Genomic DNA, 56,531 nt, shown 5'->3' on the forward strand with positions numbered 1-56,531 from the left:
GGCCGGCTGACCCCCGTCGAATTCGAGACCGTCATGATCACATCGGCCCTCCAGGCCGCGTGACCGAACCTGTCACCTGAACCTGCACCAGACCCAGAGACGGTCCAGTGAGGGCGGCTCTGCTGAACTGGCTTGGATCACTCGCCTACGACGCCGACGACGAGTGCCTTGCCAGCGCCGAACGTCACTTCGATGGTGACGACCTCGACGACTATCCAGAAATGCGTGTCTTTCTGGAACACCGCCCCACGTTCTACCGTGCCGTTTCAGCTTTCCTGGGCCACGAAGACACTGCTGTTCGTGAGGCCGCGGTCGTCGCCGCCATCCCCTTGATTGAGCATCCCGCCCTCATTGGCCACAGAGACGAACTTGGACGCCGCATCCATCGCCTCCTCGCCACCAGTACCAGCCGCTACAACCGCAATCGATGTCTTGACGCACTCAAGAACTGGGGCTACGACATCACTGCCCTGGAGAGTCCCGCTGACGTTGCCGCACGCGTTCGGTACGTCCGTGACGTCTGGACCGGTGGCTGTACGGAGGAACCCCCGTTCTGACATCGGACGCCACTTCGCCAGTACGGACGGCTGCCTGTCGCCTGCGGCTGGCATGCTCCATCGGATCGAGCAACGGGGGAAAATCGTTGGTCACCCAAGCGGGCCGGGGCTCACGCTGTACTCCATGGAAGAACCGCTCCGCAGGATCCGCGCGCTCCACACGGCGTCCACGATCACCGTCTACCAGGCCTACCGCCCGGAGATCGGTGGACCCGCCGCCCGCAAGGGCCGTTTCCCCGCCGCGTGGAAGCCCGACCGGATGACGTGGATTAAACCCAGTTTTATGTGGATGATGTACCGCTCCGGCTGGGGGACGAAGGAGGGGCAGGAGACCGTCCTCGCCGTCGAGATCACCCGTGACGGCTTCGACTGGGCGTTGCGTCATGCCTGCCTGTCGCACTACGTCCGCGGACTGCACCCCGACCGCAGCGCCTGGCAGCGTGACCTCAAGCGCGCACCGGCCCGTGTCCAGTGGGATCCCGAACGCGATCTACACCTGCGTCCCCTGCCGTACCGCTCGCTCCAACTGGGGCTCTCGGGCGAGGCGTCGACGCGTTACGCTGACGAGTGGATCGTGTCCATCAGCGACGTGACCCCGCTCGCCCACGAGATCCACGCACTCGTCAAGGACGGCGAACTGGACTCGGCGACCCGACTGCTCCCCCAGGAGCACGGATACCCGGCCGGCGAAGAGCTCCTGGCCCACCTGAGTTCCTGACCGGCAACAGGGGCACAACCGCCGGCACCACCCACGGGTCACACGGCGGCAAAGGTCTGCGAACGCTGCTTGATGATCCACGTCATCCTGTCCCGCTTCCACGCGGCGGGGAAACGGCCGTCGCGGGCGGCGGGCAGGCCGAGCTCCGGGGAGTACGCCTGGTAGACGGTGATCGTGGATTCCGAGTAGGCCGCACGGATCCTGTGTCGCGGTTCTTCCATGCCGTACAGCGTGGAGTCGGCCGGTTCAGGCAGCCACTGATTTTCGCCTGCCGTCCGCCGCGTCGGAGAGCGCCGACGGCGGCACCGAGCGACCAGGGCCCGGCGCGGGATCGGGGGGACCGGGGTCGAGCCCTGCTTGATCGGCGCCAAGGACTGGTAGCCGTGTGTTCCGCGGATCAGCGCGCGGCGAAGAGGGGCTCCGGCCGGTTGGTGACTGGAACGGAGCCGCTCAGCAGTGCCTTCAGCGTCCTCGTCGCGTTCCGTGCGAGAGGCTCAGCCATCCGCCTTGGCCACACCGATCGGGCACGACACGCCTGTTCCGCCGATCCCGCAGTACCCCGCCGGGTTCTTGTCGAGGTACTGCTGGTGGTACGCCTCCGCCGGGTAGAAGGGGCGGGTGTCGGCGGGGAGGAGTTCCGTGGTGATCGTGCCGTGGCCCGAGTACGTCAGGACCTTCTGGTAGGCGGCGCGGGAGGCCTCGGCCGTCTCGGCCTGGGCGGGGGAGTGGGTGTAGATCGCGGAGCGGTACTGGGTGCCGACGTCGTTGCCCTGGCGGAAGCCCTGTGTGGGGTCGTGGGACTCCCAGAAGGTCTTCAGCAGCCGCTCGTACGAGATCACCTTCGGGTCGTACACCACGCGGACCGCCTCCGTGTGGCCGGTCAGGCCCGAGCAGGCCTCCTCGTACGTGGGGTGCTCGGTGTAGCCGCCCTGGTAGCCGACCAGGGTCGTCCAGACGCCCGCCGGGAGCTGCCAGAACTTACGCTCGGCGCCCCAGAAGCAGCCCATGCCGAAGTCGGCGACCTCCAGCCCCAGCGGGTAGGGGCCCAGCAGCGGGTTGCCGAGGACGGTGTGGTGGTCGGGGACCGTGAAGGCCGGCTCCGGGCGACCGCGCAGAGCCTGCTCGGGGGTCGGGAGCTTGGGCGTACGGCTGTACAGGAACATGCGGTCTCCAATCGAGGGTCCGGACATGTCAACATCCCCGGACCCCGTCGAATTCCGGCCGCCGGCGGCTCAGTGCGGCAGGGTCGCCGGGTTGCCGCCGTTCGCCTCGTAGCCCGCCACCGCCAGGGCCCGGTACACCGCGAACTCGGCGGCCGGATCACCGGACAGGGTCCACGGCAGGGCGCCGACATGGCCGTCGACGTGTATCAGCTGGTTCATGGCCTCGGACCAGCGTTCGGCGCGGACCAGGAAGAAGACCAGCAGATGACGGACGTGCGCCAGCATCGGGTCGTCGGGACGGGCCGCGTGCACCGCGAACAGCGCGCCGTGCATCGCCTTCGTCACGACCTCGCTCTGGTAGAAGCTGCTGACCAGGTTCACCTCGGGGAGGTGCTCGAAGACCGCGAACAGGGGCATGGCGGCCAGGAGCGAGCCCTGCGGGGCGCGGGCCGCCGCGGCCTCCGCGAAGGAGTACGCCAGCTCGCGCGAGCCGTGCCACTTCTCGCACCAGTAGTGCAGCGCCGCCAGGTGCGCGCCCATGTGCGCCGGGGCGCGGTCCAGGATCTTCAGCCACAGCTGCTCGAACTCGGTCTGTTTGTACGCCAGCCCGCGGGCCACCGACAGCTCGACGATGTAGGGGACCGGGTCGCCGGGGGCGAGCAGTGCCGCCTGCCCGCACGCTTCCAGCGCCTCTTCCATGATGATCCGGAACTCGTCCGTCCCGGGCGTCGACGTCCGCCACGCCTGCTGGACCAGGAACTCCGCGTGCACCGCCGCGCCGCCCGCGTCCTTCGGGGCCTCGGCCCGCCACACCCGCAGCCACTGCCCGCCCGGTGTCTCGCTGACCCCGCCGGGGCGCTGCTGGAGCTCCAGCGACGCCGCTCCCGCGAAGGCCTGCACGCGCTGCCAGCGCAGCTCGCCCGTCGCCTCGGTGCCGGCCAGCAGCTGCTGGGCCGCCCGGTAGTCCTGGGTGCGCTGCACCAGGTCCAGGACGTCCAGCAGGTCGTGGTCGGGGCCGGGCATGCGGATGTCCAGCTCCTCCTCGCGCACGAATCCGTAGGTCGCCGGATCCGCGGCGTCCGGGTGTCCCGGCGCGACCTGCTCGATCCGGCCACGCCTGCGCAGCAGGAACGGGCTCAGCACGAAGCCCAGCAAGACCAGCGCCATCAGGACCCAGAGAATCTCCATGGCTCAAGCGAACCAGACAGCGCCGACAATTGGCCAACCCGTTCGGCGGCCTGTGGAAAACCTTCGGCCGGACGCCCGTCCCGCGCCCGGCCCCCCCCGCCCCGTCCCGCGCCCGACCCCGCCCCGTCCCGCACCAGGCCCCCGTCCGTCCCGCGCGCCCGCCCTGACCACCGAAAAATCCCGCGGTACGACCACCCGTGCCCCGCCGTCCGTCACCCGCCCCGTGAGCGCACTACTCTCGGGCTCATGAGCGACAGGCACATCAGTCAGCACTTCGAGACCCTCGCGATCCATGCGGGCAACACCGCCGATCCCCTCACCGGCGCCGTCGTCCCGCCGATCTACCAGGTCTCGACCTACAAGCAGGACGGCGTGGGCGGTCTGCGCGGCGGCTACGAGTACAGCCGCAGCGCCAACCCGACCCGTACCGCCCTCGAAGAGAACCTCGCCGCCCTGGAGGGCGGTCGCCGGGGTCTCGCGTTCGCGTCCGGACTGGCGGCCGAGGACTGCCTGTTGCGTACGCTGCTGAGCCCCGGTGACCACGTGGTCATCCCGAACGACGCGTACGGCGGTACGTTCCGTCTCTTCGCGAAGGTCGTCTCCCGGTGGGGGGTGGAATGGTCGGTCGCCGACACCAGCGATCCCGCCGCCGTACGGGCCGCCCTCACCCCGAAGACCAAGGTCGTGTGGGTGGAGACCCCCTCCAACCCGCTGCTCGGCATCACCGACATCGCCGCCGTCGCGCAGATCGCCCGTGACGCGGGCGCCCGGCTCGTCGTCGACAACACCTTCGCCACGCCGTACCTCCAGCAGCCGCTGGCGCTCGGCGCGGACGTCGTCGTGCACTCTCTGACCAAGTACATGGGCGGTCACTCGGACGTCGTCGGCGGCGCGCTGATCGTCAACGACCGGGAGCTGGGCGAGGAGCTCGCCTACCACCAGAACGCGATGGGCGCGGTCGCCGGGCCGTTCGACTCCTGGCTGGTGCTGCGCGGCACCAAGACGTTGTCGGTGCGCATGGACCGGCACAGCGAGAACGCCACGAAGGTCGCCGACATGCTCACCCGGCACGCGCGCGTGACGCGCGTCCTGTACCCGGGTCTCCCGGAGCACCCCGGCCACGAGATCGCCGCCAAGCAGATGCGGGCGTTCGGCGGCATGATCTCCTTCCAGGTCGAGGGGGGCGAGGAGGCGGCGGTCGAGGTCTGCAACCGCGCCAAGGTGTTCACGCTCGGCGAGTCCCTGGGCGGTGTCGAGTCGCTGATCGAGCACCCCGGACGCATGACGCACGCCTCCGCGGCCGGTTCGGCGCTCGAGGTGCCCGGCGATCTCGTACGCCTCTCCGTGGGCATCGAGAACGTCGAGGACCTGCTGGAGGATCTCCAGCAGGCCCTGGGCTAGTTCCCGCGGTTCGACGGCGCCAGGTCCCTGACAGGTTCCTGGTGGCGGCGGATCCCCAGGGCTCCGGCTCCGCCAGGAGCCGCGCCCGGGGCGGGGGTGTTCACCAGCCTGTCAGGGGTGGAGTCGTGACCGACGGCGGCTCCACCCACGGCCGGACCGAGAGCGCCCAGATCGTGAACGCCAGGAGCGCGGCCCACAGCAGCAGCCACGACAGGCGGCGTGTCAGGGTCCTGCGGCGCAGCATGCGGGCGCCGAGGCGTACGGCGTCCGCGCAGAGGTCCGGCGGCACCTGGAGCGTCGTCCGCTCCATGATCCGCCGTGCCGCCGCCTCCCGGTCGACCCGGCTCATCCGTGCCTCCCCCGGCTCGGCCGGCTCCTCATGACGCTGCCACCTTTGCTCCCGCCAGCGCCGGGGCCGGGCCCCGGGGCGGGTGCAGGAGCGTGGCGGTCGCCCGGTCGCAGATCGCGTGGACGCGTTCCACGGGCAGGCCGAGCAGGGCCGCCGCCTGTTCCTCCGCCACCCCTTCGTACAACCGCAGGACGACGATCAGCCGCTCCTGCGGAGTGAGGACGGCCAGGGCGCTCACGGGACGGCGGCGGGCGCGACGGCCGATACCGAGAGGGGCGTACCGGTGCCACGCTCCCTGGGCGAAGCGGGTGGCCAGACAGCGGCGGGTGTGGGCGTAGGGATCCTCCCCGCGCAGCGTGTCCCAGCACGCGTACGTCCGGGCCAGGGCCAGGGTCAGCAGGCGTCGCGCGCGCGGGTTGTCGTCCGGCGGCTCCGCCGTGAACAGCGTGGCGGTGTGCAGCAACCGCCCGCCCGCGCCGGCGACGAACGCCTCGAACTCCTTGGCGCGGCGGACGCCTTGGGACGCATGCCGTTCTCGCACCGCGCCTCCCGCCTGCCGGCTGCCCCGGGGGAACGGGCCCCTGCTGTGTGTGACGGGGACCCGGTCTCATATGAGGCCAGCACCGCCCTTTCGGTCAAGAGCCGCGCACGGCCGGAAACCGAGGCCGCGGCCCCCGAGGCGCGGTGCGGCGGCCCCCGGGGTGCGGCCCGGCGGCCTCCGGCTCAGGAGGCCGGCTGCGGCTCCGCGCCCGGACCGCCGGGGGGCGACATCCGGGCGGACAGCGCGCTGTTGAAGCGCGTGAGGAGCGTGAGGAACGCCTCGCGCTCCTCCGGCGCCCAGTCGTGCGTCAGTTCGGCCATCAACTGACGCCTCGACGAACGCACTTCCTCCAGCCGTGCCAGGCCGCGCGGGGACAGCTGGAGCACCACCGCGCGTCCGTCCTCCGGGTGCGAGGTGCGCTTGACCAGGCCGGTGTCGACCAGCGGCGCCACCTGACGGGTGACGGTCGAGGAGTCGATGCCCATGCTCGCGGCGAGCGCCTTGACGCCCATCGGGCCCTCCTTGTCGAGCCGGTTGAGCAGGAGGTACGCGGCGCGGTCCATGGAGTTGCGCACCTGCCCGACGCCGCCGAGCCGGGTCTGTTCGGCGCGGCGCGCGAACACCGCCACCTCGTGCTGGAGGGTGTCCAGGAGGCCGGTGTCACCGACTGTCGTCATGTCCATCGACATTTCAGGTGTTGTGGGCATGGCCGGGGGCTCACTTCATGAAGGGTGCTGGATGTGGGGGACAGGGTACGCGGCTGGGGGGCGGGCCGTACCGGCGCTGAGGAAACCGGTCTCGGTGGTTGGTCACAGCGGCGCCGCCCGCGTGTGAACTGGGAGACTCGAGTCATGAACTACCGCAAGGTCGACCCCTTGCCGCCGGTCACGCTGGACGACGTACGCGGGGCCCAGAAGATGCTCACGGGCGTGGCCCGGGTGACCGCCATGGAGGGCAACAGGTACCTGTCGCGCCTGGTGGGCGCGCCGGTGCACTTCAAGTGCGAGAACCTCCAGCGGACCGGATCGTTCAAGCTGCGGGGCGCGTACGTGCGGATCGCCGGGCTGCTGCCCGAGGAGCGGGCCGCCGGGGTCGTCGCCGCCAGCGCGGGCAACCACGCGCAGGGCGTCGCTCTCGCGTCGTCGCTGCTCGGCGTGCGTTCCACGGTGTTCATGCCCAAGGGCGCCCCGCTGCCGAAGATCAGCGCGACCCAGCACTACGGCGCCGAGGTGCGCCTGTACGGGCAGGTGGTCGACGAGACGCTGGCCGCCGCGCAGGAGTACGCGGCCGAGACGGGCGCGGTGTTCATCCACCCCTTCGACCACCCGGACATCATCGCGGGCCAGGGCACGGTGGGCCTGGAGATCCTGGACCAGTGCCCGGAGGTGGGCACGATCGTGGTCGGGATCGGCGGCGGCGGTCTGGCGGCCGGGGTGGCGGCCGCGGTGAAGGCGGTGCGGCCGGACGTACGGATCGTCGGTGTGCAGGCGGAGGGCGCGGCGGCGTACCCGCCCTCGCTCGCGGCCGGTCACCCGGTGTCGATCGAGAACCCCGCGACGATGGCGGACGGCATCAAGGTGGGGCGGCCCGGTGACGTGCCGTTCGAGATCATCGAGGACCTGGTGGACGAGGTCCGCACGGTGAGCGAGGACGCGCTGTCCACCGCGCTGCTGCTGTGTCTGGAGCGGGCCAAGCTGGTCGTCGAGCCGGCCGGGGCGAGCCCGGTCGCGGCGCTGCTGAGCGAGCCGGGGGCCTTCGAGGGGCCGGTGGTGGCGCTGCTGTCGGGCGGCAACGTCGATCCGCTGCTGCTGCAGCGCGTGCTGCGGCACGGAATGACCGCCCAGGGCCGCTACCTGGCGGTTCGGGTGCGCCTGACGGACCGGCCGGGGGCCCTCGCGGCGCTCCTGGGGGTGTTGTCAGTGGTCGACGCTAATGTCCTCGACGTGAGCCACGTCCGGACCGATCCACGGCTCGGGTTCACGGAGGCGGAGGTCGAACTGCACCTGGAGACGAAGGGCGCGGAGCACTGCGCCGAGGTCGGCCAGGCCCTGCGTACGGCGGGGTACACCGTCATCGGCTGAGGGCACGGCTCTCCCGCTCACCCGGTGCGCAGCTGACGCTCACTCGATCGAGTCACGGTCGGTGAAAACACATTGAGAGACGCGATACATCGCGTTATGGTGTGTCGTATGCCGGTGGCGGTCGCTGCCGCCCATGGACCGCCGCACGCGTGAACCGCTGTCACGCGTGGGCTCGTCCGTCGACCGTCCGGACACCCCTGTCCCCCATCAAACGAACCCCAAGGGCGCGACTCAACCCGCGAACCCTGACCTTTCGAAGAATTCCCGACGACGTGGAGACTCATATGCCAGGCGCCATCTATGCCGAAGGTCTGGTCAAGACCTTCGGTGACGTAAAGGCTCTGGACGGTGTCGACCTCGATGTTCCCGAGGGCACGGTCCTGGGTCTGCTCGGGCCCAACGGCGCCGGCAAGACGACGACCGTGCGCTGTCTGACGACCCTCCTGCGCCCCGACCGCGGCCGCGCGGTCGTCGCCGGACTCGACGTGCTCAAGCAACCCAACGAGGTGCGGCGCTCCATCGGCCTGTCCGGCCAGTTCGCCGCGGTCGACGAATACCTCACCGGCCGCGAGAACCTGCAGATGGTGGGGCAGCTCTACCAGATGAAGGCGAAGGCCGCCAAGGCCCGGGCCGTGGAGCTGCTCGAACAGTTCGACCTCACCGAGGCCGCCGACCGCACCGCGAAGACCTACTCCGGAGGCATGCGCCGCCGGCTCGACCTGGCGGCGGCGCTCGTCGTCTCCCCGCCCGTGATGTTCATGGACGAGCCGACGACCGGCCTCGACCCCCGAAACCGCCTCCTGCTCTGGGAGGTCATCAAGCGCCTCGTCTCCGGCGGCACGACACTGCTGCTGACCACGCAGTACCTGGAAGAGGCCGATCACCTCGCGCACGACATCGCGGTCGTCGACCACGGCCGCGTCATCGCCCGCGGCACCTCCGACCAGCTCAAGGCCCGCACCGGCGGCGAGCGGGTCGAGGTCGTCGTGCACGAACGCGAGCACATAGCGGTGGCCGCGGAGGTGCTGCGCGGCTTCGGCAAGGGCGACACCGCCGTCGAGGACCACATCCGCAAGCTCACCGTGCCCGTCACCGGAGGCGCCAAGCTCCTCGCCGAGGTCATCCGCGAGCTCGACAGCCGCGGCATCGAGATCGACGACATCGGCCTGCGCCGCCCCACCCTCGACGACGTGTTCCTCTCCCTCACGGGACACGTGGCCGAGGTGAAGGCCGAGGAGAGCGACGAGACGCAGAGCGACGACGCGCAGACCAAGGACCGCAAGCCCAAGAAGGAGACCACCCAGTGAGCGCCGTCACCGACGCCGTGCCGATCGCGGCGCCCTCGAACCCCGTCGTCCAGTCCGTCCGGGACTCGTTGGTCGTCGCCAAGCGCAACCTGATCCGCATGTCCCGCATCCCCGAGATGATCATCTTCGGGCTCTTCCAGCCGATCATGTTCGTCGTGATGTTCTCGTACGTCTTCGGCGGCTCGATGACCATCGGCGGCAGCACGGACCCCTCCGTCTACCGCGAGTTCCTGATGGCCGGCATCTTCGCGCAGACCGTCACCTTCGCCACCGCCGGCGCCGGCGCGGGCATCGCGGACGACATGCACAAGGGACTGATCGACCGCTTCCGCTCCCTGCCCATGGCGCGTGGCGCCGTGCTCACCGGACGCACGCTCGCCGACCTGGTGCAGACGGCCCTCACCGTCTCCGTGCTGGCCGTTGTCGCGCTGCTGGTCGGCTGGCGCACGCACACCAGCATCGGCGAGGTGCTCGGCGCCTTCGCCCTGCTGCTCCTGCTCGGCTACGCGTTCACCTGGGTCGGCGCCCTGATCGGCCTCTCCGTGCGGACCCCCGAGGCGGCGACCTCGGGCGGGCTGATCTGGCTCTTCCCGGTCACGTTCGTCTCGAACGCGTTCGCGGACTCCAGCCGGATGACGCCGTGGCTGCGGCACATCGCCGACTGGAACCCCTTCAGCGCCACCGTGCAGGCGTGCCGGGTGCTCTTCGGCAATCCCGGGGTCTCCGCCTCGGACGCCTGGCCCATGGTCCACCCGGTGTGGGCGTCGCTGATCTACTCGATCCTGATCATCGTCGTCTTCAGGACCCTCGCGGTGCGCAAGTACCGCTCGGCGGCCGCATGACAGAGCCCCCGGCGTCCAGGTGACGCCGGGGGCCCGTCGAGGCGGTGGGAAAGGGGCTCAGCCGCTGTACGGCTCGGCCTTCAGGATGCGCACCGAGGTCTTCTTGCCGTTGGGCAGCTCGTAGTCCGCGTCCTCGCCGACCTTGTGGCCGATCACGCCGGAACCCAGCGGGGACTGCGGCGAGTAGGTCTCGACATCGGTGCTCGCGTACTCGCGTGAGGCGAGCAGGAAGGTCATCGTGTCGTCCTCGTCACCATCGAAGGCGATCGTCACGACCATGCCGGGCGCGACCGTACCGTCCGTCGAGGCCGGGGCCTCGCCGACCTGCGCGTTCTCCAGCAGCTGGGTCAGCTGGCGCACACGGAGCTCCTGCTTGCCCTGCTCCTCCTTGGCGGCGTGGTACCCGCCGTTCTCACGCAGGTCGCCCTCCTCGCGCGCGGCCGCGATCTTGGCGGCGATCTCCGTGCGCGCAGGACCAGTAAGGTACTCAAGCTCGTCCTTGAGCTTGTTGTACGCCTCCTGGGTCAGCCAGGTGACGTTCTCGCTGGTCTGGGTCACAGGGTGCTCCTCGTCGGTACTGGGAATAAAAAGCATCGCCCTCCCACAAGAATGGTCCCTCACGGATGGGCGAAACCACGAGCCTAACAATTCAGCGGCCGTAGGGGGAGGACATAAGCCATCAGAATCACGTCAACCCAGGTCAGCCGCTACGCATTGCGGGGGATGCCCACATCGTCAGCAGGTATCGGCCGATATCAGCCCGGGTGAATCCGTGACAGCCCGTGTCAGCCGGTGTGGCACCCGAGCAGTTCGGCCGTCGTGCCGCGGGACGTCGTACGGAGCGTGACGACCTTGTCGATACGGGTGTCGGACCCGGAGAAGCGGAAGTCCGCCCGGCCCACCTCGGAACCGTTCGCGGCCTGTGAGCGCACCGTGCAGTAGCCGTCGGCGCCGGAGTCCTTGTGGACCTCCAGATGGATCTTCACGGCGTTGTCCGAGGCGTCGAAGGCGATCACCTGGGCGCTGATCTCGTTCTGGGCGACGTAGTGGTAGGCGAAGAAGCCCAGCAGGGCGAGCAGAGCGGCGCCGAACACGGCACCGACGACCTTGAGTGTGCGGTCGGCGCGTTCGTCGGAGGAACGGCCGTAACGACCCTCGGGCAGTCGCGTGCTCGCCGTGCTCATGATCGTCCTCTCGCCACGTCACTCGGCGGTGTCGGATGAAGCTCCGAAAGTGGGCTCCGGAGCGGGGCCCCGGAATTATTCGCCCCCCGATTCGGTCACTATAGAAGCCGCCCATCGCACCCGATCACACGGGCGCCGACTTACTGAGGATTGTGTCTTGACTGACCAGCTGCGACTGATGGCCGTGCACGCGCACCCCGACGACGAGTCGAGCAAGGGCGCGGCCACCATGGCGAAGTACGTGTCCGAGGGGGTGGACGTGCTGGTCGTGACCTGCACCGGCGGGGAACGCGGCTCCATCCTCAACCCGAAGCTCCAGGGCGACACGTACATCGAGGAGCACATCCACGAGGTGCGCAAGAAGGAGATGGACGAGGCCCGCGAGATCCTCGGCGTCAAGCAGGAGTGGCTCGGCTTCGTCGACTCCGGGCTTCCCGAGGGCGACCCGTTGCCCCCGCTGCCCGAGGGCTGCTTCGCTCTGGAGGACGTCGACAAGGCGGCCGGCGAGCTGGTCAAGCAGATCCGCTCGTTCCGTCCCCAGGTGATCACCACCTACGACGAGAACGGCGGCTACCCGCACCCCGACCACATCATGACCCACAAGATCTCCATGGTGGCGTTCGAGGGCGCGGCGGACGCCGAGAAGTACCCGGAGAGCACGTACGGCGCGGTCCACCGGCCGCTCAAGCTCTACTACAACCAGGGCTTCAACCGCCCCCGCACCGAGGCGCTGCACCAGGCGCTGCTGGCCCGGGGCCTGGAGTCGCCGTACGGGGACTGGCTCAAGCGCTGGAGCGAGTTCGAGCGCACCGAGCGCACACTCACCACGCATGTGCCGTGCGCCGAGTTCTTCGAGATCCGCGACAAGGCGCTGATCGCGCATGCCACCCAGATCGACCCCGACGGCGGCTGGTTCCGGGTGCCGATGGAGCTCCAGAAGGAGGTCTGGCCGACGGAGGAGTACGAGCTCGCGAAGTCCCTCGTGGACACTTCCCTCCCCGAGGACGACCTCTTTGCGGGCATCCGCGACAATGCCTGACATGAGCGCAAGCGTGAGTCTGGCAATGACGCACCTCGTCCCCCTCGCCAAGGAGGTCGACGAGAACAAGGTCACCCCCGGCGTCCTCGGCTTCATCGTCTTCGCGGCGATGGCCGTGGCGGTGTGGGGGCTGATGAGGTCCATGAGCAAGCACATGGGCAAGGTCGACTTCAAGGAGTCCCCGGACTCCGCGGCGGAGGCCGGGGAGGGCCGGGCGAAGCCGTCCGGCCACGTCAAGCCGCAGCAGGGCTGACCAGCCCGGTCGGCGGGTCGGCAGGAGCCGGCCACGAACGGGGATGTCACTCCCGCACCGGTGGGAGTGACCGCCACCGCGCCGGTGCGGGAGACCGCCGCGACGGCCGGGGGCGGACGGCCGACACTGCCCGGCCGGCAGCACCACCCCCGCACCCCCGTCACCGACCGGTCGGCACCGCCACCCCCATCACCTCGCGGGCGTGCCGGTTCGGCACCATGCCCAGGCGCCATGCCTGCCACCCCGTCTCCAGGGTCACGCCCCGCTCCAGCAGGAGCTGGTACGCCTCCAGGTAGTCGCCCAGCTTCTCGTCCCGCAGCGGATGACCCGAGCGCGCGAGCCGGGCCAGCTCCTCCTGGGCCACCGCCGTGCCGACCTCCACACCGCCGGGAGCGGCGTACGGCAGCAGGGTGCAGCGCAGGAACGCGGCCCAGTCCGCGCCCCGGTCGTCGCCGTACGACGTGAACAGGGCCGTGGCCTCGTCGCACAGGCCCAGGGCCTGCTGGGCACGCGCGTTGCCCGCGTCGACGACCGCCAGTTCCAGACAGGTCCACGCCTCGCCGTGGGCGACACCGATGCGCTGGAAGTCGGCGCGGGCGTCGACGAGGAGCTGACGGGCGAAGCCCGAGTTGCGCAGCGAACCCGTCTGGGCCGCGCGCTGGTCCCGCGTCACCCGGGCCGAGTGGTGGCGCGCGCAGGCCAGGCCGTACACATCGCGCATGCGCGAGAACATCGTGCGGGAGCGTTCCAGTTCACGGACCGCGTGATCCAGGTCGCCCGTCTCCTCCAGGGACTGGCCCAGGTAGTAGAGCGTCCAGGCCTCTCCGCGCGCGTCCTCGTTGTCGCGGTGCCGGGCCGCCGCCCGCCGCAGACCGTCCACCGCCGGCGACGGATCGCCGGCCACCAGACGGGCCCGCGCCAGCTGGGTCAGCGCCCACGCCTCACCGCGGGCGTCCCGGGTGCGGCCGTACAGGTCCAGGGCCTCACGCAACTCCGTCTCCGCGCGCGGTACGTCGCCCATGCGCAGGCCCAGTTGACCGAGCTGGAAGTGCGCCCACGCCTCGCCGTGCACCGAACCACCCTCACGGTGCAGCACCAGGGAACGGGTCAACAGGTCCAAAGCCTCGGCGACATGGGCGCGATCGCGTTCGACGGCGGCCAGCGCGTGCATGGTCCAGGCACGGTCGGTCGCCAGCTCGGGGGCCGTCTGGAGGTCCAGCGCCTCCCGCAGCTTCGCGGCCGCCTCCGTCAGATTGCCCTGGTGGTGCAGCGTGATGCCCAGCGAACACAGGGCGCGGGCGGCGCCCGCGTCGTGGTGGGCCTCCATGTACAGGTCCACCACGGACGCCAGCGTCGTGCGCGCCTTGTCGAGCTCGCCGAGCTGCCGGGCCGCGATCCCGGTACGCCACTGCACCGAGCGGACCAGCAGCCCCTGGTCGACGGCCTGCGCCAACTCGCTGATCTCGCCCAGGCGGTAGAGGTCGCCGCGCAACAGGCAGTAGTCGCACAGGGCGCCGAGCAGGTTCAGCACGGCGGTCTGGTTCACGCCCTCGGCGTGCCGCAGGGTCGCCGTGATGAAGCTCGACTCGTCGTCCAGCCAGCGCAGCGCCTCGTCGAGCGAGGTGAAGCCGTGCGGACTGAACCGGTCGGAGCGGGTCGACATGTTGCCGTCGACCAGCCGCAGCACCGAATCGGCCAGGTCGCCGTAGCTCACGATCAGCCGTTCCTGCGCGGCCGTACGCTCGGCCGGCTCCTCCTCGTCGAGCAGCCGGGCCTGGGCGAAGGCGCGGACCAGGTCGTGCAGCCGGTAGCGGTCGCCCCGGACATGGTCGATCAGGCCCGCCCGGGACAGGGCCACCAGTTGCCGGGTGGCCTCCGGCTGATCGGTGGCCAGGAGCGCGGCGGCCGCCGCCGCGCCGAGCGAGGCCCGGCCGGCCAGGGCCAGCCTCCGCAGCAGCCGCCGCGCCGGGTCCGGCTGGTCGGTGTAGCGCAGCCAGAGCACCCTTTCGACCGGTTCCACCGGGCCGTACGCGCTCAGGTCGGTGGCGAGCTGCCGGGGTGAGCGTGGGCCGAGCGCGGAGCCCGCGACGCGCAGCGCCAGCGGCAGCCCGCCGCACAACTCATGGATCAGATCGGCGGATTCGGCGTCGTACGGCCCCGAGGCGTCCGTCGCGGCCGCGCCGAGCAGTTCTTCCGCGCCCGCCGCGTCCAGGGCGTCCACCGGGAGCTGGTGCACCCGGGCCGGAAGGTCGGCGGGCAGGTCGAGGGGCTTGCGGGCGGTGACCAGGACGAGGCTGTCGGAACGCTCGGGCATGAGCGTGCGGACCTGCTCCGGGTCCGAGGCGTCGTCCAGGACCACCGTGACCGGCAGGCCGGTCAGGTGCTGGTGGTAGAGCTCGCTCAGCCGCTTGACCTGCTGTTCGGCGGAGGAACGCTCCCGGAACAGCAGCTGTTCGCGGGGCGCGCCGAGCCGGTTCAGCAGGTGCAGCAACGCGTCGCGCGTGGGCAACGGCGGCTCCCCGGGGCTGTCGCCGCGCAGATCGACCACGCACGCACCCCGGAACTGCTCCCGCAGATCGTGGGCCGCACGAACCGCGAGCGTCGTACGGCCGCTGCCGGGCGCCCCGTGCAGGACGACGACCGTCGGCCGGGTCTCCGTGCTCGCGCGGGCCGCCTGCACCCACTGCCGGATCCGCGCCAGCTCCGTCCGCCGGCCCGCGAACGGACCCGTGGGTTCCGGCAGTTGCCCGAACGACTGCTCCAGGACGGTCCGCCCCCGCGCGGCCGCGCTCTTGTCCGCGCCGCGCAGCTGGGGCCCCGTCTTCTTCGGACCGGTGGACGCGCTCAGCACCCGTTGCTGATCCAGGAACGGGCGGATCCCGCGTACCTCCAGCGCCGTCAGCCACTGCAACCTCAGCTGCTCGGGGCCGCCCGGCTGGCCCGCGGCGCCCGCCCGGTGGTGCGCGGCCGGCAGATGGGAACCGGCCACCTTCACGACGGTGGCCGCCGCGCCGACGACCCCCACGGCCGCGCCCGCGCCCAGTGCCGTACCCGCGCCGGTGCCCAGGGCCAGGTCGGCGACGGCGGCGGCGACCGCGGCAACAGCCGCCACCAGCAGGGGAGTTCCGCTCCCCTCCCGGGCGTACCGCTGCCGGAAGCTGAGCTGTCCGGCCGCCGCCTCGTCCAGGGCGCGCGTGTAGGCCCCGTACTCCTCGTCGGCCGTGCGGGCCATGGCGTCCAGCGCGCCGCGCGTGCGCGTGAGCAGCGCCTGCCCGTCGGTACGCCCGCCCGACCGCCGCACCTCCTCCTCGACGGCCCGGGCGATCAACCGCTCGGCCTCCACCTTGTGACTGTCCCGCATGCCAGGTCCCCCTCCGGCGTCAACTCCTCTGCCCACGAGTGTCCTTCGAGGGACGCGGGAGCGCGAGAGGGGCGACGATCACCGATCGCATCGGTGGGGGGAACCGCTGCCCGTAGCGGCGACCGGGCACCCCGTCGCGGGTCCGCGGTGACGCCGGCCCAGTGGGGAGGCGTTGCGCGGATCGGGTGGCATCCGGGGGAGGGGTGGGCCGAGGGGGCAGGCTGCCGTACGGCCGGAAGCAGCCTGTCGGGCAGGATGGAGGCATGCCGAACCGACTGGCTCATGAGACGTCCCCGTACCTGCTTCAGCACGCCGACAACCCCGTCGACTGGTGGCCCTGGTCGGAAGCGGCTTTCGAGGAGGCGCGCCGGCGGGGTCTTCCCGTGCTGCTCAGCGTCGGCTACTCGAGCTGTCACTGGTGCCATGTTCTCGCCAGGGAGAGCTTCGAGGACGAAGCGGTCGCCGGATACATGAACGAACACTTCGTCAACATCAAGGTCGATCGCGAGGAGCGACCCGATGTCGACGCCGTCTACATGGAGGCCGTTCAGGCGGCGACCGGGCAGGGCGGCTGGCCCATGACCGTGTTCCTCACGGCGGCGGCCGAGCCCTTCTACTTCGGTACGTACTTCCCGCCCGCGCCCCGGCACGGCATGCCCTCCTTCCGGCAGGTGCTGGAGGGTGTGCACAGCGCCTGGACCGAGCGGCGGGACGAGGTCGCCGAGGTCGCCGGGAAGATCGTGCGGGACCTGGCGGGGCGCGAGATCTCCTACGGCGACACGCAGAGCCCGGGCGAGGAGGAGATCGCGCGGGCGCTGCTCGGTCTCACCCGGGAGTACGACGCCCAGCGCGGCGGGTTCGGCGGAGCGCCCAAGTTCCCGCCGTCCATGGTGATCGAGTTCCTGCTGCGCCACCACGCGCGCACCGGCTCCGAGGGCGCGCTCCAGATGGCGCGGGACACCTGCGAGCGCATGGCCCGCGGCGGCATCTACGACCAACTGGGCGGCGGCTTCGCCCGGTACTCCGTGGACCGCGACTGGACCGTGCCCCACTTTGAAAAGATGCTCTATGACAACGCTCTCCTGTGCCGGGTGTACGCGCATCTGTGGCGGGCCACCGGGTCGGAGCTCGCGCGGCGGGTCGCGTTGGAGACCGCCGACTTCATGGTGGGCGAACTGCGCACGAACGAGGGCGGGTTCGCGTCCGCGCTGGACGCCGACAGTGACGACGGCAGCGGGCGGCACGTCGAGGGCGCGTACTACGTGTGGAGCCCGCGACAGCTCGCCGAGGTGCTCGGCGAGGAGGACGCGGCGCTGGCGGCGGCCTACTTCGGGGTGACCGAGGAGGGCACCTTCGAGGAGGGTGCCTCCGTGCTGCAACTTCCCCAGCAGGAGGGTGTGTTCGACGCCGAGAGGATCGCCTCGGTCCGGGCGCGGCTGCTGGCGGCGCGGGCGGAGCGTCCCGCGCCGGGCCGGGACGACAAGGTGGTGGCCGCCTGGAACGGGCTCGCCGTCGCCGCCCTCGCGGAGACAGGCGCCTACTTCGACCGCCCCGACCTGGTCGAGGCCGCGGTGTCCGCCGCCGATCTCCTCGTACGGCTGCACCTGGACGAACACGCACGGCCGGCCCGCACCAGCAAGGACGGCCGGGTCGGCGCGAACGCGGGGGTGCTGGAGGACTACGCGGACGTCGCCGAGGGCTTCCTCGCGCTGGCGTCCGTGACCGGGGAGGGCGTGTGGCTGGAATTCGCCGGCCTGCTGCTCGACCACGTGCTGGCCGGTTTCGTCGACCCGGAGTCGGGGGCCCTGTACGACACCGCCGCCGACGCCGAGCGGTTGATCCGCCGGCCGCAGGATCCGACCGACAACGCGGCCCCCTCCGGCTGGACCGCCGCGGCCGGCGCGCTGCTGGGCTACGCGGCGCAGACCGGCTCCGCGCCCCATCGCCTCGCCGCCGAGCGGGCGTTGGGCGTGGTGAAGGCGCTCGGGCCGCGGGTGCCGCGGTTCATCGGCTGGGGGCTGGCCGTCGCCGAGGCGCTGCTCGACGGGCCGCGGGAGGTCGCGGTCGTCGGTCCGGCGCTCGACGATCCGGCCACCCGGGCCCTGCACCGCACGGCGCTTCTGGGCACCGCCCCCGGTGCCGTCGTGGCGGTGGGTGCCGTGGCGGGTGACGAGTTTCCGCTGCTCGCCGATCGGCCGCTGGTCGGCGGTGAGCCGACGGCGTACGTCTGCCGTAACTTCACCTGTGACGCTCCGACCACTGATCCGGAGCGGTTGCGCGAGGCGCTGAACGGCTGAAACGCGTGGTGGGACGGTGGGTGCGACCCAGCCTATTTGGGCATGTGTTCGGACACGTCCGGCAAGCGACCCCAGCGTTCTGAAACACGCTATTTATCTGAAGAGCGCTCGAACTTCACAGTTCCCCCCTAGTCTCTGCACAGTAACGCGACGGATGTGTGTTCCCGTCGCGACAGGGGGCTAAGGGGATCCGGGGGGATCTGTTGCTGACGTCTGTCTTCATCGCTGCCGTTTCACTGGCCTTGTTCTGGATGGCGGCCTTCACCCTGTGGTGGCAGATGCACGCGTGGCGTACGCCCGAAGTGCTCGCTTCCACTCGTTTCAGCAGCCCGGACGGGGGAGACAGCCTCTCCTTCTCGCTGCTGCTGCCGGCCCGGCACGAACAAGCCGTGCTGGACCACACGATCCAGCGGTTGCTGGAATCCACCCACAACGACTTCGAGATCATCGTCATCGTCGGTCACGACGACCCGGAGACCACGGCGGTCGCCGAGCGGGCCGCGGGGCGCGACCAGCGCGTCCGTGTCGTCGTCGACACCCACGAGAAGAAGAACAAGCCGAAGGCCATGAACACGGCGTTGCCGCACTGCCGCGGCGATGTCGTCGGGGTCTTCGACGCCGAGGACCAGGTCCATCCGGAGCTGCTCGCCCATGTCGACCACGCCTTCCGCAACACCGGCGCGGACGTCGTCCAGGGCGGGGTGCAGCTGATCAACTTCCACTCCAGCTGGTACAGCCTGCGCAACTGCCTGGAGTACTTCTTCTGGTTCCGCTCGCGGCTGCACCTGCACGCGCAGAAGGGCTTCATCCCGCTCGGCGGCAACACCGTCTTCGTACGGACCGACGTGCTGCGCGAGGCCGACGGCTGGGATCCCGACTGCCTGGCCGAGGACTGCGACCTGGGCGTGCGGCTGTCCAGCGTCGGCAAGAAGGTCGTCGTCGCCTACGACTCCGACATGGTGACCCGCGAGGAGACCCCGGGCTCGCTGATGTCGCTGCTGAAGCAGCGCACCCGCTGGAACCAGGGCTTCCTCCAGGTCTACCGGAAGAAGGACTGGAAGCAACTCCCGGGCTTCGGGCAGCGGTTGCTGGCCCGCTACACCCTCATGACGCCGTTCCTCCAGGCATTCTCCGGCGTGATCATCCCGCTCAACGTCGCGATCGCGCTCTTCCTCGACGTGCCGGTGGCGATCGCCTTCATCACCTTCCTGCCGGCCGTCACGGCCCTGGTCACCTTCGTCTTCGAGGTCGTCGGACTGCACGACTTCGGTCAGCAGTACGGCCTGCGCGTCCGCCTCGTCCACTACCTGAAGCTCGTCGTGGGCGGCCCCTTCTACCAGGTCCTCCTCGCCGGAGCCGCCATCCGCGCCGTCTGGCGTGAGCAACGCGGCCGTAACGACTGGGAGCTGACCACTCATGTCGGCGCGCATCTCACCGCTTCCGAAGTGATCCGAGAGGACGTTCCCGCGTGACCTCCACTCTTCCCGCGGTGACCGCACCCAAGGTCCCCGCGCAGCGCCGGCCTGTGTCCGCGGCACGTCCGACGGGTCGGACGGAGCCGCCGAAGCGGCTGCGTTCCTCCCGTCCCGACCTCATCCTGTGCGGCGTCCTGCTCGTGGCGATCCTCGTCGTGCAGGGCTGGAACATCGCCGACTACCCCACCCTCAGCGACGACGAGGGCACCTACCTTGCCCAGGCCTGGGCGGTCCAGGAGGGCCGGGGCCTGGCCCACTACACGTACTGGTACGACCACCCGCCGCTCGGCTGGATCCAGATCGCCCTGCTCACCTGGATCCCGTCGCTGATCAGCCCCGGCTCGATGACGGTCGGCTCGATGCGGTTCGCGATGCTGGTCGTGAGCGCGATCAGCGCGGTGCTGGTCTACGTCCTCGCCCGGCGCCTGTCCCTGCCCCGCTGGGCGGCCGGACTCGGCATGGTGCTGTTCGGGCTGTCGCCGCTGTCCGTCGTCCTCCAGCGCGAGATCTTCCTCGACAACCTGGCCGTGATGTGGACGCTGCTGGCGTTCTGCCTGGCCGCCTCGCCGAGCCGGCACCTCTGGCACCACTTCGGCGCGGGCATCGCGGCGGCCACGGCCGTGCTCACCAAGGAGACGATGCTCGTCGTCCTGCCCGCCCTGCTCGTCACCATGTGGCGGCACGGACACAAGGACACCCGCAAGTTCGCGCTCACCGGAGCCGTCACCGCCTGCGTCCTGATCGGCTTCTCGTACCCCCTGTTCGCCCTGCTGAAGGGCGAGCTGGTGCCGGGCGGCGGACACGTCTCGCTCTGGGACGGCATCAAGTACCAGATGTCCAGGCCCGGTTCGGGCTTCATCCTGGACCCGGGCACCGGTTCGCACGGCGTGCTGCGGTCCTGGCTGTACTACGACCGGGTCCTGCCGCTGGGCGGTCTGGCCGGCGCGGTCCTGCTGCTGGTCACCTGGCGCTGGTCGGTCACCGCCCGCGCACTGGCCGGACCGGCGCTCGCGGTCGCCATCCTCACCCTGGTCGCGATGCGCCCCAGCGGTTACCTGCCCGCGATGTACGTCATCGGCGCCCTGCCCTTCCTCGCCCTGGTCCTGGCCGGCGGCACCGCGTCCGTCGCCCACGCCGTGCTGCGCAGACGGCGTGCGGAGGGCGAGAACCGGTATGTCACCGGCGGCCGGTACGCCCTCGCGGCGGCGCTGGCCGTCGCCGCCGGCGCCTACGTCGTGCCGCACTGGTACGACGGCGACCGCACCGCCGTCACCGCCGACGCCAACGCCCCCTACCGGGCCGCGTCCAAGTGGCTCAGCACCGAGGTGGCCGACCCCGAGGACGCCCGCGTCCTGGTCGACGACGCGCTCTGGCTGGACCTGGTGCACGCCGGGTACCGGCCGGGACTCGGCGCGATCTGGTTCTACAAGGCCGACCTCGACCCCGCGGTGAGCAAGACCATGCCGAACGGCTGGCGGGACCTCGACTACGTGGTCGCCTCGCCGACCGTGCGGCGCGACGCCGTCGATCTGCCCGGCGTCAGGGACGCCCTGCAGCACTCGACGCCGGTCGCCACCTTCGGCACCGGCGAGGACCGCATCGAGATCCGCCAGATCGAGACCGTCTCCGGAGGCGTCCGATGAGCCACGAGTCCACCGTCCCGGGTGAGCTGGGCGATCCGGCCGTACGGGCGGCGGAGGTGCCGGAGCCCGGCGCCGTCACCATCGTCGTCCCGACCTTCAACGAGTCCGCCAACGTCCGTCAGCTGCTGCGCCAGATCACCGAGTCGGTGCCGGCCCGGCTGCCCTGCGAGGTCGTCTTCGTGGACGACTCCACCGACGACACCCCCCAGGTCATCTCCGAGGCGGCGAAGGACTGCCCGTTCCCGGTGACCGTGCTGCACCGGGACGAGCCGGTCGGCGGCCTCGGCGGGGCGGTCGTCGAGGGCATCAGGGCGGCCGGGTCGGACTGGATCGTCGTCATGGACGGTGACTGCCAGCACCCGCCGTCGCTCGTCCCGGAGCTGGTCGCCACCGGCGAGCGGGCGCACGCCGGTCTCGTGGTCGCCTCGCGCTACATCAAGGGCGGCAGCCGGGCCGGGCTCGCGGGCAGTTACCGGGTGGCCGTCTCGCGCGGGGCGACCTGGCTCACCAAGTCGCTGTTCCCGCGCAAGCTGCACGGCATCAGCGACCCCATGAGCGGCTTCTTCGCCATCCGCCGCAGCGCGGTCACCGCCGACGTCCTCAAGCCCCTCGGCTACAAGATCCTGCTCGAACTCGCCGTGCGCAGCCGTCCCCGCCAGGTCACCGAGGTGCCCTTCGTCTTCCAGGACAGGTTCGCGGGCGAGTCCAAGTCGAGCGCGCGGGAGGGCCTGCGCTTCCTGCGCCACCTGGTCGGCCTGCGCACCGCCTCGCCGGTCGCGCGGATGGTCGGCTTCGGACTGATCGGCGCCACCGGGTTCGTGCCGAACCTGCTCGGTCTGTGGGCCCTGACCGTCGCGGGGCTGCACTACGTCCCCGCGGAGATCCTCGCCAACCAGCTCGGCGTGGCCTGGAACTTCGTGCTCATCGAGCATCTGCTGTTCCGGGACCGGCGCGGGCACCGGCGCTGGTGGGACCGCGTCGGCCGGTTCGCGCTGCTCGCCAACGCGGACCTGCTGCTGCGCATCCCGCTGATCGCCCTGTTCGTGGACCGGTTCGGGATGGGGGCGCTGTCCGCGACCGCGCTCGCGCTGGTCACGACGTTCGTCCTGCGCTTCGCCGGAACCGAGGCGCTGGTCTACCTGCCGCGCCGGGGACGTACCGACGCCCCCGCGGGGAGCCGCACCGCAAGGAGAGCCGTGTGAGCCGTATGAACCGCATGAGACGTACGCACGAGGCGAACCGTGGCGGCAGGCGCCGCAGACGGATCGCGTTCGTCGGGGTGGGCGCCCTGACGGCGGGGCTGCTCCTCACCTCGCCCCAGCCCGCCTCCGCCGCCAATCTGATCAAGAACCCCGGCTTCGAGACCGCCGGGACCGACGGCATGCCGTACTGCTGGGAGAAGTCCGGCTGGGGCGACAACGACTTCGCCTTCGCCACCACCGCCGACGCCCACTCCGGCTCCAAGGCCATGAAGGTCACGCTGACCCGCCGGGTCGACGGCGACCGCAAGGCGCTGATCACGGAGTCCACCGAGTGCGCGCCGGTGGTGTCGCCGGGCAAGCAGTACGACCTCTCGCTCTGGTACAAGACGACCACGCCGGACACGTCCGTCACCCTCTTCCGGCACGACGCCACGGCGGGCTGGCAGTACTGGACCGACCTCAAGACCCTGGAGATGCAGGGAAGCTGGACCCAGGCCTCGGTCCGCACCCCCGAGGTCCCGGCCGGCACCGACCGCATCACCTGGGGCGTCTCCGTCTACGGCTCCGGCTCGGCGACCACCGACGACTACACGATGGAGCAGGTCCCCGACGTCCTGCCGCCCGCCACCTGCACGGGCACCGCCCAGGAGTGCGCCGACGGCAGGTGGTCGGTGCTGCCCACGCAGAACCCGGTCCGTTCCATGCACTCCGTCGTCCTCAAGAACGGCAAGGTGCTGCTGATCGCGGGGTCCGGCAACAGCGAGGAGCAGTTCAACGCGGGCACGTTCACCTCGGCGGTGTACAACCCGGCCACCGGCACGTACAAGGTCATCCCCACGCCGAAGGACATGTTCTGCGCCGGGCACGTCCAGCTCCAGGACGGGCGGGTGCTGGTGATGAGCGGCAACAAGGCGTTCCCGGTCGCGGGCGGACACGGCTACGAGGGCTTCAAGGACTCGTACCTCTTCGATCCCGTCACCGAGACCTACAGCAAGACGAACGACCTCAACGACGGCCACTGGTATCCGTCGGCGACGGAGCTCGGCAACGGTGACGTCATCTCCTTCGGCGGGCTGCGTGAGGACTCCACCGGTTCGGTGACCGCCGAGCTCTGGTCGGACGCGCGGCAGCAGTGGCTGCCGCTGTGGCAGGTCAACCAGACCTGGTCGTACTGGGGTCTGTACCCGTCGATGATCCTGATGCAGGACGGCCGCCTCTTCTACTCGGGCAGCCATGTCTTCGGCAACAACATCCCGGGCACGGGTTCGGCGATCTACGACTACGGCGCGAACACGATCACCCAGATCCCGGGGCTGCAGAGGAAGGACGAGCGCGACCAGTCGGCGAGCGTGCTGCTGCCCCCGGCGCAGGACCAGAAGGTCCTCACCCTCGGCGGCGGCAACATCGACTCCAACCCGGACGGCAACCGGCTGACCGACGTGATCGACCTCAAGGCGGCCGACCCCGCCTATGTCGCCGGGCCGCCGATCCCGCAGGGCACGGTGGACCTCGGCAACGGTCCGGTGGCCCAGACCGGTAACCAGGGCAAGATGTACGTCTCCGCCGTCCTGCTGCCCGACGGCAAGGTGCTGGAGACGGGCGGGGCGCTGCACAACCGGGCGAACCCGGTGTTCGAGTCGTCGATCTACGACCCGGCGGCCAACACCTTCGACCCGGTGGCGGCCGACCCCCAGGCCCGCGGTTACCACTCCTCGTCGTTCCTGCTGCCGGACGGCCGGGTGATGTCGACCGGCGACAACCCGGGCAACGGCACCTGGAACCACAACGTGTCGATCTACACCCCGCCCTATCTGCTCAAGGGCACGCGTCCGACGATCACCTCGGTGATCGACACCGAGTGGAACTACGGCGACACCCAGCGGATCACGGTCGACCGGCCGGTGGCCAAGGCCGAGTTGATCCGCCCGGCCGCCGTCACCCACTCCTCCGACCCCAACCAGCGGTTCGTGGACCTGCCGCTGTCCGTCGACGGCAACAACGTCGACCTGAACGTGACGAGCAACCCCAACCTGGCGCCGCCCGGCTGGTACATGCTCTTCGCGGTGGACGCCAACGGCGTGCCGTCGGTGGCGAAGTGGGTCCACCTCCAGGGCCCGGCGGCGCTGAGCGCCACGGACGCCTCCGCGCACGTGCACTCCTTCGCCGACTCCCTGGAGGGCAAGGTCGTCGAGCCCGGCAAGAAGCGCACCTCGCAGAAGGTCAGCCCCACGGTGTCCGGCTGCGACCGGCACTACGGCACGATCAACGTGTGCGTGCCGACCGCCTTCCCGGCGGTGGTGAAGAAGACGGCGGCCGCGCGCTGCGCCTGGCTGAAGCAGAACGGCTACGGCCGGCTGAAGGTCAACGGCGGCGACGACCCGCTGGGCCTGGACCGCGACCGGGACGGCGTCGCCTGCGGGAAGGGTGACGTGAGGAAGAGCTAACGCTCGCCCGCGAACTCGGCCAGGGCGCGCGCCACGATGGCCTCCAGCTGTTCGTGGTGCGCGCCCTTCCAGTACGCGCGCCCGCACTCCCGGCACTGCGCGAAGACGTCGTACGACGCCTGCGTACCGTGTTCGAGCTGGTCGGCGACCTCCTCCTTGGTGGCCTGCTTCAGCAGCCCGTTGCAGGCGGTGCAGCGGGTCCAGGGGCGCAGCGCGGGGGCGAAGCGGTCGAGGACGTCCCGGAGTTGCTCGTCGGGGCTGGTGCTGTAGACGAACGCGCCGGCCCACAGTTCGCGGCGGCGCAGCAGACCGCGGTCGCGGCTGAGCATGACCCGTCGCTCGGCTGCCGAGCGGGCGGCGAGCGCCGGGTCGCCGATGTCGGTCGACTCGTAGGCCGTGTCCACGCCGAGCAGGCGCAGGCGGCGGGCGAGCGTGCCGAGGTGGACGTCGAGGAGGAAGCGCAGCGGGGCGCCCGGGACCCGCTGGGGGCGTTCGACGGCCCGTACGGTCACCGACTCGCCCTCGGCCGGGATGTGCGAGACCGGCACCGCGCGGCCGTCCACGACGAGGGAGCCGACCTCGGTGAGCGGCACCCCGAGGGACTCGACGACGTGGCCGAGGGTCGAGACGCCGTCGGTGGCCAGGGCGGTGGCGCCGTGGCGTCGGGCGTGCGGGACGAACAGGGCGAGTTCGGGGGCGACTTCGACGTGGATCTCGACACGGTTCACCCGGTCAGGATGGCATGGAGGGTGGGCCGGGGTCTCAGGGGTTTCGCGGCGTGAGGCCGTGCTCCAGGACGTCCAGGGTGCGGTCGACGAGGCTCGCGAAGTCGTCCGTGTGCCCGTTCTCGGCCCAGTACAGGGATGTCTCCAGCAGACCGCCGACCAGGGACATCGCGTAGACCCGCACCTCGATGTCCTCCGGGTCGCGGCCGGTGCGCTCGCCGATGGCCCGGCAGAGCATGCGGCCGGTGACCGACATGCTCTCCATCATGCGCGAGCGCACCGCGGGGACCTCGACCATGAGCCGGCTGCGCAGCCGGGTCACCTCCGGGTCGTCGTCGGTGCCCAGGCCGATCGCCTTGTGCATCACGTACCGGATGGACTGCGGCCACGGCTCGTCGGCGGGCCGGGCGCGCAGTTCGTCCAGCAGGATCGGGTCGTACTCGTCCGTGAGGACGATGTCCTCCTTGGTGGGGAAGTAGCGGAAGACGGTCGACGCGGACACCTCGGCGCGGTCGGCGATCTGGTCGATCGTCGTGGCGTCGTACCCCTGCTCCCTGATCAGCCCGTAGGTGGCGGTACGGATCGCCTCACGGGTCTTGATCTTCTTCCGCTCCCGGAGTCCCAGTGGGGGGCGGTCGGCGGGGGTGGTGCGGTGTGCGGCGGTCATGGTGGTCATTGTCCGGCATCGGCCGCGGGCGTGACCACGGCCGGGCGCTCCTCGTCCGCGTCGGGCCGCGTGGCCGGGGCGCCCGGCAGGAACGCGGCGGCCAGCAGCGCGGCGGCGAGCGAGGCGACGCCGCACACCAGCAGGACCAGGCCCATGCCGTGGACGTAGGCGGCGTCCGCGGAGGCCGCGAGCGGGGCCGAGCCCGCCCGTCCGGCGACGAGGTGTGCCGCCACCACCGAGTTCCCGGCGAGGTCGCCGGCCGCGGAGGGCAGCCCGGTGACGTCGAGCCGGTCGCGGAAGGTGCCGGCGAGCAGGCTGCCGAGCAGGGCGATGCCGATCGCGCCGCCGACCTGGCGCAGGGTCATCAGCAGCCCGGAGCCGCTGCCGGCGCGGTCGCGGGGCAGCGCGGCGAGGGCGCCGTCCATCGCCGGGACGACCGAGAAGCCGAAGCCGGCGCCCGCGACCGACAGCCACAGCGCGGTGAAGCCGTAGCCGGAGTCGACCGTCGTGCGGCTGCCGAGCAGCGCGGCGAAGGCCAGCACGACCAGGCCCGCGCTGACCACGGCGCGGGCCCCGAACCGCTCCACGACGGGCTGGGCGGTCCGCGCGGCGACCATCAGGCCGCCCATCATCGGCAGCAGGCGCACCCCGGTGCCGAGGGCGTCGTGGCCGAGGACGGCCTGGAGGTAGGGCGGCAGGGCGAACATCAGGCCCGACAGGACGAACATCACCAGGGTCGCCGCGACGGTGTTGAGCAGGAAGCCGCGCTGGGCGAGCAGGCCCATGTCGAGCATGGGGCGCGGGGCTCGGCGCTCGCGCAGCACCAGGCCGGTGAGCAGGAGCACGGCGGCCGCGAGGAGGGCGAGCACCAGTGGGTCGCCCCAGCCGCGGTCGGGCGCCTCGATGATCGCGTAGATGAGGACGGCGAGCCCGGACGCGGTGAGCGCGGTGGAGACGGCGTCGACCTTCGGCGAGGCCGGGTCGCGGGTCTCGGGCAGCAGGAACACGCAGGCCGCGACGCCGATGGCGACCATCGGCACGTTGACGAGGAAGACCGAGCCCCACCAGAAGTGGTTGAGCAGGAAGCCGCCGATGATCGGGCCGAGGGGCAGGCCGAGCGCGGAGGCGGCCGAGACGACACCGACGGCCCGGGTGCGCTCCCGCGGTCCGAACAGCGAGGGCAGCACGGACATGGCGAGCGGCATCACCAGCGCCGCGCCGACGCCCATCACCGCGCGGGCGGTGACGACCTGGTTCACGTCGTCGGCCAGGGTGCCGATCAGTGAGCCGGCCAGGAAGATCACGAGCCCGGTGACGAGCATCCGGCGCCGGCCGAACCGGTCGCCGAGCAGTCCCGCGGGGAGCATCAGCGCGGCGAAGACGACGATGTAGGCGTCCGCCATCCACTGCTGCTGCCCGGTGGTGGCGCCGAGCTGGTCCGCCATGGTCGGCAGCGCCACGTTCAGGATCGTCATGTCGAAGCCGAGCACCAGCATGCTCGCGACCAGGGCGCCGAGGGCCCACCAGCGGCGCGGGTCGCGCCGGAGGTCTTCGTCGTGCGTGACAGTAACCATGAAATGAAAGTAACTCTCAAAAAGTAGTTACTGTCAATCATGAGCCGCTCCCGGCACAGAGAAATGGCCACGGCTGGTGAGCCGTGGCCATCGGGAGGGGAGGGGGTGGGGCGCTACGCGTGCTGGTAGGCCACCAGGGAGATGCCGACGTAGTGGACGACGAAGGCGGCCAGGGTGAGCGAGTGGAACACCTCGTGGAAGCCGAACCAGCGCGGCGACGGGTTGGGCCGCTTGATCCCGTAGATCACGCCGCCCGCGCTGTACAGCAGGCCGCCCACGATCACCAGGACGAGCACGGCGATGCCGCCCGTGCGCATGAAGTCCGGCAGGAAGAAGACCGCCGCCCAGCCCATCGCGATGTAGCAGGGGGTGTAGAGCCAGCGGGGGGCGCCGACCCAGAAGACGCGGAAGAGGATGCCCGCGGTCGCCGCGCCCCAGACGCTCCACAGCAGCCACTGACCCTTGGCCCCGGGCAGCAGCAGCATGGTCAGCGGGGTGTAGGTGCCCGCGATGATCAGGAAGATGTTCGCGTGGTCGAGGCGGCGCAGGACGCCGTCCATTCTCGGGGTCCAGTCGCCCCGGTGGTACAGCGCGCTCACGCCGAACAGCAGGCATGCCGTCAGGGCGTAGATCCCGCAGGCGATGCGGCCGCGGGGTGAGTCGGCGAGGGCGGTGAGCACCAGGCCCGAGATCAGCACGGCCGGGAACATGCCCAGATGCAGCCAGCCGCGCAGCTTCGGCTTGACCGGATGCGGCAGGGAGAGCGTGACGGGACCGCGGCCGGCGGCCGCCGTGTCCGTGGGTGCGTCGGGGACGGGCGCAGTCATGCGTCGCATCGTACCTACGGAACCGTAAGTTACGTATCAGTACGACAGTCGTAGTGGTGATGATCTCACGTGATTCGGGCAACGCAAAAAGTCTCCCGGCCGAACGCCATGTGGACGTAAAGGAGCGCGTCTACACGTGGCGATGGTCACTCCGCTCACCTGTGACGCCCTCTGGACATATGGGCGGACTCGTCGGATGATCAAATGAGTGCAGTCGGCACCGGATGAGCGGACACGAGGTTTCCGCGGTGCAGCATCCGGGTCGCAGCCCCCACGGGGCCTCCAACAAAAAACTCCCTCTTTTTAGGAGCAATCGTGGCGCGCGACATCGCGGCTCCCGTCATTCCCACCGACCACCAGGAACTGATCTCGTGGGTCAACGAGATCGCCGAACTGACCCAGCCGGACAGCGTGGTCTGGTGTGACGGATCCGAGGCCGAGTACGACAGGCTGTCCGAGGAGCTGGTGGCCAAGGGCACCTTCCGCAAACTCGACCCGATCAAGCGCCCCAACTCCTACTACGCCGCCTCCGACCCGACCGACGTCGCCCGGGTCGAGGACCGCACCTTCATCTGCTCGAAGGAGGAGGCGGACGCCGGCCCGACCAACCACTGGAAGGACCCCGCGGAGATGCGGGAGATCTTCCAGGGCGAGCAGGGCGTCTTCCGCGGCTCGATGCGCGGCCGGACGATGTACGTCGTCCCGTTCTGCATGGGCCCGCTGGGCTCCGACCTCTCCGCGATCGGCGTCGAGATCACCGACTCCGCCTATGTCGCCGTGTCCATGCGCACCATGACCCGCATGGGACAGCCGGTCCTGGACGAGCTCGGCTCCGACGGCTTCTTCGTGAAGGCGGTGCACACCCTCGGCGCGCCCCTCGCGCCGGGCGAGGCGGACGTGCCGTGGCCGTGCAACAGCACCAAGTACATCTCCCACTTCCCCGAGGCCCGGGAGATCTGGTCCTACGGCTCCGGCTACGGCGGCAACGCACTGCTCGGCAAGAAGTGCTACGCCCTGCGCATAGCCTCCGTCATGGCCCGTGACGAGGGCTGGCTCGCCGAGCACATGCTGATCCTCAAGCTGACCCCGCCGCAGGGCGAGTCCAAGTACGTCGCCGCGGCCTTCCCGAGCGCCTGCGGCAAGACGAACCTCGCCATGCTGGAGCCCACCGTCTCCGGCTGGACGGTCGAGACGATCGGCGACGACATCGCCTGGATGCGCTTCGGGGAGGACGGCCGCCTCTACGCGATCAACCCCGAGGCCGGCTTCTTCGGCGTCGCCCCCGGCACCGGCGAGCACACCAACGCCAACGCGATGAAGACGCTGTGGGGCAACTCCGTCTTCACCAACGTCGCCCTCACCGACGACAACGACATCTGGTGGGAGGGCATGACGGAGGAGACTCCGGCCCACCTGACCGACTGGAAGGGCAACGACTGGACCCCGGAGTCCGGCACGCCCGCCGCGCACCCCAATGCCCGCTTCACGACGCCCGCCTCGCAGTGCCCGATCATCGCGCCCGAGTGGGAGGACCCCAAGGGCGTGCCGATCTCGGCGATCCTGTTCGGCGGCCGCCGCGCCACCGCGGTCCCGCTGGTCACGGAGTCCTTCGACTGGAACCACGGCGTCTTCCTCGGCGCCAACGTGGCGAGCGAGAAGACCGCCGCGGCCGAGGGCAAGGTCGGCGAACTGCGCCGCGACCCCTTCGCCATGCTGCCGTTCTGCGGCTACAACATGGGCGACTACATGGGGCACTGGGTCGATGTCGCCAAGGACAAGGACCAGGCGAAGCTCCCGAAGATCTACTACGTCAACTGGTTCCGCAAGAACGACGAGGGCAAGTTCGTCTGGCCCGGCTTCGGCGAGAACAGCCGCGTCCTGAAGTGGATCGTCGACCGCCTCGACGGCCGCGCCGAGGGCGTCGAGACCCCCATCGGCATCCTGCCGGCCAAGGGCGCGCTGGACACCAAGGGCCTGGACCTGTCGGAGTCCGACCTGGACTTCCTGCTCACGGTCGACAAGGAGGTCTGGCGCGAGGAGGCCGCCCTGGTCCCCGAGCACCTCAACACCTTCGGCGACCACACGCCCAAGGAGCTGTGGGACGAGTACCGCGCCCTGGTGCAGCGCCTGGGCTGACCGCCCCCAAGGACGCCGCGGCCGGCTCCGATCGTGCCCTGACCAGCAGTATCGTCACGGCCGGCCGCGGTGACAGCACCACAGACCGGCGAGGCTGCGCACAACGGCGTGCGGAGCCACGGGCCTGTCGCCCCGTCCCCGTCCGCCCCGACGGGGAACCCGGCGGCAGGCCCTCTCGCCCTGTCCCGCCCGCGTCCGGTTGCCGCGCACTGCGCGCCCGCCCGCGTCCCGCTACTGCGAGCGGTCCTCCAGATAGCGCGTGTGCGACTCCTGCCGCCGCGCCTCCGTCTCCCGCAGCGCCGTGGCCAGCCGCTCCGCCTCCTCGTGCAACAGACCGAGCTGGCGCTCCAGATGCCGCTCCGGCGGCTCCTGCCCCGGCGCCAGCCGCGTCCACCACCGTGTCCGTACGAACGTGTCGACGGCCTCCGGGATGTCCTGCCGCACGGCCCGGGAGAGCGCGTGGACGCCCTCCGGGTCCTGGGCGAGCACCTCGGTGACCCAGCCGGGGTCGAGCAGCGCGCCCAGCAGCCCGGTCAGCTCGGTCAGCCGCCCCCCGGCGGCCGGAGGCAGCTCGATGTCCGCGAGATACTCCCGCAGCCGCCCGAAGTCGGCCCGCAGTTCGTCGAGTTGCGCGGACGGGTCCGGGAAGTCGGGCAGCGGCGGCCGCTCCGGCGGGGCGATCAGCGCGCCCGCGCCGTACAGACCCGCGATCACGACCGGCCAGTAGGGGCCCGCCACCCCCGTGAAGGTCAGCACCACGCCGACGAGGCCGCAGGCCGCGCCCGCGATGTTCTTGCGGGACTCCAGATAGCCGAGGAACCTACTGGTAGCCACGGATCTCCTCGAAGGCGCCGTCCAGCGAGCCCTGCTGGGCGTCGAAGAGCCGGCCGCCGGTCAGGTCGGCGATGTGCTCCAGCTCCGCGCGGTCGGAGTCGCCGAAGAGGATGGGGAAGACGGGGATGTCCCGCCGCGAGTCGCCGAGCCCCCGGTAGAAGGAGTCGAAGTCATCGGCCTCGGCACCCGTGGTGTTCTCGCCGTCCGTCATCAGGACGATCGAGGTGAAGGTGTCCTTGTCGGTGGCGAGATGGTCGTACGCCTTCTCCAGCGAGGTGTAGATCGCGGTCTCGCCGTCGGCGTCGAGGGCCTTGGTGTCCCGGCGGATCGCGGCGAGTCCGCTCTTGGGGTCGGACGGGCTGACCACATGGGTCCGCACGCTCTTCACCTGCGACCCGAACGGCATCAGCGTGACCTCCTCGCGTTCGCGGAAGTCGCCGGTGAGACCGGCCAGCGCCGCCTTCAGCCGGGACAGCCGGTCGCCCTCCATCGAACCGGAGGTGTCGAGGACGTACACCGTCCGGGAGGGGCGGCGCAGCTCGTTCTCGTAGGCGTCGAGCAGCCCGTCGGCGACGGAACGGCTGCCGGGGAACGGCAGTTCACGGCGTCTGGTGGTGTCCAGACCGGCCGCGGGCGGTACGGAGGCCACCACCGGGCGGCGGTGGGTGCGCTCGGTGATGAGCCGCTGTACGGCGTCGGTGCGCAGGGCGTCGCCCAGCCGGCGGACGTCCTCGCGGGTCGCCGCGTTCGTGGACGCCAGCGAGGAGAGCGGGTAGTCGGCGGTGACGACCCCGTCGCGCGGGCGGATCACGGTGAGGCCCGGGATGCCCTTGAGGACGGACTCGTAGTTGAGCAGCGCGTCGACGTCACCGCGCCGGGTGTACGCGCTCGCCAGCCAGCCCGACGAACCCGAGGTCAGCTTCTGCCCCGTGAAGAACTCCTTCAGCCGCGGGGTGGCCTTGGCGACATCGGCGTCCGTGAGCGCCGACTGGGCGCCGGAGAGCGCGGAGGCGACCGAGATCAGGGTGGAGAAGCCGGAGTTGGACCGGGCCGGGTCGGTCATGCCGTAGGTGAGCCGGCCGGCCGCCACCGCCTGTTCGACCTGGGTCCAGGTGACCTGGCCGCTCTGCCAGCCCAGGGTCTGGGCCGTCCGTGTCCTCACCCCGAGGGCCACCGGGCTCGACATGACGGTGGTCTCCGAGACGACCTTCTTCGCCGCGTCGGGGCGCAGCCGCAGATAGTCGTTGGAGGACAGCCACAGCGCGTCGAACCTGCCGTCCGCCTTGCCCTTGGCGAGCAGGTCCACGGCGTCCAGGGTGCCCATGTAGGTGGGACGGACGGTGATGCCGGTGTCCTTGCGGACCTGGTCCAGTACGGGCGTCATGTCGCTGAGCTCGCTGGAGGCGAGGACGCGCAGGGTGCCCGGCCGGGGGACGTCGGGGTTCTTGTCGTCCTTCTTCTGCGGCGAGCAGGCCGTCAGCAGGACCAGCGCGGCGAGGGCGACGGCCAGGGAACGTCGTCTCATCCGAGACCGCCCCCTTCCAGCGCGCCCTGCGACCGGCTGCGCTCCAGGTAGCCGCCGGCGTTCTGGAGTTCGGAGGTCAGGGACTCCACGGTCGCCGCCATCGCCTCGGTCGCCTGGACCTTGTAGGTGTCGATGGCGTCGAGCGTGCGGTAGATCTGCTGGAAGGCCGAACGCAGGGTCTCCGCGCCCACCGCCGGGTCCGCCGCGATGCGCTGGATCTCCCCGCTCTGGGTGGCGAGCATCTCCGCGTTGCCCCGGATCAGGTCCTCGGTCGTCCCGCGCAGGGCGTTGACCTGGTCGACGACCTTCTTCTGGTGGTCGAGGGCGGAGGCGAGCATCACCGAGATGCGCAGCGCCGACACGGTGGTCGTGGCCGCCCGGTCGACGCCCTTGATCAGCTCCTCGTTGTTGCGGCGTACGACGTCCATCGCGAGGTAGCCCTGTGCGCACACCGCGAGCTGGGTCAGCAGGTCCTGCTGCTTCTGCCGGACCGGGAAGAGCACGTCCGCGCGCAGGGTGTCGCCCTGGGTGGGCTCGGTCGCCTCCACGCCGGCGATGTGCTGCTCGACAGCCGTGTCCAGGGCCTGGGTCAGCACCACGTACTCCTGGAGCTTGCCCATGGTCTCCCACAGCCGGACCCGCTCGGTCTGCAACGCCGCGTTGTCGCGCCGCAGTTCGTCCTGGCCGCCGCGCAGTGAGCCCACGATCTTGTTGAGCGTGCCCTGCGCCGAGGCGTACTTGGCGACGTGGTCGCGCAGCTTGTTGCCGCCGGGCAGCCGGGACAGGAACTTGCGGCCCTTGTTCGCGGACAGGTCGCGCGGATCCAGGTCCTCGACCACGCGCCGCAGTTCGACGAGCGAGCCCGCGACCTTCGACTGGGCGTCCCCGCCCTTGTCGGGCAGGCTGCGCACGGTGCGCTCCAGCATGCGGTTGGACTGCGCGGACGCGGCGCGCATCTCCCCGGCGCCCAGCGCGGTGATCTCGCCGACCTTGCCCGCGAACTCGGGCGAGCGGGCGTCCAGGACCGCGAGGCTCTCGATGTAGGCGGTAGCCTTGGTGGCCATGTCGGTACGGACGCTGTCGGCGACGGGGACGAGCCCGCCGGCCTTCTCCCGCGGCACGGGCGCGACGGCCTCGGGCGGCGTGAGGGTGAAGTCGCTCTCGCTGGTGGTCATCCGTTGGTCCCCCGGTTCTATCCGCGCGCCCGGCGCGCCAGTTCGTGCAGCACCTTCGAGGTGGGCACGGGCGCCTGCCGGACGCCGGTCAGTTGCTGCTTGAGATACGAGGTGCGGTCGGCGTTGGCCGCCGTGAACTCGGTGGTGTCGCCCTGCGGCCGGAATCCGTGCCGGACGGCCAGCTTGCGCAACACCGGGTCGCTGCTGAGGAGTTCGGCCAGCCCGCGGCCGCTCTCGGTGAGCGGTACGACGGTGTGGTCGCTGTTGACGGTGGTGTCCGGGTAGAGGACGACCAGGTCCTCGGGGTTGTGCCGGCCGCCGAGCAGGGAGGCGACCTGCGATTCGTAGACCAGGACGAGCGGGTTGCCCACGCCGCTGACGAAGTCCCGGAAGGCCGCGTCGGAGCTGGACTGCTGGGCGCCCTGGACGCTGACCAGCTTGTGCAGCAGCGGTGCGGTGCGGTCGATGTCGGCGTCGCTCGACACCACCCGGCCGCCGTCGGCCACGTAGGAGGCCGCGGCGAGGTAGAGGGCGCCGGAGTTGGAGGTCTCCGGGTCCGTGCTGGAGATGTAGAGGGTGCCGGTCAACTCCCCGTACTTGGCGGCCCCCTTGAGCTGCTGCCAGGTCCGGTCGTCCCGGGCGGCGGCCAGGTACGCGGCCATCTTCAGGGTGCCGCGGTTCTTGGCGTCCAGCGTGGCGAGCCCGTTCCCGGCGAGCACCTCGGCGGCGCCGCGGTGGGCCACGACGACGAGGGGCGAGTAGAAGGGGCGGGGGAGGGTCCCCCGGACCTTGTACTTCGCGGCGAGTTCGGCGGCCGGCGCCTGGCTGGACGGGAAGGCGACGTCGTACCCCTTGAGGTCGAGGCCTTCCATGGCCCAGGACCCGGAGGTCTCCGTCTTCACGGTGTAGCCCTTGGCGGCGAGGGCCGTCACCACGTCGGGATCGGCGAAGAACTCCGCTTTCTCCGATCCGATCACTGTGCGCACGGTCTTCGTTGCCGTGCCCTTGTCCTCGTGTTCCCGGCCCGCGACGACGGCAGCCACCACTCCGCCGATCAACAGCACCGCGAGGACGATTCCTGCGATTCGTCTCACGCCGGGGACTGTGCTCGCGGAACCACACGTTCCTGGGTGAGACGGGTGAACGGGCGGTGAAGTGCCGATCCCGGTATGCAACGGGAACGGGAGGTTCCGTGGAGAGGGCGCGAGAGGAGGCGCGGGGGGCCCGGAAAGCGGGTTCGTGGCGCGTGGTCCGCGCGTCGCCGCGGGTTCGTGGCGCCCGGTCCGCGCGTCGCTGCGGGTGCACGCGGACCGGGGCCGTTCGGGGACCGGGGCCCGTCGGGGGCCCGGTGAGGGGGCGTCAGCCGGTGGCGCTCAGCTCCGGCCGCTCCGCCAGCGCGGCGGCGTGCGCGTCCATGCGCTCGGCCGCCAGGATCGCCGCCGCCGTGTCGGCGCGGGAGGCGGCCACGACGAGGGCGCGGCCCGCGAGCGCGTGGGCCCGCTGGTGTCCTGCCGTCTGCTGGGCCGAGTCGCCGACGGCGGTCACCGTCGCACGGGCCGACGCACGTCCTGCGCGCAGCCGGGCCACCTGCCGCGCGAGCCGTTCGGCCGCGGTCTCCAGATCGGCCGAGGGGGCCGAGCCGCGCAGTTCGTCGGTGACGGCGAGCAGGGCCGCCAGATGTCCCGCGAGCTGGATGTCCAGCTCCTCCTCGCGGGAGCGGTGCGGGAAGTCGGAGGTGCTGCCGGCCATCGTGCTGTGGACCGACTTGCTGCGGATCGGCTCGTACATGGGATGGCCTCCTGGGTGACAGGAAGCCATCCTAGCTTAGATTTCGTCTAAAGTTGAGTGCTTCACAAAAATGGTCCGGCTGTCCACGTGGAGTGAGCGTCAGGTCTGGCTGTAGCCGTCCAGGAAGGTGCCGATCCGGCCCATCGCGTCCCGCAGGTCCCCGACCGAGGGCAGGGTCACCACCCGGAAGTGGTCCGGCTCGGGCCAGTTGAAGCCGGTGCCCTGGACGACCATGATCTTCTCGCTGCGCAGCAGGTCGAGCACCATCCGCCGGTCGTCCTTGATCTTGAACACCTTGGGGTCGAGGCGCGGGAACAGGTACAGCGCCCCCTTGGGCCGCACACAGGTGACGCCCGGGATCCGCGTCAGCAGCTCGTAGGCCGTGTCCAGCTGCTCCTTCAGGCGGCCGCCCGGCAGCACCAGTTCGCCGATCGTCTGGCGTCCGCTGAGCGCGGCGACCACGCCGTGCTGGCCGGGCATGTTCGCGCACAGGCGCATGTTCGCCAGGATCGTCAGACCCTCGATGTAGGAGTCGGCGTGGGCGCGCGGGCCGGAGATCGACATCCAGCCGACGCGGTAGCCGGCGACCCGGTAGGCCTTCGACATGCCGTTGAAGGTGAGCGTGAGCAGGTCGGGCGCGACCGCGGCGGTCGGGGTGTGGGTGGCGCCGTCGTAGAGGATCTTGTCGTAGATCTCGTCCGAGCAGACCAGCAGGTTGTGCCGGCGGGCGATGTCGGTGAGTCCCTTGAGCACCGCCTCGTCGTACACCGCGCCCGTCGGGTTGTTCGGGTTGATGATGACGATCGCCTTGGTGCGGTCGGTGACCTTCCGCTCCACGTCCGCGAGGTCGGGCATCCAGTCGGACTGCTCGTCGCAGCGGTAGTGCACGGCGGTGCCGCCGGAGAGGGAGACGGCCGCGGTCCACAGGGGGTAGTCGGGGGCCGGGACGAGGACCTCGTCGCCGTCGTCGAGGAGGCCCTGCATGGCCATCACGATCAGCTCGGAGACGCCGTTGCCGATGTAGACGTGCTCGACGTCCGTCTCGATGCCGAGGGTCTGGTTGTGCATGACGACGGCCCGGCGGGCCGCCAGCAGGCCCTTCGCGTCGCCGTACCCGTGCGCCGACGAGACGTTGCGGAGGATGTCCTCCAGGATCTCGGGCGGGCACTCGAAGCCGAACGCGGCCGGGTTGCCGGTGTTCAGCTTGAGGATGCGATGCCCGGCCGCCTCCAGCCGCATCGCCTCCTCGAGCACCGGGCCCCGGATCTCGTAACAGACGTTGGCGAGCTTGGTCGACTGGATCACCTGCATGTCCGCGAGCTTACGGGTCGGTAACGCCTCATGGGTCGTGTCTTCCACCACGTGAGACGCGACGGTTTGAGCGGATATCGCCGCCGACTGTCCCGCAGGCCCGCCCGTCCCTACAATCCGCGATCATGTCCAGCTCATCTCCGCAGCCGCACGGGGCGCACGGCGCGGACGCCGCGCACGACCCGGCCCCTGCTCCCGGTGCCCGCCCCGACCCGGAGTCCCCGGCGCACCCGAACGTGTACCGGCCCCGGACGCCGGCGGCTCCGGCGTACGAGGAGTACGCCGATCCCGCCGCCGCGCACGGCTGGACGAACTCCTACGACGAGACGCGCGAGCTGCCGGTCGTGGTGGACGCGGGACGGCCCGGAGCCGATGGGTCGGAAAGGCCGGGGGAGCCCGGGCAGCCCGGGGAGCCTCCCGGGCCCGGCCGGCGCGCCCTGCGCGGACGGCGGCGGGAGGCGCGCAGGCGTCGGGCGGCGGTCGCCGTCGGCGCGCTGGGGGTCGTGTCCGCGGCGGCCGTCCTCGCCGGCCTCACCTTCTCCGGGTCCCCGCCCGGCGGCGCGCGCGACGAGCGGGACCGTACGGCGGGGGAGTCGGCGGCGCCCGCGGACACGGCCGCCGCGGCGGACGCCGAACGGGTGACGGCGACGGTGCCGGTGACGCCCTCGGTGACGCCGGGCCTCCTCACCGCCCCCGCGCCGTCCGCCTCCGGCGGCTCCTCGGCGCCCGCCACGCCGTCCGCGACCGGGTCGAGCGGCGCGCCGTCGTCCCCGGACGCGCCGGTGCGCCCCTCGGCCACCCGCTCCACCGCCCCCGCGACGTCGGCCGCCGCCACCCCGACGCCCTCCGCGTCGGCTTCGGGCGGCTACGGCGGCTGGGGGCACGGCCACGGCCACGGGCACGGGCACGGCGGCTGAGCCGGTCGGCCGCCGGGCCGGGTGACCGCCGGGCCGGGCGGTGACCGTCCGGCCCGGCGGTCCGGCGTGCCGTGGATCCGGCCACCGCACGGCCGGAAAGGGCTCCTTGTCGACCCCTCCTCGCGCGATGACAATGCGCATGACAATTCAGTGGGCGATCGGACGACCTCCGGTCGCCTCCGTCGCAAGAGGGGACCCCCACATGAGAAAGCCTCTCGTCGCCGCACTCTTCGCCCTGGTGATCGCCGGGGCGGGCGCGGCACCCGCGGCCGCAGCGCCCGCCCCGGTGTCCGCGTCCGTATCCGTGCAGAGCGCCGACAGCCAGGCGCCGGCCGCAGCCCCCACGCTTCGCGCCGTCAACTTCGCTGGCACCGTCTCGCTCAGCAACTGCTCCGGCTCCGTGATCCGCTTCCCGAACTCCGCCTCCACCGCCCCGGCGCTGGTGCTCTCCAACGGCCACTGCCTGGAGACCGGCTTCCCGGAGCCCGGCGAGGTGATCGTCGGCCAGGCGTCCAGCCGCACCTTCGGACTGCTCAACTCCGCGGGCACCCGGGTGGCGACCCTGCGCGCCAACAAGGTCGCCTACTCGACGATGACGGACACGGACGTCACGATCTACCAGCTCACCAGCACCTACGCGCAGATCCAGAGCTCGTACGGGATCAGCCCGCTGACCGTCGCCGACACGCACCCGGTCGCCGGGACCGCCATCACGGTCGTCTCCGGTTACTGGAAGCGGACCTACGCCTGCAACATCGACGGGTTCGTGTACCGCATCAAGGAGGGCGACTGGACCTGGAAGGACTCGGTCCGCTACACCTCCGCCTGCCAGACCATCGGCGGCACCTCGGGCTCCCCGGTCGTCGACAACGCCACCGGCAAGGTGGTCGCCGTCAACAACACGGGCAACGAGGACGGCGGCAGGTGCACGGAGAACAACCCGTGCGAGGTCGACGCGAACGGCAACGTGACCGTGCGCGAGGGCATCAACTACGCCCAGGAGATCTACCAGATCCCGGCCTGCTTCACGACCGGCAACGTGCTCAACCTGAGCGCGAGCGGATGCGTCCTGCCCAAGCCGTAGCGGCGGCCGGCGGGTGAACGGCGGGCGGTCACCGGGGAGTCCTGCGGACCGCCCGTCCCGCCAGCACGTCCGTGCGGCGCCCGTCCTCGATCACGAAGCGGCCGTCGACCAGGACGTGCGGGATGCCGGTCGGCAGGGTGCGCGGGGCGTCGTACGTCGAGCCCGCCGCCACCGTGGCCGGGTCGAACAGCACCAGGTCGGCCCGGTGACCCTCACGGACCAGCCCGCGGTCCGGCAGCCGCAGCCGGGCCGCCGGGCGCCCGGTGAGGTGGGCGACGCACTCCTCCAGCGACAGCACGCCCAGCTCGCGGACGTACCGGCCGAGATAGTGCGGGAAGGTGCCGTAGGCGCGGGGGTGCGGCTTGGTGCCCTGGAGGATGCCGTCCGAGCCGCCGGTGTGCACGCGGTGCCGCATGATCGCCCGGACGTTCTCCTCGTGCCCCACGTGCTGGAGGATCGTCGAGCCCAGCCGGTCCGCGAGCAGCAGACGGCGGGCGGTCGCCCAGGGGGCCTCGCCGCGCAGCCGCGCCGACTCCAGGACCGTACGGCCGACGAAGTCGTCCAGCGACGGATCGGTGACGCCCGAGATCTCGATCGTGTCCCAGTCGACGGGCACCCCGTGGCAGCCGTCCGCGCCGGTGACCTCCAGGTCCCGGCGGATGCGCTCGGCGGTCGGCTCGTCGCCCAGCCGCCGCAGGATCTCCCCCGGGCCGCCCGCGCTCGCCCAGCTCGGCAGGAGCGCCACGAGGGTCGTGCAGCCGGGGGTGTAGGGGTAGGTGTCGAGGGTGATGTCGGCGCCGGCGGCCAGCGCGTCGTCCAGCAGCGCCAGCAGCTCGGGCGCGCGGCCCTTGTTCACACCGAAGTTCATGGTGGCGTGGGCGAGGTGCAGCGCGCAGCCGGCCTCCCGGGTCAGCGCCACCATCTCCGCGTACGCCTCCAGCGCGCCCGCCCCGTAGGAGCGGTGGTGCGGGCAGTAGTAGCCGCCGTAGTGGGCCACCACCCGGCACAGCTCGGTGAGTTCGGCGTCCGGGGCGTACATCCCGGGGGTGTAGGTGAGGCCGGAGGACAGGCCGACGGCGCCCTGTTCCAGCCCCTCCGCGACCAGTTGCCGCATCCGGTCCAGCTCCGCGGGCGTCGCCTCCCGGTCCTCCCAGCCGACGGCGAGCGCGCGGACCGTGCCCTGCGGGACCAGATAGGCCGCGTTCACGGCGATCCCCCGGTCGAGCCGGTCGAGGTACTCGCCCACCGAACGCCAGTCGAGGTCGAGGTCGTCGCCGTAGCCGTTCCAGCCGGTGATCGCGCGGCGCACCCCGTCGAGCGTGCGGTCGTCGACCGGCGCGTACGACAGGCCGTCCTGGCCGAGGACCTCGAGCGTGACCCCCTGCGCCGCCTTCGCGCTGTGGTCGGGGTCCCGCAGCAGCGCGAGGTCGCTGTGGGCGTGCATGTCGATGAAGCCGGGCGACAGGACGAGCCCCTCGGCGTCCAGCTCCCGTGCCGCGCGCGGGCGTTGACAGCCCGCGGCGGCGGCCTCCTTGACGATCGAGACGATCCTGCCGTCGGTCACGACCACATCGGCGCGGTACGCGTCGGCGCCGGTGCCGTCCACGACGTCCGCGTCCCGGATGACGAGGTTCTCCACGTCTGTTTCCCTCCTCGGACGCTCAGAAGAACGTGCGGATGTAGTCGACGACCGTGCCGTCCGCCTCCACGAGGGGGATCAGCTGCCACTTGTCGAAGGACGTGCACGGGTGGGACAGGCCCAGGGCGAGCCAGTCGCCGACCTCCAGGTCCGCCTCCGGGCCGGTCCGCAGCCAGGCGTGCTGGTCGGAGAGGGCGGTGACCTCGACACCGGTGGCCGGCCGCTCGGCGCCGTCCCGGCGGACCACCTGAGGAAGGGGCAGGTCGAGGTCGTAGGCCGCGTCGCGCTTGCCCGCGTTGACGAAGGCCTGCTCGGTGGACGGACGGGAGACCACCTGGGTCCACAGCCGGAACGCGGGCTCCAGCGCGCCTTCCTCGGGGACCCGGTTGAAGGGGGTCAGCTCGCGGTAGTGGCCGTCGTCGTGCGAGACGTACGCGCCCGAACGCAGCAGCTTCAGCACCGGCACGGAGAGGCCGGGGATCTCGGCGAACACGTCGGCCACCGCGTCGAACCAGGCGCTGCCGCCCGCGCTGACGACGACCTCGTCCACCCCGGAGAAACGTCCCGCCTTGTCGAAGTCGACGGCCAGGGCGACCAGGCGGCGCAGCCAGGCGCGCACCCGCTCCGGGGTCGCCCGCGGCACCTCGCCCTCGTAGCCCGCCACCCCGACCAGGCGCAGGGCCGGTACGGCCGCCACCGCGTCGGCGACCGCCGCGCACTCCGCCTCGGTCCGCGCGCCGGTCCGCGCGCCCTCGCCGGCCGCCAGCTCGACCACGACGTCCACCGGCCGCGCCGCCCCCGCGAGCGCCTCGCCCATCAGCTCGACCCCGCGCACGGAGTCGACGTAACAGACGAACCGGAAGTCTTGGTCGGCGGCCAGCTCGGCGGCGATCCAGCGCAGGGCCGCCGGGTCCACCAGCTCGTTGGCGAGGAAGACCCGCGCCACGCCGAACGCCCGTGCCACCCGCACCTGGTGCGGCACGGCCAGGGTGATGCCCCAGGCGCCCCGCTCGGTCTGCCGCCGGAAGAGCTGGGGTGCCATCGAGGTCTTGCCGTGCGGGGCGAACGTGAGGCCGTGCCGGTCCGCGTAGGTCTCCATGAGCGCCAGGTTGTGCTCCAGGCGCTCGGCGGAGAGGGCCAGGACCGGGGTGGTGAACCCGCCGGTGAACAGGTCGCGGCGCTGGGCGGCCAGCTCGCCCACGGTCAGTCCGTCGGCGTCCGGCGGGAGGCCCTTGAAGCGGTGGTCGACGCGTTCCTCGGCCAGGCGGGCGAGCGCCTCGGTGCTCATGGAGCCTCCTGATCTGGTGCGTTGCATTATGTGCAACGTCCATTGCGTATATCGCTTACTGCTGTCTAACATCTCGGCCAACGCGGGGTCAACGAAACCACCGAACCCCCGAACCGAGGAGTGACGAAGATCGTGGCCGCCACCGGACCCCGCAATGCCCCCGACGTCGTGGACGTCGTAGCGCTCGGCGAGTCCATGGTCACGTTCCTGCCCTCCCGGCCCGGCCGCCTCGCCGACGTCCCCTCCTTCGACCGCGCCATCGGCGGCGCCGAGTCGAACGTGGCCTGCGTGCTGGCCGCCGCGGGCCACTCCGCGCGCTGGGTCAGCCGGGTCGGCGCCGACGGGTTCGGCGACCACCTGGTCGAGGCGGTGGGCTCCTACGGCGTCGACGTCACGTCCGTACGACGGGACCCGGCGCGCCCGACCGGCATCTACTTCCGCACCGCCGGGGACCGGGCGACCGACGCGCACGAGGTGGCGTACTACCGGGCCGGCTCCGCGGCCTCGGCCATGTCCGCCGGCAACCTCGACCTGGACACCGTCCGCGCCTGCCGCCTCCTGCACCTGTCCGGCATCACCGCCGCCCTGTCCGACGACTGCCTCGGCCTGCTGCGCGAGCTGACCGCCCGCCCGCGCGCCGCCGGACACCCGCTCGTCTCCTTCGACGTCAACCACCGGCCCGGACTGTGGCGCGACACCGCCGGTCCGCACGTGCTGCTGGAGCTGGCCCGCGGCGCCGACCTCGTGTTCGTCGGCGAGGACGAGGCCCGCGCGGCATGGGCGCTGGAAGGCCCCGACGCCGTCCGCGCCGCGCTCCCCGAGCCCGAGGTCCTGGTCGTCAAGCAGGGCGACGGCGGGGCGACCGTGTACGACCGGACGGACGTCACCTTCGTCCCCGCGCTGCGCGTCGACGTGGTGGCCGCCGTCGGCGCCGGCGACGCCTTCGCCGCCGGCTTCCTCTCCGCCACCCTGCGCGGACTCCCCGTCCGCGACCGCCTGCGCCACGGCCACCTCATGGCCGCCGCCGCGCTCACCGTCCCCGGCGACCTCGCCACACCGCCTTCCCGCGGCCACGCCGACCGGCTGGCGGCCCTCGACGACCGGGCGTGGGGGACACTTCGACTCGGCCCCGGCTGGACCGACCAGGACGTGCGCCGGGCCCCGGAGGAGGTACGCACCCCATGAGCCAGACCGTCGACCGCGCGCTGAGCATCCTGCCGCTGCTCGCGGAGGGCCCCGCCGACCTCGGGCAGGTCGCCGACCGGCTCGGCGTCCACAAGTCCACCGCCCTGCGCCTGCTGCGCACCCTCCACGAACACGGCCTGGTCTACCGCCAGTCCGACCAGCGCTACCGGCTCGGCGCCCGCCTCTTCGCCCTCGCCCAGGAGGCGATGGAGAACCTCGACATCCGCGAGATCGCCCACCCCCACCTGGTCCGGCTGAACGAGCAGTGCGGACACACCGTCCACCTCGCCGTGTACGAGGAGAGCGAGGTCCTCTACATCGACAAGGTGGAGAGCCGCTATCCCGTGCGCATGTACTCGCGGATAGGGAAGCCGGTGGCCATCACCGTCGCCGCGGTGGCGAAACTGCTGCTCGCCGACCTTCCCGAGGCCGAGCGCCGCGCGCTCGCCGACAAGCTCGACTACCCCCTGTACACGGCCCGTTCCACCCCCAACGCCGCCGCCTTCGCGCGGGAGCTGGAGAAGGTGCGCGAACAGGGCTGGGCCACCGACCTCGGTGGCCACGAGGAGTCCATCAACTGCGTCGCGGCCCCCATCCGCGGCGCCGACGGCCGCGTGGTCGCCGCGATGTCCGTCTCCGCGCCGAACGTCGTCGTCACCGCCGACGAACTCCTCACCCTGCTCCCGCTGGTGCGCCGTACGGCGGACGCCATCAGCGGCGAGTACTCCGGCAGGACGCCAGTAAAGGACCCCGTATGACCGACAAGATCGCCCTCACCCCGAAGACCCACACCACCCCGCCCGCGAAGTTCTCGCACGGCGTCCGCAAGGGCAACATCCTCCAGGTCGCCGGCCAGGTCGGCTTCCTGCCCGCCGAGGAGGGCAAGCCCCCCACGCCGGCCGGCCCCGCCCTGCGCGAACAGACCCTCCAGACCCTCGCCAACGTCAAGGCGATCCTGGAGGAGGGCGGCTCGGGCTGGGACGACGCGATGATGATCCGCGTCTATCTGACCGACGTCGGCCACTTCCCCGAGATGAACGCGATCTACAACGCGTACTTCGAGGAGCAGGGCCTCACCCAGCCGCCCGCCGCCCGCACGACGGTCTACGTCGGACTGCCGGCCGGCCTCCTCATCGAGATCGACGTCCTCGCCGTCCTGAGCTGACGCCCGCGCACCACCCGCACCTCGTACGCCCTCACGGCGCGGCGCTTCCCGGTCCTCACCGGGGCGCCGCGCCGCGATCCCCCCTGCCCGAAAGCACTGTGGACCTACGAGACAGAGGCTCCCCATGTCCCATCCGCTCGCCGCCACCGCGCCCGCCGAGACCCCACCCCACACCGGAGGCCTGCTCCTCCTCCTCGACGGCACCGCCGGACTGCTCACCGTCGCCGCCATCGGTATCGCGCTCCTGCTCTTCCTGATCATCAAGGTGCGGCTCCAGCCCTTCGTCGCCCTTCTCGCCGTCTCCATAACCGTCGGCCTGCTGGCCGGTCTGTCGGTCACCGAACTCTTCGGCACGGTGCAGCGCTCGGACGCCGTCTCGACCATCGAGTCCGGCATGGGCGGCATCCTCGGCCACGTCGCCGTCATCATCGGCCTCGGCACGATGCTCGGCGCGATCCTCGAAGTCAGCGGCGGCGCCGAGGTGCTGGCGTCCCGGCTGCTGAACCTCTTCGGCGAGCGGCGCGCCCCGCTCGCGATGGGCCTCACCGGCCTGATCTTCGGCATCCCGGTCTTCTTCGACGTCGGCATCTTCGTCCTCGCACCGATCGTGTACGCGGCCGCCAAGCGCTCCGGCAAGTCGATCCTGCTCTACTGTCTGCCGCTGCTCGCGGGCCTGTCGATGACCCACGCGTTCCTGCCGCCGCACCCCGGCCCGGTGGCCGCCGCCGGACTGCTGCACGTACAGCTCGGCTGGGTCATCCTCATGGGCATCGTCTGCGGCGTCCCCGCCGTCCTCGCCGCCTGGGCCTACTCCGCCTGGATCGGCCGGCGCCTCTTCGTCGCCGTACCGCAGGACATGGTCGAGGCGGCCGAGGAGGCCAAGCGCGCGGTCGTCGACGAGCAGCGGGCGGCGGGCGTCGAACCGCGGGAGACGCCGGTGCCGCTGGGCACGGTCCTCGGCATCATCGGCACTCCGCTGATCCTGATCCTGGCGGCCACCTTCTCCTCGATCGCGCTCGACCCGTCCACCGGCCGTTCGGTCATCGAGTTCTTCGGCCACCCCTTCGTGGCCCTCACCCTCGCGCTGCTCCTCGCCTACTACCTGCTCGGCCTGCGCCGCGGCTGGTCCCGCAAGTCGCTGGAGACCGTCTCGACGGCGTCCCTCAAGCCGGTCGGCAACATCCTGCTGGTGGTGGGCGCGGGCGGGGTGTTCGGCGCCGTGCTGAAGGCGAGCGGTGTGGCCCAGGCGCTGTCGGACACCTTCAACGACGTCGGCCTGCCGGTGATCTTCCTGTCCTACCTGATCTCGGTCGTCCTGCGGGTCGCCCAGGGCTCGGCGACGGTCGCGATCGTGACGACGGCGGGCATCGTCGCCCCGCTGCTCGCCGCGGGGGACCACTCCCAGGCCTTCGTCGCCCTCGTCATCATGGCCATCTCGGCGGGCTCCATCTTCGCCTCGCACGTGAACGACGGCGGCTTCTGGATGGTGTCCAAGTATTTCGGGATCAGCGAGCGGGACACGCTGAAGACATGGACCGTGCTGGAGACGGTGCTGTCGGTGGCGGGGTTCGCCGTCGCCGCCGTCTTGAGCATCTTCGTATAACGAAGTTGGGGGCTGGCTGTGTCCGGCACAGGATCGTCGACCATACTGCCCGCTGTGGAGCAGCGCATAGGTTCGAGCAGCCAGCCCCTGGAGGGCGAGCCCCTGAAGGGCGCCGGATTCGACCCGGCCTTCATCCCCGGGCTCACGTCACCCGTGTCCACCGAGCCGTCGGACGCCGAGCCGTCGGACGCCGAGCCGTCGGACGCCGAGCGGACCACGGACGCCGAGGAGGCCGCGGCGGTCTCCGAGGAGGAGTCCACCGCGGACGGGGCGGTGACTCCGGACGACGGGGCCGCCGTTGGGGAGGCCTCGGAGGAAAAGGCCCCCGAGGGACCCGTCTTCGAGGCGTCCGACCGCCGGGCGCGGATCGTCGCCGACGCCACGGGCGTCCGTCTGAGCCTGGACGACCAGGCGTGCGAGTTCCGTTGGGACGAGATCGGCGCGGTCGAGACCGAGACCGCCCGCTTCGGCAAGCGGTTCACCGTCACGGTGCACACGCCTGACCGCCGCTGGTTCCCGATCGAGATCGAGGCGACGGCCAGGTCGCGCTTCCCGGAGTGGGAGTCGCAGCTGGACGCGGTCCTCGACGCCTACTTCGACGAGGGAGAGGCCGAAGGGGACGAGGAGGCCGCGCCGGCCGCCGAGACGACCGAGGCCGAGACCGCCGATGCCGACACCGCGGGGGCGGAGAAGCCCGACGCGGAGGCGGCCGACGCCGGGACCGCCGGTGACGCGGAAGAGGCTTCCGCGTCCGGTGGCGACGACGACGCCGAGAAGGACGACGACGCCAAGAAGGACGAGTCCGCCGCGTCGAAGTCCTGAACGGGCCGGCGAGGACCGCCGCGACTCCCCGCGTCCCTCGAAGGGGCGCGGGGAGTCGCGCGACCGGCCACGGTCACCGCTCGCGGCGGAGCGCTCAGCCGCAGTACTGCGCTTCCTTCCCGATCGACCGGTACATGCAGTCCGCGTTCTCCAGCAGTTGGAGCACCGCGTCCCGGTTGCGCGAGGTCTCCCGCTCGATCACCTCGTCGGGCGGGTAGAAGCCGCCCCCGGAACTGGACGCCGGATACATCTCGAAGGTGAAGTCGAAGATCTTCTGACTGCCCCAGAGGTAGTCGTCGATCGAACCGTCGGTGATGTACAGGTCGCTGGCCTGCTCCGCCGTGTAGCCGTTGCTGGCGGCCATCTTCCGGCCGACGGCCTTGAACGCGGCGGCGTCGTCCGCCGTCATCCCGGTGGCCGTGTCGGAGTACGTGTACCCGAACGGCCACAGCACGAGTTCGCTGTACGTGTGGAAGTCGATCCCGGCGGTGATCTGCTGCTTCCCGCCGACGACCCGGCTGCGGACGAAGTCGGCGACGACCTTCACCTCGGGCGCGGACTCCGCCGACGCGCCGCGATAGGTCTCCGAGGAGGCCGACCCCGACGAACCGCCGCAGCAGCCCCACTTGTAGTTCCAGTTGCGGTTGAGGTCCGTACCGACGTACGAGGAACCGGAGTTGGGCTGGCGGTTCTTGCGCCAGGAGCGGTAGGACCCGGACGCGATGTCGTACTCGCCGCCGTCCGGGTTGAGGTCCGGCACGATCCAGATCTCGCGGTTGTTCACCATGTCGGTGACCCGGGAGTCGGATCCGTAGCCCGCGCCGAGCTCACGCAGCAGGTACAGCGCCATCTCCACCGTCATGTGTTCGCGCGCGTGCTGGTGGAAGGTGAGGATCACCTCCGGCTCGGACTCGTCGGTGGCCACGTTGTCGCTGACCTTGACGGCCACGATGTCCCGGCCCTGGTACGACTTCCCGATCACGCGCCTGCTCATGATGCTCGGGTAGGCGGCGAGCCGCTGGCCGATCTCCGCGGTCGCCTCGGCGTAGTTGTGGTACTTCGAGTCGGCGGAGGGGAAGTCGAAGAGCCGGAGGTCGCCGGCGCCGGACGAGCGGTCGGGGGCCGAGCCCAGCGGCGAGACCTCGTAGCCCTGCCGCCGCAGCCTGCTGATCTGGTCCGCGCGGCCGGAGACGACCACGGTCTCCTCGTCGGCCTCGTCCACGCTCACACCGGCCGACGCGATGGCGGTACGGGTGACGGGGGTGCTGTGGTCGACGTGGATCTCGTACTGGCGGATGTCGTCGGCGGCGGGGGCGGACCTGCGGGCGCTGTCGGCGGTGGCGTCGGTGGTGGTCGCCGCCACGGGTGCCGCGAGCGCGAGGGCCATGAGGGTGGCCAGGACGGCGCCGCGTCTGCCGCTTCGGGCACCTGATCCGCGGATGCGAAGTCGCATGAAATCTCCTTGGTTCTCCAGGGATTCCGGGGTCGCCGGAAGTGGGGGAGTGGAGCTGGGGGGTGGTTCAGTGCGACGTACTGGTGCGGGTGCGCCGCCCATCGTCTGCTCATGTCATGAGCTGGTCAAGAGTGGGCCAAGGGTCGGTGGCGCGAACCAGCCGGAGTGGCCGAGGGCCGGTGGCGCGAAGCGGACGGAGGGGCCGGGAGCCGGTGGCGCGAACCGGCCGGAAGGGGGCCGGGCAGTGTACGCGAGGCCGGACCCGGAGGCTCGGTCCCCGGCAAAGTGCACCCGGGCGGGTGACCGGCGCACGCATATAGGTGAGCCGCGGGAGGAGAGTGAGAGGTCCGCGCCAGGTGAGTTTCCCGTGATCAGCCAGTCCCGCAGCGGTGGGAGGGCCGCGGAGCCGGAGGTGAGCGGATCGCCGTCCGGATGACCGCCCGGCGCCCGCACCGCCCACGCACCTGTCGACCAGGGGGACTCATGAGCAGCACCCGGACCGGCACCACCCCGGGGCCGTTCGACCACCGTATGGCGGTCTTCGGCTCGGACGGCGACTTCGCCGCCGCCGCCCTGCCCTTCCTCGCCGAGGGCCTGGCGGCCCCGGGCGAACCGCCGCCGGTGGCCATCGCCGCCCCCGGCAACCTGGAAGCCCTGCGCGACGCCCTCGGCGCCGACGCGAGGGACATCGGCTTCATCGAGCACACCGACTGGTACACCGGCTCGGCCGCCAACGCCGTGGCGCAGGGCGCCGGTTACCTCGCCGCGCAGGCCGGGCCCGGCGGCCGCGTCCACCTCGTGATGGAGCCCGTGTGGGGCGGCCGGGCCGGCCGATCGGTGCGCGAGAGCGCCGAGTGGATCCGCTACGAGGCCCTCGCCAACCTGCTCTTCGCGCCGATGGCGACGACCGTCCTGTGCGCCTACGACACCCGCACCGCCGGTCCCGCCGTCGTCGCCGCGGCCCGCCGCGCGCACCCCGACACCGAGGTCTACGAGGACCCGTTCCGGCTCGCGGCCGAGCTGGACTCCGTGCCGCTGCCGCCGCCCGCGCCGGACGCGCGGCGGCTGACCGGAGGCGTCGCCAAGGACGTCGTACGCGCCTGGGCGAACGCCAGCGGTCTGCCCCTGGCGGACGCGGAGCTCTTCGCCGAGGCCGTCACCGAGGCCGCCGCCCTCGGCCCGGTCACCGGCGCCCTGCTGTGGGGCGAGGCTCCCGTCTGTGTCGCCGAACTGAGCCTGGCCCGCCGGGTCGACGACCCGCTGGCCGGCTTCGTGCCGCCGCCCGCCGCCGAACTGGAACCCGGCCAGGGACTGTGGTTCGCCCGGCAGGTGTGTGCCTACGTCGACGTGCGCGACGCCGACGGCGGGTCGACCGTGCGCCTCCAGTACGCCTAGGACACCGTCCGGCGCCGCCCTATCCCTTCGCGAACCATTGAGGGCTGAGCGCGATCTTCCGGAGCTGCTTCATCGTCAGGGCGGGCGTCTCGCGGGTGGCGGGGGTGTTCTGGGCGCCGGAGTTGAAGGCGCTGACCACGACCCGCCGGCCGTCGGTCCGCATGGTGTCCACGGTCCACATCACGACCCCCGAGCCGCCCTTCTCGCCGGGGCTCTGATGGGCCGCGACCAGGGTGCCGTCGGGCAGGGTCTGCGAGCCGCTGCCGAAGAGGTCGCCGATCGCGTCCTGCATGTCGCGCTGCACATTGACCTGGACGTAGCTGCGGCCGTTGCCGTCGTCGAGGACGAGATAGACGAAGGAGGTGCCGTCGGCGCTCTTCGTCACCACCTTCACCCCCTTGGGCAGCAGACCGGTGAAGGTCTTCAGGAGCGGCTTGCCCTCGGGCGCCGGGGAGCTGGGCGGCGCGGCGGGTGCGGGGAGCCCGTCGACGACCGCTCGCCACTCCTTCGCGGCGGCCAGCTTCACCAGTGCCTGCGGGGACAGCGTGGGTGTGGGGCGGCTGACGGGCTCGTCCTTCTCGGCGGCCGCGTTCCACTCCTGCACGGCGACGTGCCCCCCGGTCGGCGTGACGAGGTCGGCGGTCCACCTCTTCGTGTCCACGCGCTTGTCGGGGTACTCGTACCCCTGCACGACCATGGCCACGGATCCGTCCGGGAGCCGCGTCGTCGTGCACGCGTCGTACGGGATGAACGTCTTGTCCGGGCACTGGACCGTCTCCCGCGCCTCGTCGCTGCCCGGCGCGACCCTGTTCAGGCTGACCTCTATGGTCGAGGCGCCCTTGCCGTCGTCGTGGACGACGTGCGCGTACGGCGACGCGGGCAGTTCGTTCGTGCCGCGCCCCGCCCGGTCGCTCAACTCGCCCTCGGGGAGCAGCTTCTCGAACGTCCGGATCATGTCGTCGGCGGACACCGGGCCGGGGCCGACGGTCTTCGCCGCGGTCGGGTCGGCGGCCACCGACGACGGCCGCGGGGCGGTCTTCCCGCTGCCCGGCACGATCAGCGCGACACCCACGCCCACGAGCGCGACGCCTGCCGCGCCTCCCATGACGGCGCTTCGGCGCAGCAGTTGCCGTCGCCGTCCGCGCACCGCGCCGCGGGCGGTGAGCGCGGCCCGGTCGGTGTCGAAGGTGCCGCCGGTCTCGTGGAGAGCGGCGGACAGCCGTTCCTCGAAGGGGTCGTCGTGAAGGTCACCGGACGGGTCGCTGTACTGGTCTGCGGGCATGACGAACACCGTTTCCGCGAGGTCTTGGGTGGTTGACGGAGGTGATGGGGGTGAGGGGGGCGGTCGGACGGATCAGGACCGGGCGTACTCCCCGATGTCCTCGCCGAGGAGCTCCCGGAGCCGGGCCAGGGCCCGTACACACCGGGTGCGCACCGCCGCGGAGCTGGCGTTCATGGCGTCGGCGGTCTCCTCGATCGAGCGGTCCTCCCAGTAGCGCAGGACGATCACGGCCCGGTCCTTGACGGGCAGCCGGCCGAGCGCCGACATCAGGGTGAGCCGCAGGGAGGGGTCGGTGGAGCGGTCGGCCCGTTCGGGCAGGACGTCCGTGGCGCGCTCGGTGCTGCTGCGGCGCCGCTGGTGGGCGAGGAACGTACGGGTGAGGACGGTCTGCGCGTAGGCGGCGGGGTTGCCGACCCGGGAGACCCGGCCCCAGCGGACGTAGATCCGCCCGAGGGTCTCCTGCACCAGGTCCTCGGCGAGGTGGGTGTCACCGGCGGTGAGCAGGCACGCGGACCGGTACAGATGCCCCACGCGTGCCGCCGCGAACTCCGCGTACTCGTCCGCGTGGACCTGCCTCATGAGTGTTCCCCTGTTCTCGGTGCCCCGACCGGGGCCGCCCTCACCTCATTGATGCGGTGAGGCACGGGGAATGTTTCAGACGCGATGCACGGGCCGCTGAGATCCGGCTCACAGTACGGCCACAGGGGGCGGTCGCGGAGGCCCGGGGGCAGGGGGCGTGGGCCGGTCGTGACACGGCCGGTAGGTTGCCGCTGCGGGCATCTCGCGCCCCGGGACCCGGACATGAGGACCGATAACCGATCCATGAGGACCGACGTATGACGACCGATCCGACGAACCAGCCGCAGCCGCAGCCATCGCCATCGCCGCAGTCGTCGACGCCGCCCCACGGTGCTCCGTCGCCACCGCCCATGCCGCCGTACGCGCCGGCGGGGTTCGGTCCGCCGCCCCCGCAGTACGCGTTCGCGCCGCCGCCGGCCCCGTCCGCCCCCGTGGGACCGGAGTTCCTCGCGGTCGACAAGAACAACTCGGTCGTCGTCGACGCGTCGGGCGTCGCCTTCGAGGCCTACGGCGTGGACGTCGACTTCCCCTGGCCGGAGATCCGCAGCGTCCACTACCAGGCCGGTCCCAACGGCAAGGTCCTGATGGTCGCCGTCATCCCGCTCGACGGCAGGGTCTACGAGTGCGTGGTCGACGCGAAGAACCGGGACCGGCTGCACGAGTGGTTCGCGCAACTGGCCCCGGTCCTGGGGTACTACCGGCCGCTGGGATGACCCACCGGACGTACGCCGGTCACGGCAGCGCGTGCACGTGCGGCCCCACCGCGTTCGACCACGCGTTGCCCGCCGACGCGTCCCAGTTCGTCGACCAGGTCATCGCGCCCCGCAGGTCGGGGTAGGTCCGCGACGGCTTGAAGCTGCCGCACCCGGTCCCCTTGGCCAGGCAGTCCAGGGCGTTGTTCACCACGGTCGGCGACACGTAGCCGCTGCCCGCGCCGCTCGTCGAGGCCGGCAGCCCGAGGCCCACCTGGGAGGGGGAGAGGCCGCCCTGCAGCTGGATGCAGGCGAGGGCGGTGAGGAAGTCCACCGACCCCTGGCTGTACACCTTGCCGTCGCAGCCGAGCATCGAACCGCTGTTGTAGTACTGCATGTTGACGACCGTCAGGATGTCCCTGATGTTCAGCGCGGTCTGGAAGTACGTGTTCGACGTCGACTGCATGTCGATGGTCTGCGGAGCCATCGTGATGATCAGCGACGGGCCCGCCTTCCCCGACAGCGACCGCAGCGCCTGGGACATGTAGGTCGCGTTGAGGCCGTTCTCCAGGTCGATGTCGACGCCGTCGAAGCCGTACGTCTGCATCAGGGAGTAGACCGAGTTGGCGAAGTTCGCCGCCGACGTCGCGTCGTTCACCGACACCGTGCCGTTCTGGCCGCCGACCGAGACGATGACCTTCTTCCCGGCCGCCTGCTTGGCCCTGATGTCGGCCTTGAACTGGTCGACGGTGTAGCCGCCGAGGCCCGCCGAGTCCAGGTTGAACGTCACCGCGCCCGGTGTCGTCGTGGCGTCCGCGAAGGCCACCGCGATGATGTCGTACTGGGCGGGTACGGCCGAGATCTTCTGGACCGTGGCCCCGTTGTTGAAGTTCTGCCAGTAGCCGGTGACGGCGTGCTTGGGCAGGGTGCCGCCTCCGCCGCCGGTCGGGGCCGTCGTCGCCGTCACGGTCGCCGACTTCGGCGACTCGCCCGCCGCGTTGGTCGCGGTGACCTGGAAGGAGTACGAGGTGGACGCCGCGAGCCCGGTCACGGTCGCCGAGGTGCCGGTCACCGCGGTGACCTTCGTGCCGCTCCGGTAGACGTTGTAGCCCGTCGCGCCCGAGACCGTGTTCCAGGCGAGGGAGACGGACGAGGACGTCGTGCCGGACACCGCCAGGCCGCCCGGCGCGGACGGGACGGTCGGCGCCGGGTCGGTGCCTCCGCCGCCGTCGGGGCCGAAGACCGAGACATCGTCGGCGTAGTAGGGCACCTGGCCGTACCAGCCGTGCGTGTAGACCGTCACCGAGGTCGTGGCGGAGCCGGTCGTGAACGTCGTCGTCAGCTGCTTCCAGGACGCCGAGTCCGGCGTCCACGTCGACACGTCCGTGGTGCCCGTGCCGGTCGCGCCCAGGTAGGCGTAGCCGCCCTGCACCCACGCGCTCAGCGTGTACGTCGAGTTGGGCTTGACGGCGACCGTCTGGGTGCACTTGGCGTTGTCCTGGCCGGCCGGTGTCCCCTTCAGGGCGGCCGAGCCGCCGTGCACCGGGGAGGAGACGGTGGCGCCGCTGCCGGCGGAACAGGTCCAGTTGGACAGCCCGGACTCGTAACCGGCGTTCTTCACGTTGTTGATGTCGGCCGCCGACGCGGGGCTCGTCGTGCCCAGGGTCAGGGCGAGGGCGGCCGTGGCGGTGGCCGCCCAGAGACGGGTGCGTCTGGGGAGGGCTGGTGCGCGATCCACTGGGGCCTCCGGTGGGGAGAAGAAGTGGGGGGGGAGGGGCGGAGTGCGGTGCGGAGTGCGGTGGGGAGTACGGAGCTTGAGCGCCGTACGGAGAAGGGGTGGAGCGAAAGGGGGGCGCGAAAGGTGGCGCGACGGGTGGAGCGACGGGCCGAACGCGGTGCGGAGCGAGAGGTGGGGCGGGAGGTGGAGCGAGGGCGGACGGTGGTCACCGTTGGACGTACAAGTTGGTCCAGACCAATTGGGGTTGTCAAGAGGTCCATACCGAATCCGTCGCCAGGGCCGCAGTTGTCCGGCGCGATGCGTAACCTGCCCTGTTTTGCCGTGACTTGCGCAACGACAGTTCCCTCTCAGCTATACAAACGCTGTTCTCCGGTCACAGAGCCGTGGATACAGTGCTCAGGTAGTCACGCAGTGAAGTCACCTCGGTGTACCGGAGTCACACCGGTGCGCCGACAGGCGTGAGGGACGGGGAGCTGCGCGTGCCAACAGCCATCGCCGTGACCGGTGCCGACATGGCGCTGCCGGCGCAGGACGAGCGGACCGTACCCGCCGCCGTGCTGCGCGACCTCGACCGACAACCGCTCGACCAGGCCCTGGCGGCCGTCCAGGCGCTGATCGAGCAGTACGGGCACGTGATCGTCCTGAGCTCGGCGGCCGCCCCGGCCGCGACGACGGAGCGGCTGCACACCATTCGCTCCCTCCTGGAGAGCGACCGGATCGCCCTGTTCGACCCGGAGCTGCCGCCGCTCGGGACCGCCGTCCTGGCCCGCCAGCTGCGGCAGCTGGCGTCCTGTGACCTCAGCCCCGGCGTGCTCGCCTCGGCGGGCCGGCTCCTCACCCACTACCTGCACACCGGGGCGCTCCTCGGCTCCGTCGCCAGACTCGACCGCGTCCCCGTCGACCTGAAGGCGCACACCAGGTCCTGGGTGCCGGGCAGCCAGTTCGCCGTGCTCGCCCACCCCGCCCCGCAACTGGCGCGGGTCGGCCCCGGAGTGACCCTGGCGGGGCCCGAGTTCGCCACCTCGATGCTGGTGGCCAAGGGGCAGCTGGCGTCCGACTGGGTCACCGGCACCCTCGCCCCGTCCTGGAACGTCCAAGGGTTGCGGGAGGTGCCGCTGCCGGCCGAGTCCGCGCAGTGGTGGGGGACCGGGAAGCTGGTCGAGTTCTGCGCCTACCTGCCCGACCTGTCGGTGCTCTACCAGCTGGTGACCTCGGTGCGGCAGACCGCCTGCCACTGGTGTGGCATCGACGTCATCGGCGACCGCTGTGTGTTCTGCTCCGCCACCCCGCCCGTCCACGACCTTCCGGTCCCGGCCGGCTGACGCGCCTTCTTCGGCCGCCTTCCCCGACCGCCCTGCTCCCGCCGACTCCCGTAGCCCGCTCGACCGATTCCCCCAATGAGGTTGCACGGTTCATGAACTCCCGTCAGCGCCGCGGCGTGCTTCTCCTGCTCCTGTCGGTCGTCTGCGCCCTGGGCGCGTTCGCCGGTGTCCTGTCCGTCATCAGCGACGTGAAGTCCAAGGTCGGCCCCGAGGTCACGGCGTACGAGCTCAGGACGGACGTGGCGCCCTACGCCCCTCTCAGCGCCGCCCAGTTCAAGAAGGTCAGGATGCCCGAGCGCTGGCTGTCGGAGAACGCGGTCACCGATCTGACCGCCATCCGGGGCAAGATCGCCGTCACCACGCTGCGCGAGGGCTCCCTGCTCCAGAGCGACATGATCGTGGACCAGCCCGCGCTCCAGCCCGGGCAGCAGGAGGTCGCCATCATGATCGACGCGGCGACCGGTGTCGCCGGCAAGATCACGCCCGGTTCCTCGGTCAACGTGTACGCCACCTTCAAGGGCGAGCGTGAGGGCGATCCCGCCCAGTCCAAGATCATCGTGACCAACGCGAAGGTGCTCGACGTCGGCGAGCTGACCGCCCTGGAGCCGAACGCCGACAACCGCACCCAGGAGCCCACCGACGCCGTCCCGATCACCTTCGCGCTGTCCACCATCGACGCCCAGCGCATCACCTACGCGGAGTCCTTCGCCCAGCGGGTACGGCTCGCACTCGTCGCGCCGGGCGGCAGCACCACGGTCCC

Annotated in this window: 49 protein-coding genes and 1 pseudogene (1 of these 50 running past the window's edge); 25 read left to right on the plus strand and 25 right to left on the minus strand. The window is 71.3% G+C overall.

What is annotated here, in order from left to right; genetic code table 11:
* The first annotated feature begins 107 nt into the window (after window positions 1–107).
* Together ACWCQK_RS29300 and ACWCQK_RS29305 are read left to right on the plus strand one after the other, a co-directional pair.
* On the plus strand, window positions 108–557 hold the full coding sequence (locus ACWCQK_RS29300; protein ID WP_451159946.1) for a hypothetical protein: 450 nt from the start codon (window positions 108–110) through the stop codon (window positions 555–557).
* 124 nt (window positions 558–681) lie between these two features.
* On the plus strand, window positions 682–1,275 hold the full coding sequence (locus tag ACWCQK_RS29305) for a DUF4291 domain-containing protein (protein ID WP_451159948.1): 594 nt from the start codon (window positions 682–684) through the stop codon (window positions 1,273–1,275).
* A gap of 74 nt (window positions 1,276–1,349) precedes the next feature.
* On the opposite strand, the pseudogene ACWCQK_RS29310 reads toward ACWCQK_RS29305, so the two are convergent.
* From ACWCQK_RS29310 to ACWCQK_RS29320, 3 genes and pseudogenes are all read right to left on the minus strand, one after another.
* A pseudogene (locus ACWCQK_RS29310) lies at window positions 1,350–1,496 on the minus strand (DUF4291 family protein); the annotation flags it as partial.
* Window positions 1,497–1,769: 273 nt separating this feature from the next.
* Window positions 1,770–2,438 carry a peptide-methionine (S)-S-oxide reductase MsrA gene (gene msrA, locus ACWCQK_RS29315; RefSeq protein WP_451159950.1) on the minus strand — a complete coding sequence of 223 codons (669 nt, stop codon included), beginning with the start codon at window positions 2,436–2,438 and terminating at the stop codon, window positions 1,770–1,772.
* Window positions 2,439–2,507: 69 nt separating this feature from the next.
* Window positions 2,508–3,626: a hypothetical protein gene (locus ACWCQK_RS29320; RefSeq protein ID WP_451159952.1), complete on the minus strand. Its 1,119-nt coding sequence runs from the start codon at window positions 3,624–3,626 to the stop codon at window positions 2,508–2,510.
* A 246-nt stretch (window positions 3,627–3,872) separates the two neighbouring features.
* Here ACWCQK_RS29320 and ACWCQK_RS29325 point away from each other — a divergent pair, with 246 nt between their 5' ends.
* A complete protein-coding gene (locus ACWCQK_RS29325; protein ID WP_451159954.1) occupies window positions 3,873–5,027 on the plus strand; it encodes a cystathionine gamma-synthase in 1,155 nt (384 codons plus the stop codon).
* 100 nt (window positions 5,028–5,127) lie between these two features.
* Here ACWCQK_RS29325 and ACWCQK_RS29330 read toward each other — a convergent pair whose 3' ends face one another.
* The 3 genes from ACWCQK_RS29330 to ACWCQK_RS29340 all read right to left on the minus strand — a co-directional run bounded on the left by ACWCQK_RS29330 (window position 5,128) and on the right by ACWCQK_RS29340 (window position 6,606).
* Window positions 5,128–5,376 (minus strand): hypothetical protein, encoded by a 249-nt coding sequence (locus tag ACWCQK_RS29330; protein WP_451159956.1) that lies wholly within the window; start codon window positions 5,374–5,376, stop codon window positions 5,128–5,130.
* 28 nt (window positions 5,377–5,404) lie between these two features.
* Window positions 5,405–5,917 (minus strand): sigma factor-like helix-turn-helix DNA-binding protein, encoded by a 513-nt coding sequence (locus ACWCQK_RS29335; protein WP_451159958.1) that lies wholly within the window; start codon window positions 5,915–5,917, stop codon window positions 5,405–5,407.
* Between the two features lie 182 nt (window positions 5,918–6,099).
* Window positions 6,100–6,606: a MarR family winged helix-turn-helix transcriptional regulator gene (locus tag ACWCQK_RS29340; protein WP_451160155.1), complete on the minus strand. Its 507-nt coding sequence runs from the start codon at window positions 6,604–6,606 to the stop codon at window positions 6,100–6,102.
* A gap of 162 nt (window positions 6,607–6,768) precedes the next feature.
* Here ACWCQK_RS29340 and ilvA point away from each other — a divergent pair, with 162 nt between their 5' ends.
* The 3 genes from ilvA (at window position 6,769) to ACWCQK_RS29355 (ending at window position 10,147) form a co-directional block, all read left to right on the plus strand.
* On the plus strand, window positions 6,769–7,998 hold the full coding sequence (gene ilvA / locus ACWCQK_RS29345) for a threonine ammonia-lyase (RefSeq protein ID WP_451159960.1): 1,230 nt from the start codon (window positions 6,769–6,771) through the stop codon (window positions 7,996–7,998).
* A 284-nt stretch (window positions 7,999–8,282) separates the two neighbouring features.
* Window positions 8,283–9,305: an ATP-binding cassette domain-containing protein gene (locus tag ACWCQK_RS29350; RefSeq protein ID WP_451159962.1), complete on the plus strand. Its 1,023-nt coding sequence runs from the start codon at window positions 8,283–8,285 to the stop codon at window positions 9,303–9,305.
* Window positions 9,302–10,147 carry an ABC transporter permease gene (locus ACWCQK_RS29355; RefSeq protein WP_451159964.1) on the plus strand — a complete coding sequence of 282 codons (846 nt, stop codon included), beginning with the start codon at window positions 9,302–9,304 and terminating at the stop codon, window positions 10,145–10,147. The genes ACWCQK_RS29350 and ACWCQK_RS29355 overlap by 4 nt, the downstream gene beginning before the upstream one ends.
* 57 nt (window positions 10,148–10,204) lie before the next feature.
* Here the strand turns inward: ACWCQK_RS29355 and greA are convergent, their stop codons facing one another.
* Both greA and ACWCQK_RS29365 read right to left on the minus strand, forming a co-directional pair.
* Window positions 10,205–10,705: a transcription elongation factor GreA gene (gene greA, locus ACWCQK_RS29360; protein ID WP_451159966.1), complete on the minus strand. Its 501-nt coding sequence runs from the start codon at window positions 10,703–10,705 to the stop codon at window positions 10,205–10,207.
* 227 nt (window positions 10,706–10,932) lie between these two features.
* A complete protein-coding gene (locus ACWCQK_RS29365) occupies window positions 10,933–11,331 on the minus strand; it encodes a DUF4307 domain-containing protein (protein ID WP_451159968.1) in 399 nt (132 codons plus the stop codon).
* A gap of 178 nt (window positions 11,332–11,509) precedes the next feature.
* Here ACWCQK_RS29365 and mca point away from each other — a divergent pair, with 178 nt between their 5' ends.
* Window positions 11,510–12,370, plus strand: coding sequence for a mycothiol conjugate amidase Mca (mca, locus tag ACWCQK_RS29370; protein WP_451160157.1), 861 nt, complete (start codon window positions 11,510–11,512; stop codon window positions 12,368–12,370).
* A complete protein-coding gene (locus ACWCQK_RS29375; protein ID WP_451159970.1) occupies window positions 12,363–12,623 on the plus strand; it encodes a hypothetical protein in 261 nt (86 codons plus the stop codon). Before mca ends, ACWCQK_RS29375 begins: the two co-directional genes overlap by 8 nt.
* A gap of 160 nt (window positions 12,624–12,783) precedes the next feature.
* Here the strand turns inward: ACWCQK_RS29375 and ACWCQK_RS29380 are convergent, their stop codons facing one another.
* Window positions 12,784–15,984 (minus strand): tetratricopeptide repeat protein, encoded by a 3,201-nt coding sequence (locus tag ACWCQK_RS29380; RefSeq protein WP_451159972.1) that lies wholly within the window; start codon window positions 15,982–15,984, stop codon window positions 12,784–12,786.
* Between the two features lie 263 nt (window positions 15,985–16,247).
* On the opposite strand from ACWCQK_RS29380, the gene ACWCQK_RS29385 reads away from it, so the two are divergent.
* The 5 genes from ACWCQK_RS29385 to ACWCQK_RS29405 all read left to right on the plus strand — a co-directional run bounded on the left by ACWCQK_RS29385 (window position 16,248) and on the right by ACWCQK_RS29405 (window position 25,045).
* Entirely contained in the window at window positions 16,248–18,281 is a 2,034-nt protein-coding gene (locus ACWCQK_RS29385; RefSeq protein WP_451159974.1) for a thioredoxin domain-containing protein, read from the plus strand.
* A 203-nt stretch (window positions 18,282–18,484) separates the two neighbouring features.
* Entirely contained in the window at window positions 18,485–19,753 is a 1,269-nt protein-coding gene (locus tag ACWCQK_RS29390; RefSeq protein WP_451159976.1) for a glycosyltransferase, read from the plus strand.
* Window positions 19,750–21,399, plus strand: a complete 1,650-nt coding sequence (locus ACWCQK_RS29395; RefSeq protein WP_451159978.1) for an ArnT family glycosyltransferase — start codon at window positions 19,750–19,752, stop codon at window positions 21,397–21,399. Before ACWCQK_RS29390 ends, ACWCQK_RS29395 begins: the two co-directional genes overlap by 4 nt.
* Complete coding sequence (locus ACWCQK_RS29400) at window positions 21,396–22,601, plus strand: glycosyltransferase (RefSeq protein WP_451159980.1); 1,206 nt, start codon at window positions 21,396–21,398, stop codon at window positions 22,599–22,601. The genes ACWCQK_RS29395 and ACWCQK_RS29400 overlap by 4 nt, the downstream gene beginning before the upstream one ends.
* Window positions 22,602–22,606: 5 nt before the next feature.
* A complete protein-coding gene (locus tag ACWCQK_RS29405; RefSeq protein WP_451160159.1) occupies window positions 22,607–25,045 on the plus strand; it encodes a galactose oxidase-like domain-containing protein in 2,439 nt (812 codons plus the stop codon).
* On the opposite strand, the gene ACWCQK_RS29410 is transcribed toward ACWCQK_RS29405, so the two are convergent.
* The 4 genes from ACWCQK_RS29410 to trhA form a co-directional block, all read right to left on the minus strand.
* A complete protein-coding gene (locus ACWCQK_RS29410) occupies window positions 25,042–25,773 on the minus strand; it encodes a Mut7-C RNAse domain-containing protein (RefSeq protein ID WP_451159982.1) in 732 nt (243 codons plus the stop codon). The genes ACWCQK_RS29405 and ACWCQK_RS29410 overlap by 4 nt on opposite strands.
* Before the next feature lie 34 nt (window positions 25,774–25,807).
* Complete coding sequence (locus ACWCQK_RS29415) at window positions 25,808–26,437, minus strand: TetR/AcrR family transcriptional regulator (RefSeq protein ID WP_451159984.1); 630 nt, start codon at window positions 26,435–26,437, stop codon at window positions 25,808–25,810.
* Window positions 26,438–26,442: 5 nt separating this feature from the next.
* Entirely contained in the window at window positions 26,443–28,011 is a 1,569-nt protein-coding gene (locus tag ACWCQK_RS29420; RefSeq protein ID WP_451159986.1) for an MFS transporter, read from the minus strand.
* A 113-nt stretch (window positions 28,012–28,124) separates the two neighbouring features.
* Window positions 28,125–28,838 (minus strand): PAQR family membrane homeostasis protein TrhA, encoded by a 714-nt coding sequence (trhA, locus tag ACWCQK_RS29425; protein ID WP_451159988.1) that lies wholly within the window; start codon window positions 28,836–28,838, stop codon window positions 28,125–28,127.
* Window positions 28,839–29,153: 315 nt separating this feature from the next.
* On the opposite strand from trhA, the gene ACWCQK_RS29430 reads away from it, so the two are divergent.
* Window positions 29,154–30,974: a phosphoenolpyruvate carboxykinase (GTP) gene (locus ACWCQK_RS29430; RefSeq protein ID WP_451159990.1), complete on the plus strand. Its 1,821-nt coding sequence runs from the start codon at window positions 29,154–29,156 to the stop codon at window positions 30,972–30,974.
* Window positions 30,975–31,205: 231 nt separating this feature from the next.
* Here the strand turns inward: ACWCQK_RS29430 and ACWCQK_RS29435 are convergent, their stop codons facing one another.
* The 6 genes from ACWCQK_RS29435 to ACWCQK_RS29460 all read right to left on the minus strand — a co-directional run bounded on the left by ACWCQK_RS29435 (window position 31,206) and on the right by ACWCQK_RS29460 (window position 37,607).
* Window positions 31,206–31,808 (minus strand): hypothetical protein, encoded by a 603-nt coding sequence (locus ACWCQK_RS29435; RefSeq protein WP_451159992.1) that lies wholly within the window; start codon window positions 31,806–31,808, stop codon window positions 31,206–31,208.
* Window positions 31,795–33,333, minus strand: a complete 1,539-nt coding sequence (locus ACWCQK_RS29440) for a substrate-binding and vWA domain-containing protein (RefSeq protein ID WP_451159994.1) — start codon at window positions 33,331–33,333, stop codon at window positions 31,795–31,797. Before ACWCQK_RS29440 ends, ACWCQK_RS29435 begins: the two co-directional genes overlap by 14 nt.
* The gene (locus tag ACWCQK_RS29445) at window positions 33,330–34,508 is read right to left on the minus strand and encodes a toxic anion resistance protein (protein WP_451159995.1); all 1,179 of its coding nucleotides are present in this window, start codon (window positions 34,506–34,508) and stop codon (window positions 33,330–33,332) included. The genes ACWCQK_RS29440 and ACWCQK_RS29445 overlap by 4 nt, the downstream gene beginning before the upstream one ends.
* Before the next feature lie 17 nt (window positions 34,509–34,525).
* Window positions 34,526–35,602 carry a hypothetical protein gene (locus ACWCQK_RS29450; RefSeq protein ID WP_451159997.1) on the minus strand — a complete coding sequence of 359 codons (1,077 nt, stop codon included), beginning with the start codon at window positions 35,600–35,602 and terminating at the stop codon, window positions 34,526–34,528.
* A 265-nt stretch (window positions 35,603–35,867) separates the two neighbouring features.
* Window positions 35,868–36,296 (minus strand): SCO4983 family protein, encoded by a 429-nt coding sequence (locus tag ACWCQK_RS29455; RefSeq protein WP_451159999.1) that lies wholly within the window; start codon window positions 36,294–36,296, stop codon window positions 35,868–35,870.
* Window positions 36,297–36,395: 99 nt separating this feature from the next.
* The gene (locus ACWCQK_RS29460; protein WP_451160001.1) at window positions 36,396–37,607 is read right to left on the minus strand and encodes a pyridoxal phosphate-dependent aminotransferase; all 1,212 of its coding nucleotides are present in this window, start codon (window positions 37,605–37,607) and stop codon (window positions 36,396–36,398) included.
* A 125-nt stretch (window positions 37,608–37,732) separates the two neighbouring features.
* On the opposite strand from ACWCQK_RS29460, the gene ACWCQK_RS29465 reads away from it, so the two are divergent.
* Window positions 37,733–38,524 (plus strand): hypothetical protein, encoded by a 792-nt coding sequence (locus tag ACWCQK_RS29465; RefSeq protein WP_451160003.1) that lies wholly within the window; start codon window positions 37,733–37,735, stop codon window positions 38,522–38,524.
* 202 nt (window positions 38,525–38,726) lie between these two features.
* The gene (locus ACWCQK_RS29470) at window positions 38,727–39,608 is read left to right on the plus strand and encodes a S1 family peptidase (RefSeq protein ID WP_451160005.1); all 882 of its coding nucleotides are present in this window, start codon (window positions 38,727–38,729) and stop codon (window positions 39,606–39,608) included.
* 28 nt (window positions 39,609–39,636) lie between these two features.
* Here ACWCQK_RS29470 and ACWCQK_RS29475 read toward each other — a convergent pair whose 3' ends face one another.
* Together ACWCQK_RS29475 and ACWCQK_RS29480 are read right to left on the minus strand one after the other, a co-directional pair.
* Window positions 39,637–41,247: an N-acyl-D-amino-acid deacylase family protein gene (locus ACWCQK_RS29475; RefSeq protein ID WP_451160007.1), complete on the minus strand. Its 1,611-nt coding sequence runs from the start codon at window positions 41,245–41,247 to the stop codon at window positions 39,637–39,639.
* Between the two features lie 22 nt (window positions 41,248–41,269).
* Complete coding sequence (locus tag ACWCQK_RS29480; protein ID WP_451160009.1) at window positions 41,270–42,535, minus strand: amino acid deaminase; 1,266 nt, start codon at window positions 42,533–42,535, stop codon at window positions 41,270–41,272.
* Between the two features lie 132 nt (window positions 42,536–42,667).
* On the opposite strand from ACWCQK_RS29480, the gene ACWCQK_RS29485 reads away from it, so the two are divergent.
* From ACWCQK_RS29485 to ACWCQK_RS29505, 5 genes are all read left to right on the plus strand, one after another.
* On the plus strand, window positions 42,668–43,720 hold the full coding sequence (locus ACWCQK_RS29485; RefSeq protein ID WP_451160011.1) for a sugar kinase: 1,053 nt from the start codon (window positions 42,668–42,670) through the stop codon (window positions 43,718–43,720).
* Window positions 43,717–44,478, plus strand: a complete 762-nt coding sequence (locus ACWCQK_RS29490) for an IclR family transcriptional regulator (RefSeq protein ID WP_451160013.1) — start codon at window positions 43,717–43,719, stop codon at window positions 44,476–44,478. Before ACWCQK_RS29485 ends, ACWCQK_RS29490 begins: the two co-directional genes overlap by 4 nt.
* On the plus strand, window positions 44,475–44,885 hold the full coding sequence (locus ACWCQK_RS29495; protein WP_451160015.1) for a RidA family protein: 411 nt from the start codon (window positions 44,475–44,477) through the stop codon (window positions 44,883–44,885). Before ACWCQK_RS29490 ends, ACWCQK_RS29495 begins: the two co-directional genes overlap by 4 nt.
* Window positions 44,886–45,009: 124 nt before the next feature.
* Entirely contained in the window at window positions 45,010–46,488 is a 1,479-nt protein-coding gene (locus ACWCQK_RS29500; RefSeq protein WP_451160017.1) for a GntP family permease, read from the plus strand.
* A 54-nt stretch (window positions 46,489–46,542) separates the two neighbouring features.
* Complete coding sequence (locus tag ACWCQK_RS29505) at window positions 46,543–47,310, plus strand: hypothetical protein (RefSeq protein ID WP_451160019.1); 768 nt, start codon at window positions 46,543–46,545, stop codon at window positions 47,308–47,310.
* 94 nt (window positions 47,311–47,404) lie between these two features.
* On the opposite strand, the gene ACWCQK_RS29510 is transcribed toward ACWCQK_RS29505, so the two are convergent.
* Entirely contained in the window at window positions 47,405–48,763 is a 1,359-nt protein-coding gene (locus ACWCQK_RS29510) for a M14 family metallopeptidase (protein WP_451160021.1), read from the minus strand.
* Window positions 48,764–49,246: 483 nt separating this feature from the next.
* Here ACWCQK_RS29510 and ACWCQK_RS29515 point away from each other — a divergent pair, with 483 nt between their 5' ends.
* Window positions 49,247–50,158 carry an anti-sigma factor RsbA family regulatory protein gene (locus ACWCQK_RS29515; protein ID WP_451160023.1) on the plus strand — a complete coding sequence of 304 codons (912 nt, stop codon included), beginning with the start codon at window positions 49,247–49,249 and terminating at the stop codon, window positions 50,156–50,158.
* Window positions 50,159–50,177: 19 nt separating this feature from the next.
* Here the strand turns inward: ACWCQK_RS29515 and ACWCQK_RS29520 are convergent, their stop codons facing one another.
* Window positions 50,178–51,440, minus strand: coding sequence for a hypothetical protein (locus ACWCQK_RS29520; protein WP_451160025.1), 1,263 nt, complete (start codon window positions 51,438–51,440; stop codon window positions 50,178–50,180).
* 72 nt (window positions 51,441–51,512) lie between these two features.
* Window positions 51,513–52,019 (minus strand): SigE family RNA polymerase sigma factor, encoded by a 507-nt coding sequence (locus ACWCQK_RS29525; protein WP_451160027.1) that lies wholly within the window; start codon window positions 52,017–52,019, stop codon window positions 51,513–51,515.
* Window positions 52,020–52,276: 257 nt separating this feature from the next.
* Here ACWCQK_RS29525 and ACWCQK_RS29530 point away from each other — a divergent pair, with 257 nt between their 5' ends.
* The gene (locus ACWCQK_RS29530; protein WP_451160029.1) at window positions 52,277–52,732 is read left to right on the plus strand and encodes a hypothetical protein; all 456 of its coding nucleotides are present in this window, start codon (window positions 52,277–52,279) and stop codon (window positions 52,730–52,732) included.
* Window positions 52,733–52,751: 19 nt separating this feature from the next.
* On the opposite strand, the gene ACWCQK_RS29535 is transcribed toward ACWCQK_RS29530, so the two are convergent.
* Complete coding sequence (locus ACWCQK_RS29535; protein WP_451160031.1) at window positions 52,752–54,449, minus strand: chitinase; 1,698 nt, start codon at window positions 54,447–54,449, stop codon at window positions 52,752–52,754.
* A gap of 512 nt (window positions 54,450–54,961) precedes the next feature.
* On the opposite strand from ACWCQK_RS29535, the gene ACWCQK_RS29540 reads away from it, so the two are divergent.
* Complete coding sequence (locus ACWCQK_RS29540; RefSeq protein WP_451160161.1) at window positions 54,962–55,771, plus strand: hypothetical protein; 810 nt, start codon at window positions 54,962–54,964, stop codon at window positions 55,769–55,771.
* A gap of 92 nt (window positions 55,772–55,863) precedes the next feature.
* Window positions 55,864–56,531, plus strand: the 5' portion of a protein-coding gene (gene cpaB, locus ACWCQK_RS29545) for a Flp pilus assembly protein CpaB (protein ID WP_451160033.1). The gene runs 40 nt beyond the window's last position; the window shows 668 of its 708 coding nt (coding positions 1–668); the start codon lies at window positions 55,864–55,866; the stop codon falls past the right edge of the window.

The sequence above is a fragment of the Streptomyces sp. NPDC002306 genome, assembly GCF_053593435.1.

What these genes read in the sequence shown, in the direction of transcription:
- ACWCQK_RS29305 (WP_451159948.1), top strand. Translation starts at nt 682, where the DNA reads ATGGAAGAACCGCTCCGCAGGATCCGCGCGCTCCACACGGCGTCCACG.
- msrA (WP_451159950.1), bottom strand. Translation starts at nt 2,438, where the DNA reads ATGTTCCTGTACAGCCGTACGCCCAAGCTCCCGACCCCCGAGCAGGCT.
- ACWCQK_RS29320 (WP_451159952.1), bottom strand. Translation starts at nt 3,626, where the DNA reads ATGGAGATTCTCTGGGTCCTGATGGCGCTGGTCTTGCTGGGCTTCGTG.
- ACWCQK_RS29325 (WP_451159954.1), top strand. Translation starts at nt 3,873, where the DNA reads ATGAGCGACAGGCACATCAGTCAGCACTTCGAGACCCTCGCGATCCAT.
- ACWCQK_RS29330 (WP_451159956.1), bottom strand. Translation starts at nt 5,376, where the DNA reads ATGAGCCGGGTCGACCGGGAGGCGGCGGCACGGCGGATCATGGAGCGG.
- ACWCQK_RS29340 (WP_451160155.1), bottom strand. Translation starts at nt 6,606, where the DNA reads ATGTCGATGGACATGACGACAGTCGGTGACACCGGCCTCCTGGACACC.
- ilvA (WP_451159960.1), top strand. Translation starts at nt 6,769, where the DNA reads ATGAACTACCGCAAGGTCGACCCCTTGCCGCCGGTCACGCTGGACGAC.
- ACWCQK_RS29350 (WP_451159962.1), top strand. Translation starts at nt 8,283, where the DNA reads ATGCCAGGCGCCATCTATGCCGAAGGTCTGGTCAAGACCTTCGGTGAC.
- ACWCQK_RS29365 (WP_451159968.1), bottom strand. Translation starts at nt 11,331, where the DNA reads ATGAGCACGGCGAGCACGCGACTGCCCGAGGGTCGTTACGGCCGTTCC.
- mca (WP_451160157.1), top strand. Translation starts at nt 11,510, where the DNA reads ATGGCCGTGCACGCGCACCCCGACGACGAGTCGAGCAAGGGCGCGGCC.
- ACWCQK_RS29375 (WP_451159970.1), top strand. Translation starts at nt 12,363, where the DNA reads ATGCCTGACATGAGCGCAAGCGTGAGTCTGGCAATGACGCACCTCGTC.
- ACWCQK_RS29380 (WP_451159972.1), bottom strand. Translation starts at nt 15,984, where the DNA reads ATGCGGGACAGTCACAAGGTGGAGGCCGAGCGGTTGATCGCCCGGGCC.
- ACWCQK_RS29385 (WP_451159974.1), top strand. Translation starts at nt 16,248, where the DNA reads ATGCCGAACCGACTGGCTCATGAGACGTCCCCGTACCTGCTTCAGCAC.
- ACWCQK_RS29400 (WP_451159980.1), top strand. Translation starts at nt 21,396, where the DNA reads ATGAGCCACGAGTCCACCGTCCCGGGTGAGCTGGGCGATCCGGCCGTA.
- ACWCQK_RS29405 (WP_451160159.1), top strand. Translation starts at nt 22,607, where the DNA reads ATGAACCGCATGAGACGTACGCACGAGGCGAACCGTGGCGGCAGGCGC.
- ACWCQK_RS29415 (WP_451159984.1), bottom strand. Translation starts at nt 26,437, where the DNA reads ATGACCGCCGCACACCGCACCACCCCCGCCGACCGCCCCCCACTGGGA.
- ACWCQK_RS29420 (WP_451159986.1), bottom strand. Translation starts at nt 28,011, where the DNA reads ATGGTTACTGTCACGCACGACGAAGACCTCCGGCGCGACCCGCGCCGC.
- trhA (WP_451159988.1), bottom strand. Translation starts at nt 28,838, where the DNA reads ATGACTGCGCCCGTCCCCGACGCACCCACGGACACGGCGGCCGCCGGC.
- ACWCQK_RS29440 (WP_451159994.1), bottom strand. Translation starts at nt 33,333, where the DNA reads ATGAGACGACGTTCCCTGGCCGTCGCCCTCGCCGCGCTGGTCCTGCTG.
- ACWCQK_RS29445 (WP_451159995.1), bottom strand. Translation starts at nt 34,508, where the DNA reads ATGACCACCAGCGAGAGCGACTTCACCCTCACGCCGCCCGAGGCCGTC.
- ACWCQK_RS29455 (WP_451159999.1), bottom strand. Translation starts at nt 36,296, where the DNA reads ATGTACGAGCCGATCCGCAGCAAGTCGGTCCACAGCACGATGGCCGGC.
- ACWCQK_RS29460 (WP_451160001.1), bottom strand. Translation starts at nt 37,607, where the DNA reads ATGCAGGTGATCCAGTCGACCAAGCTCGCCAACGTCTGTTACGAGATC.
- ACWCQK_RS29465 (WP_451160003.1), top strand. Translation starts at nt 37,733, where the DNA reads ATGTCCAGCTCATCTCCGCAGCCGCACGGGGCGCACGGCGCGGACGCC.
- ACWCQK_RS29470 (WP_451160005.1), top strand. Translation starts at nt 38,727, where the DNA reads ATGAGAAAGCCTCTCGTCGCCGCACTCTTCGCCCTGGTGATCGCCGGG.
- ACWCQK_RS29480 (WP_451160009.1), bottom strand. Translation starts at nt 42,535, where the DNA reads ATGAGCACCGAGGCGCTCGCCCGCCTGGCCGAGGAACGCGTCGACCAC.
- ACWCQK_RS29490 (WP_451160013.1), top strand. Translation starts at nt 43,717, where the DNA reads ATGAGCCAGACCGTCGACCGCGCGCTGAGCATCCTGCCGCTGCTCGCG.
- ACWCQK_RS29495 (WP_451160015.1), top strand. Translation starts at nt 44,475, where the DNA reads ATGACCGACAAGATCGCCCTCACCCCGAAGACCCACACCACCCCGCCC.
- ACWCQK_RS29500 (WP_451160017.1), top strand. Translation starts at nt 45,010, where the DNA reads ATGTCCCATCCGCTCGCCGCCACCGCGCCCGCCGAGACCCCACCCCAC.
- ACWCQK_RS29510 (WP_451160021.1), bottom strand. Translation starts at nt 48,763, where the DNA reads ATGCGACTTCGCATCCGCGGATCAGGTGCCCGAAGCGGCAGACGCGGC.
- ACWCQK_RS29515 (WP_451160023.1), top strand. Translation starts at nt 49,247, where the DNA reads ATGAGCAGCACCCGGACCGGCACCACCCCGGGGCCGTTCGACCACCGT.
- ACWCQK_RS29520 (WP_451160025.1), bottom strand. Translation starts at nt 51,440, where the DNA reads ATGCCCGCAGACCAGTACAGCGACCCGTCCGGTGACCTTCACGACGAC.
- ACWCQK_RS29525 (WP_451160027.1), bottom strand. Translation starts at nt 52,019, where the DNA reads ATGAGGCAGGTCCACGCGGACGAGTACGCGGAGTTCGCGGCGGCACGC.
- ACWCQK_RS29530 (WP_451160029.1), top strand. Translation starts at nt 52,277, where the DNA reads ATGACGACCGATCCGACGAACCAGCCGCAGCCGCAGCCATCGCCATCG.
- ACWCQK_RS29540 (WP_451160161.1), top strand. Translation starts at nt 54,962, where the DNA reads ATGGCGCTGCCGGCGCAGGACGAGCGGACCGTACCCGCCGCCGTGCTG.